We start from the raw sequence: 57,671 nt of genomic DNA, 5'->3' as shown, positions 1-57,671 counted from the left end.
TTTGTAATGGAAGTTGGATTATAATGACTACAGAACCAATAGCCTATTACGAAATTTAACCTCAAATGGATCGGCGGAGGTTTGTCTTGAAGGTTAATTTAATGTCTGTTTGCTGATTATTTAAATATGGTGATACTATACTTAAAAGCACCAATTCTACAGATAGATTAATTTCAGATTTTATAAAAGAAATTTACATAATAGGATCAAAACTCTCTAATAAAAACTAGCTGATCCCTATAACTATATCATGGCCAAAATGTAAGCTTAGAAGGTTTTCAGGTCATTAGAAAAAAATGGCGCCAACTGTTTTCAGTTGGCGCTGTTTGTTTTTTTGTAACCAAGACAAGCGTATCTTCAAACACTTTTATCGATGATTTGGTTCGTTTAAGTGAGATTAAGATTGAGTTTATATAACTTATTTTGAGAAATATAATTTTCTTTATAATCAAGTCTTAATTATGTTGATTGTCTAAAAGAATAAGACTTTTTTATACTTCCTTTCATTTTGTGAAGTTATTAAATATAATAGTTTTGTCGTTTCTGCAGCCAATTTTTGTCAAATAAATTGAAGTTGAGTTGTAATGAAAATATTTTATTATTTGTTTCTTAAAAAATATTAAATTACTCGCATTTTAATAAAAACTAATTAATAACTCAAAAAGCGACAATAAGGAAATGAAAAAACTCTCACTCTGTGCATTCACTTTATGCATGGTCTTAGGTATCCCTGCTCAGGAAGTGGTATGGCAGAAAGACATCAAATCCTCTACCCAGGATTTTCTAAGCCAGGTTACCACAACCATCGACGGGCAGTATCTTATCACAGGAAGTTCTTTACGGTCTAAAAGCCAGTCACAAGTGGCTGGCAGTCAAAAGCAAAATAACGGTTACGATTTTCACCTAATAAAGTTAAATCAACAGGGAGAATAGGTCTGGGAAAAGTATTTCTCAGGATCAAACCATGATTATTTGTTAGCAACTGTTACTACACAAGATGGAGGATTTTTAGTAGCAGGCACTAGCTATTCTTCCAAAGGGTTGGATAAGAAAGAGGATTCCAAAGGAGGATCAGATATCTGGCTGGTCAGAATCAATGAATTCGGTGATGAACTATGGCAGAAAACATTAGGTAGTTCTTCTGATGAAGAAGCAAGAGCAGTTATCCAGACTACTGATTTAGGATTTTTTGTTGCGGGTAACGTACAGAGTTCTTCAAAAGGTTATGGTTCTAAAGATGTCTTCATTACCCGACTGAATAAAGATGGAAAAGAGTTATCCCAAATAATCTTGGGGGGAAAAGGATTGGATGAAGTCGAGAAGATGATTCCAACGAGAGACGGAGGAGCACTATTGGGAATGTATTCCAGAAGTTTGCTGGGAGGAACAAAGAAAACTGAAAACTTTGGTGAGGGAGACTATTGGATCGTGAAATTGGACAAAAACGGAAGGGTAGAATGGGAAAAGAACTTTGGAGGGAAAGGAGACGATCATTTGAGAACCCTGGCTTTAACTTCCAATGGTTTCATTATCGGCGGAGAATCCAGATCTGAAAGATCAGGCAATAAAACTGTTGGATTAGAAGAAGGATCCACCAATATGACAGATTATCTGGATGGTTTCCAATACCAGTATTCAGAAATATCAACATGCCTTTGGTGCCGGACAAGTGTTGCATTTGAGCAGGAAGCTTTTAAAAACGAAAATGACACCAATGTTCTAAAGCCAATTCAGCCCTCGTGGATACTAGACTTTGTTTCTACGGCGGAAGGTTTTTACAGTTTCACGGAAAACCGTTATATTTATCAGTATAAGGATCACCTTGGAAATAGCAGGTTAAGTTTTACGAAAGGAAGTACAGGGGCTCTTGAAATAACTGACACCAATAATTATTATGCATTTGGAATGAATCATATTGGTACTAATAAAGGATTGTTGGGAGGTTATAAAAATTATAAATACAACGGGAAGGAACTACAGGAGACAGGAATGTATGATTATGGGGCGAGGTTTTATATGCCAGATCTTGGAAGATGGGGGGCCAAGATGCATATAGTGAAAAACATACTGATTTGAGTGGATATAATTATGCAGTAAATAATCCTATTTATTTTATAGATCCTGATGGAAATAAGATCATTATTTATAGTGGAAGTGATAATAAAAATCAGCAAGAATATACTTATCAGAAAAATAGGGATTATTCTAAAATAGAAGATGTTTTTTTGTCAGATACATATAAAGCACTTGATGCATTATATACAGCTTCAAATATTGAAATAAATGGGGAACAAGTTAATGTTTTGGAAACATTAATTTCTGATAAAAGAGAGCTTTCAATAATAGAGGCTTGTGAAACGTGTTCTACATCTTTTTCTTATGGTAGAAATATCAATGATATTAGAAATAATAATAGAGATTATAAAAGCATAGGAACCTTGAAGTTTTCAACTACAAGAGGTGCCCTATTTGATGATGTTAATGATGCTTCATATAATGATCTAAAAAAACAAGTCGAAAGTGGGAAATTTTCCAAAACTTCACAAGTTAATTCGCCAACATCACTTTTTGGACATGATTTGGTTCATGCATATAATTTCACCACTAGTACAAATGGGTCAAAAACAACAAATGAATATGCAGCAAGAGTAAATGATATTTCCACTCGAGAAGGATCTCCATATTTTAAAAATGCGGAAGAAAAATATACTACAGAAATTTCAATAAAAATAAATATTAATCTAAAAGAAGCTCCAAGAAGCAACCATCAAGGTTATGATATAAAAACAACTGGAGTATTGTCAAATAAAATAAAGAAATAAGTATGAGAAGATTAGTTTCATTTTGCCTATTGTTTTTTTTATTATCATGTCATATTAAGAATACTGACTCCGATTTTATAAAACCCGTAAAAATTGTAAGATTTATGGGAGTTGATAGTTATTCTTCTAATATTAACCCTCAAATATTTTGGAACCAAACTGATGAACATATGTTTTTATTTATGAATAAGGTTGCTTTTCTCTCTGAAATAGAAACCTATAAAGAATTACCGAAAAGTACACTGCAGGAGTATATTTTTGCATTTATTACATCAAAAAAAGATACATTATATTCTGACTATAATTTAAAATCATGGATATTAATTAGAAACAAAAGAGAAAAATATTACTATGATGAACAAGGTAAAACAGCTGAGTTTTTAAAAAGTACCTATCCTTTTTTTAGAGAATGTTCATATATGCCTAATAAATAAGTATTGCTTACATTTATATGATCTTCAGGCTTATTGTTTCTAAAACGATAGATATAAGAATAAGTTATTTAACAATATTTTTATTTCCATTCGTTTTTATCGGTTGTTCAACTATTAAAATCTCCGAGAAATATGGTGTAGAGATGAATGTTGTTGATAATGTGCGCTCGAAGGTGTTAATTGAAAAATTTAATATATATGATAAAAATAAATCAGTAATTTCAGGTTTAGGTCATGAAATTATTCACGCAGGAAATTTTATGTTTGATAACGTAAACTATTTTCAAAGGATAAAACCGTTTGATAAATTAGATAGCAATGGTTTTACCAACAATGAAGAAATAAGAACAACATTTTTGTCAAATCAAGTAAATGAAGCCTTAGGTGAACCTCAAAGAAAGGTTTATTGGGGAATTAAGGTTCCTACAAGTTCAATTAAAAGTACAACTTTAAAAAAGTAGAATTATGTATAAAAAGATTATAATCTCATCAATTTATTTATTTTTGATGTATTCATTCATATCATGCTCAAATTGGGGAACAAAAAGTAGTAATTCAGTTATTCTATATAAACAAGTTAGTATTTCTGATGATGCAGACTTGAGTTTTGAAAAGAAATACTTTTGGGAGGATAATAAAAAAAACAATAGTTTTATCACTCAAAATTTCAGCATATTAAATTATACTGATATAATTAACTCTGTTCAAAAATTGGAACTGGTTGGGAATGAAAGTCCTGAATATTCAAATCATATTATTTATTCATTTGTTTTACACAAAAACAATAAAAAATTAAATGATACTATCTATTATGATGGCTACAGTAAATGGTGGATAGTTAGTGAGAAAAAACACTCCCAATATGAAGATCGTACGGGAAAATTAACCGACAGGCTAAAAAAAAATTATCCAATATTTAGAAATTGTTCATACCCTTAGTTATATTAAATTCATATCATAGCAATAAATACAAAATCTTTTCAGATTCGAAAAGATTTTGATTGATATGTTAAAACTATTCTTAGTGAGAAGATATTTTGAGAATATTTCATTCGAAGCTGCGCCTTCATATTTTTAGAAATAAAATATTTAAATTCATAATTAGAAGAATAAAAAAAAGCGCCACTTGTCTAAAGTGGCGCTTTTTGGCTTTTGGTGACCTCGACAGGATTCAAACCTGTAACCTTCTGAGCCGTAATCAGATGCGCTATTCAGTTGCGCCACGAGGCCTTTTGTTATCTTGTTGTTTAACGGTTGCAAATATACCACTTTTTTCCGTTCTTTGAAACATGAAACAGAAAATTTTACTTTTATTTACGGTCTTCTCGCTAATTGCCTGTAAAAGAGAATCAAAAATTTCGTCCTCAGATTGGACAAATATCTCAAACCGCACCCAATTTAAGGAACATAATGGTATCCTTGAGCTAAAATCGGGAAATTTCGCTTATAATTTTAAGCAAAATCAAACTCCATTCAAAAAAATAATCCTGCTGAATGCAAGTATGGCCGGATATATTTCGGAGCTTGGAGCGGAAAATTTAATCATAGGAGTTTCCAGTCCGGAGTATATTTATTCAGAAAAAATTCAGAATCTGATTAAAGAAGGAAAAATTCAGAATGTAGGAAGCGAACAAAAGTATGATGTGGAAAAGATCATCTCTATGAAACCGGATGCTATTTTTACCAATCATATTGCAAGTTTTGATAATACCTATGAACTTTTAAAGAATAACGGTATCCAGGTCATATTTCTGGATGAATATATGGAACAGAAACCTTTGGAAAAAACGGCTTATATTAAGATTTTCGGAGAGTTTTTAGGAAAAGAGAAAGAAGCAGCAATCAAATATCAGGAAGTGGAGAAAAACTACAGCGATCTGAAGCAGCTTGCGTCAAAAGCAAAAGAAAAACCTGTTGTACTTGCCAATGAGATGTATGGAGATGTCTGGTATCTTCCGGGAGGAAATACTTCCGTGGCTCATTATATTTCAGATGCCCATGCGAATTATATCATGAAGGATAATAAAGACGAAAAAGCATTGACAATGAGTTTTGAGGAAGTATATGCCAAAGCCCATGGTGTTCAGTACTGGGTAAATGCAGGAAGCCATGCTTCGAAAAAAGAAATGCTTGGCATGAATCCTTTCTATGGGAAACTGGATGTATTCAATAAAGGGAAAATATATACCATTGCGGGAAAGGAAAAACTGAAAGCCAATGATTTCTTTGAAAGCGGTGTGGTAAGGGCAGATCTGATCCTCAAAGACTATATTAAGATCTTCCATCCGGAACTTTTACCGGATTATCAGCTTACTTATATGAAAGAATTGCAGTAACTCGTACTATTTGCTTATTTTTGCCTTTCCTTTTTATCAAGTTATGTGGAAAAAAATTAAACAGCTTATCTTCATCATTCTTGTTCTGAATGTAGTTTTTATCATCTGGGGTAGATTTTTTAATCCTCCCATCACTCTTACCCAGATAGGAGGACTTTTTGAATATGGAAAACTGCACAGGGATTATATTTCCTATGACGAAATGGGAAACAATGTGAAAAAAGCCGTAATTGCCTCAGAAGACCAGAAATTTTTTGTTCATGACGGTTTCGATTATACAGCTATTGAAAAGGCTATGAAGTATAATGAGAAAGGCAAAAAAATAAGAGGAGGAAGCACCATTTCCCAGCAGACAGCAAAGAATGTATTTCTCTGGCAGGGCAGAAGCTGGTTTAGAAAAGGACTGGAAGCCGTTTATACTTTCATTATCGAAAAAGTATGGACTAAAGATATTATCCTTGAAAGATACCTGAATTCCATAGAAATGGGACAGGGAGTATTTGGAGTGGAAGCTGCAGCACAATATTATTTTGGCAAATCATCCAAAGATTTAAGTGTCTCAGATGCAGCCTGGATTGCTGCTGTACTGCCTAATCCAAAGAAGTATGATCCTAAAAATCCGTCCCCGTATCTGAGAAAGAAACATAATTGGATTATGAGACAGATGAGGAATGTGAGTTTGAAATAGTATCTTTGTACTAATGAAATTCTTTAATTCCAGCACAAATTTTGAGGCCGTTCTTAAAAAATATTTTTCTTTTAAGAACGAAACCCTTTCTTTAGAACCTTTTGCGGAGTTTCTGGAGACCATAAAAGAGGCGGACTTCACAGATGTGCTTAATTTCTTCAGAAGCAATCCTGATTTTGCTCAAAACTTTAAATATTACATTCATAATATTTTTAGAGGAAGACCTTTCAACCTTTCTCTGACAGAAGCGAATATTCTTTCGGAAAATGCCTTTTTCCCGGAGCTTAAAAAAAGAATACTGAACAAGGTTCTGCCACCCGTTGAAAACGAAAATACGGTTTGGTATATGATCGATAATGTCAGTATGTGGCCGAAAAAGGATTTGAAATATCTCCATAATCTTCCTGAAAATGAGATCAATGAATTTTTACATTTATTAGGAGCATCGGATTTTATTATCCGTCCTAATGTGAAAAAAGAACTTATCTTCTCTATGAACATCCTTTCCTGGAGGGTAACCGGAATGGCAATGGAAGTGGAAGTGGTGAGAATGGCACCTCAATACAGAAATTTAGACAATCCGTTTCTGGCTCTGCAAAATGAGCTGGAGGCATTGGCGGACGATCTCGTGAAAGACCCGGAAGTACAGCTGCATTCAAAAGACAGCAGATATAAGCAGATTAAAATCTATGCAGAACAATGCCAGGAGTTTGTGAATATTGCTTTTAAAAATTCCGCCAAATATGGTATTTCAGGAAAGATTAATCAGTCCCTGTTAAAAATCCGCCAGCAGACAGAAAGAATTTATGAGATCGTACAATTATTGATTATTGATTCCGAGGAAGATGTTCAGATCAAATCAAAACAGCTGATCTTTAATATCCTGAGCTATAAATCCCATAAAAATAACATTTCAGATCTTATCAACGATAGTACAAGGCTGATCTCCCATCTTATTACCAACCATACTGCAGAAGCCGGAACTCACTATATAACTTCTAACCGGAAAGAGTATATGACCATGTTCTACAAGGCAAGCGGCGGTGGAATAATTGTAGGAGCGCTCTGTGTTCTGAAAATGCTGTATGGATATATTCCCGGAAGTGATTTTTCACACGCTTTCCTGTACTCCATGAACTATGCAATGGGATTCGTGATGATCTATCTGATGGGTTTTACACTTGCTACAAAACAGCCGGCCATGACTGCCGCAACGATGACAAAAGTATTATCTGAAGAAGGAAATGCTCAAAGAAATAATACAGAATTTGCCCATTTGGTATCTAAATTATTCAGAAGTCAGTTCATTGCCTTTGTAGGGAATGTGTTGCTTGCTTTTCCGGTAGCGCTTGCCATTATTTACGGATTGGATGTGTTTTTCTCACAAAATCTTGCCGTTGATCGTTCTGATAAATTGTTAAAAGACCTCGATCCTTTTAAATCAAAAGCCATCCTGCACGCAAGTATTGCCGGATTTTATCTCTTTATTTCCGGAATTATTTCGGGAAATATCGGGAACAACTCGGTATTTTATCAGATCCCGGAAAGAATTGCCAAAAACCTTTCAATCAGAAGCTTTTTCGGAAAGAAATTCGCAAAAGGACTTTCAAAATATTATGCTAAAAACTGGCCGGGAATTATTTCCAATTTCTGGTTTGGAGTTTTCCTTGGAGCGACTGCGCCTGTCGGAATGTTTTTCGGGCTGGATCTCGATATCAGGCACATTACCTTTGCCGCAGGAAACTTTGCATTAGGACTGTATGGAAAAGATTTTTCAGTAGATTCCTATACATTCTGGATATCCTTTTTTACCGTCTTTTTAATCGGATTTTTCAACTTCCTGGTAAGTTTTAGTTTGTCCATGTTTCTGGCCTTCAGATCAAGAAAGATGAACTTTGGACAGGTAAGTGAAATCTATAAAGAGATTTTCAGATATTTTACAAAACATCCGCTGAAATTCTTCCTGCCATTACGATCCGGACTGGATAAAAAAGCAGATGATCTGATGAGCAGTACCATTTCTAATAAATCAGAAGAACATTAATACACACAAAAAATGCTACCCGACAGTAGCATTTTTTTATAATCATAAATTTAATTTTACATTATCTGAAGGTCATTGAACTTGTCTGTCCCAAATTTGTCCTGGAACTTTTTAAGATAAAAGCTTTTACGCATTTTAAAATCGTGTTTCAGTAAGGGAGAATCAATTTTAATAATAATACATTCATTTTCAATATTCACACTTCTGATTTCATTGAAAAGACTTTCATCAAGATACTCTTCAAGGAAATCTTTAATGTCAAAAGCAACTAGTTTATGTTCAAAACCATAAATCCTGGCAAAAGATTTTACCAGTTCAGAGGATTGATATTCACGTTTTTTCTTCTTCATAGTTGGGGTTCGGGGTTCGGGATGGGGTGATTCGGGGTTTTGGGTTGCGGGGTTTATTTTTTACTGTAGATTATTTTTATTCCAATTTTCTATGACCCATTTTTTATAAATGTTGATTTTTCCGCCTAATGTGTTGTATTCATTTCTCAATGTCTCAAATTCTAAGGAAAAATTAGGATATAATATCATGATTTTTTCCAGATGGTTAATTGTTTCATCATTACTCGCATGGCTGTAAATCAGGAAGCGAATATAGTCATTCCTATAAGTTGATCTACCATAGCCTTCAACAATATTAGTAATGACTGAATCTGAAGATCTTCTTAATTGGCTGCCTAATTCAAACAGTTCATATTTAGGCAGAAGCAGGGAGGCTTTATGGGTTTTTAAAAATAAGTCGAAAGCTATTTTATAAATATCCAGATTTCTATAACTCATATCATTTGTGTTTTAGGATCTTAAGTTAAGACAAAAAACGGTTTGATGATAAAGAATATTAGTCTTTTACTTCATATCTACGTCCACACATATTTACCTGCATTTAATACCTCGTAACTCGCATCCCGAACCTCTTACTAAACCTCAAAAATGATACTTTCCTCGTTAATTTTCTTTACCACACTTTCCGTACGCTCTCTGTGAGTATCTGTAATGAAAATCTGTCCGAAACTTTCCTTGTTGACAAGTTCAATCAATTGCGAAACTCTAATATCATCAAGCTTATCGAAAATATCATCAAGCAACAGGATAGGAGTCTTTTTGGTGAGTTCCTTTACAAGACTCATCTGGGCCAGCTTTAAAGAGATCAGGAACGATTTCTGCTGTCCCTGAGATCCGATTTTCTTGATTAATACATCATCCATTTCAAAAAGAAGATCATCTTTATGAATTCCTTTTGACGTGTAAGTAAGCATTCGGTCTCTCTCAAGGCTTTCTTTTAAAAGATTTTCAAAAGAATCTTCCAGCAAATGAGATTCATAAATTACTGATACTGTTTCCTTTCCACCTGAAATGATCTGATAGAAATTCTGAACAATTGGATTGAGCTGTTCTACAAATTCTTTTCTTTTCCTAAAAATTTTTGTTCCGGATCTGGTGATTGGATCATCATAGATTTCCAGAGAATCTTTGTCCCAGGTTCTGTTTTTGGCAAAATATTTCAGTAACGCATTTCGCTGCTGAATGGTCTTCTGATACTGAATAAGATCAAAAAGATATTCTGAATCCGTCTGAGAGATCATCGCATCCAGAAACTTGCGTCTGCTTTCCCCGGAATCGGAAATGAGATTAGAATCATAAGGCGAGATCATTACACTTGGAAGATAGCCGATATGATCAGCAAGCCGGTCGTAGCTTTTATCATTTTTTTTGATGACCTTTTTAGCTTCCTTAGGCTGGGTGATTCTGATGATATCTTCGCTGTCTTCATTCTGAATTTCCGCATCAATGGTAAAAAAGTCTTCCTCTTGCTTAATATTGTTAAGGTCTGTATTTCCTAAAAAGCTTTTTCCTACGGATAAATAATGCAAAGCATCCAGAATATTAGTTTTCCCAACGCCGTTATTACCCACAAAACAGTTGATTTGCGGGGAGAATTCAAATTTTTTCTCAGAGTGGTTTTTGAAATTATAGAGGGAAAGCTTTTTGATAATCATTCGTCAAAAATACTTCATTATTAGTAAAAATAAAAAGGGAAGTGCCGAACAAGTTTCCACCCCGAACGAATAGTAAGCGTCATCTCTTTTATTTTCAGAGAAATAGATAAGAATATAAGTTATGATACTTGTTATAAAAAAAGCAAGCGCATATTCCAAATCAAGATAAAAAACAGAAATGATACTGCTGATGAAAACAAGTCCATAAGCAATGTACTTGGTATTTTGTACCCCAATCAGCATAGGAAAGGTTTTTACGGTATCGCTGTTCATATCGCGGATATCAAAAGGAAGAACAAGTGCGGTGATAAAGAAAAAGCTGATCAGAAAAATAGGAATACTAAATTCCGGAAGGGTAAGCCAGCAATTAACCAATGCCCATACTAATCCTACGTAGAAAACTTTCAGTAAAGGGATTTTCCGGATATAAACATCAAGAAAAAAACTATTGTAAAGCAATCCCAATATGACAATGATAAACCACTTCAGAAGCCTTATTTCATTGTGATTATGAATGATTAAAAAAGCACAGACAATTCCTGCTGCTGCATTGAGAACAAGTATTTTTAGAAAGTGCCTGGTATATTGGTATTTAGTATACAGATAACCACTGAAATAAGTAATAAAAATAAGTGCAAAGGTAGGGAAACGGAATGTGTTTTGCTCTTTCATGAAAAATACTGCAAAAAGAGTTCCCATAAGAGAGACATAAATCTGGCTGTCTATAACGGTTTTTTTCAGTATTTTTAAGATGTTCATTTATCAAAATTAATATATATGAAAAGATTTTCCAAGATTTTTCTGCTTTTGCTTGTAATGCTGAGCTTTTCAATGGTATCCGCACAGAAATATTACGATACCCAATGGAAAAAAGTGGCTGAAAATAGTTCAAAAGGAGCTTATAAATCTAATCTTCCCATTATTTTAGACATACAAAAACAAGCCATGAAAGAAAATAATGCCTTCGAGCTGATCCGTTCTCTGAAAGCGGAATTCAGTATTGTAAACCAAACTGTTGACGATGATCAGAATGATGCTGCTTCTCAGTTTTTTAAAAAACTTAAAGAGGCAGAAGGAAAAATAAACGGAGAAGGTAAACTGGTGTATAAAGTTCTGCTGAATGGCTTTTTTATGGATTATTATCAACAGAATTCATGGAAAATAAACGGAAGAGCCAACATCAACTCTCAGGATGTTTCGCAGATTGAAACCTGGAGTAAACTTGATTTTAAAAATTACCTGACTAAAAACTTCCAGGAACTTGATAAAGAAAAATCTGAAATGAAAAAGATCTCTTTGGAAAAGTATAAGAATATCTTTTCAGAGACAGGAGACTTTGCCTATTTTCCGACATTGGCGGATTGGTATGCTGTTAAAAAAATAACGTTTCTATCTGAAAACAACATTTTTACCAAAAATGAGCTGACAGCCAACCGTACAGTAATCAATGCAATGTATGATGAACTGATTGAACAGAATACGGGAAATCCAAAGTTGTATTTCATGAAAGAAAAAATTACGGAAAACTGTAATTTCAATCATTGCAAGGATAAACTTCAGCAGCTTCAGAATCTTTTGAAATCCCATGTGGAGGGAGATTATAAAGTGGTTATCATGGGAGATATCATGGATGAGCTTGTGGGGAAGAAGCCTAAAGAAGCTCTTGCATTAGCTGCACAGGCTAAAAATGAATATCCGAAATCTGTTTTCCTGGAGAATATTAAAAGTAAAGAGGCCCAGATCGTCAATCCTTATCTGACTTTAAAATATGAATCCCAGACCCAGAATAATCTGTCTGTTCATTTTGTTGCGCAGTATAAGAATGTATCAGAATTTACCCTGAATATTTATGAAGTAAAGGATGATTTTACATCATTCCTTCAATACGTTCAGAATTCTTATTCCAATACTTTCGGAGATCTGAAAAAGAATCTGGTAAGAAAAGAAACATTCCAGCTTCCGGATCCTAAAGATTATCAGAATCATACCACTTCACTCGAAGTAAAACCTCTTCCATCAGGAATATATGTAGCAGAATTTACGGTGGCGGGAGCAGATATGAAAGATACAGATTCCAGACAGAATTTATATTTTCTGGTTTCCGGAAACAGAATTATTTATCAATCGAAAACAGACAGAAACCCTCTTTCGGATGAATTGAAACTGGTTAATAGTGGGAATGGTAAGCCTTTGGCTAATGAAAGTCTTCGGTTTTATGAATTTGTTTCCGGTGAAACATTAAATAAGATTGAAGGAACAACCAATGCCAACGGGGTATTTAAGTTTCCTTCCACAGACAGCAAAGAATATTACAGAACTTTCCTGATCCAGCAGCCTAAAACCAATGATTTTCAGATCATGCAGGTGTACGGAAACAGAGGATATGCTGATGATTATAATCCAAATAAACAAACGCGTTCAACGGCTCAGATTTTTATCGACAGAGGGATCTATCGTCCCGGACAGACTGTTTATTTCAAGGTGATCAACACCAGAATGAATAAGGAAGTTGAAGCAGTTCTTTCAGGACTAAAACAAAAAATCACTTTATTGAATACCAATAGTGAAGAGGTTTCTTCCCAGGAATTTACCACCAATGAATTCGGTTCTTATCACGGAAGCTTCATCCTTCCAAAAGGAAAACTGAATGGTAATTTTTACTTGAGAATAGAAGGGGAAAGTGCTGGATATAAAAATTTCAGGGTAGAAGAATACAAAAGACCAAAATTTGAAGTCACCTTTGATCCTGTAAAAGAAGAGTATAAGTATGGCCAAACAATTGATTTGAAAGGAAAAGCTGTGATGTTCTCGGGTGTTCCGCTGAGCAATACTACAGTGAATTATGAAATCAAAAAACAGAATATCCGATGGAGATATTTCAGCTGGTATCCACAGAATGATGATAATGAAAATTCAATTTTAGGCGAAGCAAAAACCAATGAAAAAGGAGAGTTTATCATTCATTTAGAACTTAAAAAAGATGAAAAACTGGAAGGAATACAGATTGATAATTATGCCATCAATGCATCTGTTACAGATATCAATGGAGAAACACAGACGGCCGATACCCAATTGAAAGTAGCATCAGTTTCTCATTACATTCAGGCAGAAAATATCAGCAATATTTTTACAGACGAAAATGTAAAAGTAAAGGTGGAAACCAAAAATTATAACGATCAGAATCTTAAAAAGCCCTATCAGGTTAAGCTATTAAAACTGACCGCTCCTGACAGGATTTTCAGAGAAAATTTCAAATCTGATGTTCAGAACCTTCCGAAATATTCAAAAGAAGAGTTCATCAGCAAATTTCCACATGATCTTTTTGATAAAAATGATGAGATCAAAAACTGGAAAACCGAAAAAGTATTGATTGAAAGACAGCAGCAGCCATCCGCTGATAATTCTCAGGCAGCAGCCAGTCTTGAGTTAGGAAAACTGGAAGCAGGAGATTATCAACTTGAACTTTTCAATATTGAAGGAAAAGATACCATCAAAACTTCACAGTATTTCAGTGTCTGGGATAAAACAGTTTTAAAACCCAATCAAAAAACTTTCCTTACGGTTATCGCTCCCAAAGAAGAATTATCAAGAGGAGAAAAAACAAAAGTGTATGTTTACTCAGCAGTTCCTGATGCACTGGTGAATGTTTTTGTGCAGGATGGATCCGGGAAGACGGTTTCAGAATTTCATCAGTTGAAAAACGGAATATTAGAATATACCGCTGAAATTCCTAAAGATAAAAGTGTTTCGGATCTTAACCTTCAGTTTCAGCTGGTAGCATTTAATGATGTGAATACACAATCTGTTTCCTTAAAAATAAAAGACACAGAAAAAGCTTTGAAAATTGAAACAGTAACCTTCAGAGATAAGCTTGAACCTAACGTTAAAGAAAAATGGACGGTAAAAGTTACCGGAAATGACAAGGAAAAGATCAATGCTGAGGTATTAGCGAATATGTATGATATGTCTTTGGATCAGTTTGCTGCAAACAGTTACAGCTGGAGAAAATTATATACTCCATTTGTAATGGTAACTTCTTATGGAATCAGAAATTATCTGGAACAGCGAAGCTATCAGAAGAGATTGAGATATTTGCAGGACAGATTTATAGCAGTTCCTCAGTTCAATTGGTTGGATGGAAAATGGGGAGTGGGAAATGATACTGATGGTGACGGCGTCAGCGATAACAAAGATGCTTGTCCTACTGTTCCAGGAATGTTTGAATATTCCGGTTGTCCTAAACCTAAGAATGTATTAGCCAGAGAAGTTACTAGTTATAGAAAAATGAATGCTCAGATGGCTTTACCGGCTTCTCCCATAGCGAAAGAAGAAGCAATGGGATCTAATGCAGACGGTGTTTTAGATCAGGATGATGCTGTAAAAGAGCTGGAAAAAGTAGCCGTTCGTCAAAATCTTAATGAAACTGCCTTCTTCTATCCGGATCTGAAAACCGATGCCGAAGGAAATGTCAACTTCGAGTTCACTTCTCCCGAAGCACTGACAAAATGGAAGCTGATGTTCCTTGCCCACACCAAAGATGCAAGAGCTGCTACCCTGGAAAAAGAAGTGGTAACGCAGAAAGAATTCTCAGTAACGCCAAATTATCCAAGATTTTTAAGAGAAGGTGATGAGCTGAATTTACAATCGAAACTATCCAATCTTACCGATAAAAAACTAAACGGTTCTGCGGAATTACAGATTTTAGATGCCTTTACCAATGAAAATATTTCTTCGAAATTCGGAATCACTTCAGGAGTACAAAACTTTAGTCTGAATGAAAACGGAAGCAGTGCATTAACATGGAAATTGAAAGTTCCGGAAAATGTTTCCTCAATTATCTTCAAAGTGGTTGCGAAAGCAGGAGCCTACTCTGACGGAGAACAACAGGCTGTAGCCGTATTACCTAACAGAATGCTTGTGACGGATGCTGTTCCGGTTTTTGTGAAAGAAGGCGAAACCAAAACATTTGTATTAGACAATCTTAAAAATAATACGTCCACAACGGCTTCCAATGTTTCCAATACGTTGGAACTGACAACGAATCCGATCTGGGAGATCATGTTTGCGCTTCCAAGTCTGAAAAATGATCAGAACAATTCTGCGGATGTTATCTTTAATAAATGGTTTGCGGATGTGCTGGCCTCAGAAATTTTCAAAGCCAATCCGAAAATGAAAACGGTTTTTGAAGAATATCAGAACAAAGGACTATTACAATCAAATCTGGAAAAAAATCAGGAGTTGAAACAGTTGCTGCTTGAAGAAACTCCGTGGGTGCTGGAAAGTAAAAATGAGGGTGAGCAGATGCAGAAATTAGCATTGCTATTTGACGTTAATACAATGAAGAATTCTATCAATCAGGATTGGGATGATTTCAAAAAACTACAGAATCCTGATGGTGGCTTCTCATGGTATCCCGGCTACCCAAGTTCTTACGGAACGTCATTGTATATCCTTAAAAACTTAGGAAAAATCAATTCCTGGTTAAAAGATAACGTGAAAGACTATCAAAGTGCTGATCAGAAAGTTCTTGTAGCAAAATTGATTCAGTATGTAGACAATGAAGTCGCCAAATATTATGATGTGAAAAAAGATAATGTCTGGAACAACTGGGCGATCGATTATCTTGATACCAGAAACTATTGGGAGCAGCAATATCCTTTAAAAGGAAAAGGTGCTACCTTAAAAATATGGGTGAAACAAAAAGCAAAAACAGCGAAAATCACCGACTTTACATTCTTCGGGCTTCACCGTGCGGCATTATTAATGAACGATTATGGTCTGAAAGAGGTGTCAGATAAGTTAATGACTTACCTTAAAGAAACTTCCACAGATACCAAAACACAAGGAGTCTACTGGAAACAAAACCTGAATGATTGGGGATGGTTTGGTTCAAAAGTAGTTAACCATGCCGGAGCACTGGAAGCTTTCAACAAATTGAAATCTAATGATCAATCTTTTATTGAAGATATGAAGATCTGGCTGGTAACCCAAAAAGAAGTCAACTCATGGGGAAGCTCAAGAGGAACAGCTGAGGTGATCTTTACCATTTTGAATTCAGGAAAATCATGGACGGGTACAGAAAGTGATAAAGCAACAATTGTTTGGGGAGGAAAAGAGCTGGCTCCTCAGACACAGGCAACTGGTTATGTAAAATCAACCATTAAACCGGAAGCTATAGATAAAAATTTAGCCACCGTAACGGTTACAAAACCTGGTCCCGGAATTGTGCAGGGAGGCTTGTTCTGGCAGTATTACGAAGATCTTGATAAAATTAAATCTTCTGAAAATTATATTTCTGTAACGAAAGAGCTTTATAAAAAAGTGAAAACGGTAAACGGAGAAGAACTTCAGAAAATTTCAACAGAAACCCCATTGAAAGTGGGAGATAAGGTAACCGTAAGGATGATTCTGAATACAGACAGAGCCATGGAATTTATTCATATTAAAGATATGCGTGCAGCAGGATTCGAACCTGTAGATGTATTATCCGGATATCAATGGAAAAATAATCTGGGCTACTATCAGTCAACCAAAGATGCTTCTACCAATTTCTATATTCAGTATATGCCGAAAGGAAAATATGTATTTGAATATGATGTAGTAGCCAATGCATCCGGTAAATTCTCCAATGGAATTACCACCATGCAGAATTATTACGCACCACAGATGAATGCCCATACAAAAGGAACTGATGTGGTGATTTCAGAATAATTTATAAAAAACTGCAGTAACAATTACTGCAGTTTTTTGTTTATAATTTTAAGCAAAATAGAATAAAATCGAAAAATCAAACAATTGTTTAATTTGGAATGGTTTTTGGAATTAAGGTAATATCAATTAAAAAAATTATTAAAAGATGAAATTTTCTAAAACTTTAATTACAGGATTGGTATTGATGGCCGGAGTAAATGCTTTTGCACAAAAGAAAGCAGAAAAGTTTGAAAAACTACAGATTGAAATGTTCCCGAAAGCAAAAGAAGGTTATAAACAAGTATATATTCAGCTTCCCGTAGCAAAAAACGAAAACGATTTAAAAGTTGAGCTTTTTGTAGGCGCTGAAAAAATGTTAGATTGTAACAATTATTTCTTAATGGGAGAAATGAAAACCCAGGATCTTCAGGGATGGGGATACAACTATTATGAAGTAGAATCCAAAGGAGAAACAGCAGGAACATTGATGGCTTGTCTGGATAAAAAACTGACTAAAAAATTCGTGACACTAAAGCCTGAAATTGTAAGATACAACAGTAAACTTCCATTGGTATTCTATGTACCGAAAGACATTGAAGTCCGTTACAGAATTTTACGCCCTGATGCTGCGATGAAAAAAGCAGTTCAAAAATAAATCAACTTATTATAATGATACAGAAAACTCCTCACAGCAATGTGGGGAGTTTTCGTTTTTTTCACGATAAAATAATTCGTCATGTCTTTGCTAAGTGAAACGCCCTTGCGAACGAATTCAAAGCTATCAACAATGTTTTGCGAACACTGCGTTATACTTTAGGTTTCGGCTAAAGCCAATTGAAATTTAATTTTTTTTCAAACGGACTAAAGTCCGTTCCTATTGAATATGATCTCTCGCAGATTTGCTGATTGAGCAGATTATTCATTTTCCAAGCCTATCCATCCAGTTTGTCATTCCGTAGGAATCCAGCTTCCAAAAGTAGGATAGAGATAATATGATAAAAAAGATTTGTCATGTCATCCAATGATTAATTACTTTAATATTCCAGCCATCATGAATTCTTGTTATAAGATAAGTTTCACCTCTAGAAACACCATTATGGATTAAAATGTAAGTATCTTTTTTATCATCACATTTGAAAAGTTTGCTATAAAAATGAACATATATATTGTTAAAGCTTTGTTGGATGTATTTGGAAAACTCTTTTGAAGTAAGAAAAATTATTCTTTTACCTAAAGTATCTGTTCTTCTTAGATTTTCGTCATTTGTTACAATAACATTATATTGTAGCATATCAATGAAGCTCTTTTTATTATTATTTGAAGTAGAATTATACCTTTCCATCTGTGAAGCAAAGTCTTCTTTAAATGTTTTTAAATTCATAATAAACTCAATGGTTAATGGATCAGGATTATCAATGAGATCGTATTCTCCATATAAAGCGGCTAATAATACTTTTGTAAAATCATTGTCTATCGTTTGGTATTTTGGATTATTGTCCTCAGAGTCGGGAACTCCATCGTTATCGGTATCTTTTGATAAAGGATCGGTAAAAAGTTCCATTTCTTCTTCAAAATCATTAAGCCCATCATTATCAGAATCCTTCATGATCTCATTAATATTAATAATAACCAGTGCATTCCTTTTTAATACCTCATATTCAGCTTCACCATGTGGAAAAGTGAGTGGTCTTGTCATTCTCATAACGTCTGCTTCAATCTGTAAATGATGGCTGTCTTTCCACAATGGAAATTGAGAATTGTTTTTAAAAAAATAATTATTATTCTTTTCCATTCCGGTATAATAATTCTTCCAGGTTTTTCCATTGTCCACTGAAATTCTCAGATAGTATTTCGCGTTAAAAGAAGAATCATTCTGATAAAGTATAGCAATGATGTTATTGAACCGACCCGTTTTAATAATTAAAGGCCAAGGAATATTTCCATATTGTTTAGCAAATTCCATATCTCTAATAGAGTCTCTTAGTTTATAATGTCCTAAGAGGCTATCCGGGGCTGCGTTACTTTCTGCAGAAGCCATTTTCGTTTCTAAAGAATCTATGATATCTTCAGATTTTGAAAAACTTTTTAAATATTGGATAGATATGAATTTAAAAGGAGGAGTAAGAGCTTGTTTTCTGGTTATTTTATAATTATAAGAATATGCGTTATTTAAACTATCTTTGGCCTTTTTTAAAGCGTCACACTTGCAGATCTCCTGATCTTGTGCCATGGAAAAAATGGAGAGTAAAAAGAAGAATGCACTGAGAATTTGTTTCAAAATATAATTTTTTTGCTAAATAGATTATTGTGATTTAAGATGAAATACTGTTTTATTTTAAAAAATTATTTCATATTTCGTTATTCCGAAGATTTCAAATTTTACTATTCAGGATAGAAAATGTACTGTTGCTTTTTCAGGTCGAATGCTCTGTTATTCCTTTGTTTCCTTATGAAAATGCTTTGAAAGTTGTGCGATAAAAATTAGAGTTAAATATTTTTTCAAAGTTTTTTAGCTTTTAATTAACATTTAAACGCTTTGTTCAAAACTTTATTTTGCAGGGCTTTAAAATTAAACATATTTTAAACTTAATTTAAATTCACCGTCTTGTAGAATTATCTTTAAGGATTTTAACAATTTTTGCATTATATTTGTTATAAACATAAACCATGAAAAACAATTTATTGATTTTTACGTTTAGTTTTTTTGCGTTCCCCGCTTTTGGCTGGGCACAGTCTGCACCGGATTTTAAAGAACTTCTGGATAGTGCTATGGTTCGTGATTCGAACCTCAAAATGCAGATTACCCAAAACAAACTTACCGATCTTGACGAGCACAAACTGAAAGATATCTTTCTTCCAACCCTGGAACTAAGTGGTAAAGCAGGCTATCTCAACGGAACAGCAAGACTGACGTCACCGGAATTCAATCTCGCTCCCTTTATCAATATTCCTGAAGGGACTTTCAATAATAATTTCAACGTATCAGGTTTTTCAGGTATTGCCAAGGCAGATGCCAAAATGCTGTTGTACTCCGGAGGAAAGGTGAAGTACATGAAAAAAGCGGTGGAAGAAAAGAAAAAGTCTGAAGATATCCTTCTGGAAAAAACAAAAGATGAGGTGATTGCTACTATTTCTAAAGCATATGACCAGCTTGCTCTCATTCATCAGTCTAAAAAGGTTCTGGATGAAAGTAAAAAAAGACTGGATATCAACCGGAAAACAGCAGATAAAGCACTTGGTTATGGTTTGATAACGCCCTATGACCATAAGAAAATTGAACTTGCCCAGGCTACTCTGGATGCTAAAATGGTAGAATATGAAGGGAAAAAAGAACTGCTTCTAACTCAGCTTTATATTTTAACAGGAATCAACAGAGAAAGGCTCAGAATGATTGATCCTGTACTATCTCCTGTAGAACTGCTGGCTGCAGAAAAGGGAATAGAGCAGAGAGCTGAAATCAGAGCTCTGGAACATGGAATCAGCGCTGCAGATTATAAAATAAAAGCAGAAAGAACGTGGATGATTCCAAAAGTACAGCTGATGGCTTCCGCCTATTATATCGGATTGTACGGAAACAGAATAAAGTCATCCGAAAATGTCATTCCTGCTGTGCCAATTCTTGGATATGAAGGGAAAAAGCTGGATTGGAGACCGAATAACATCAACGTATTTCCATTGATTACTGCAGGGGTTGGTTTTAAATGGGAAATTTTCGATGGTAAAGAAGGAAAACATGCAGAAGAAACTGCCAAGGTCGGGAAAGAAGTATTGCAGAATCAGAAAGAAGACGCTTTGAAAAAACTGACATTGAATCTTGCCAATAACCAGACCAATTATGATATTGCTTCTGCTCAGATTACCCTGAAAGCCAAAGAAAAAGAGCTGGCAAAAAATGCACTCGTACAGGCAGAAAAAGAATTCAGATATGGAATGAGCAAATCTTCGCAGCTTATTGATGCCGAAAATGATCTTGAAGTTGCGGAACTCGAATATCAGAATGCCATTTTCAACCAGAGAAGAGCGGGAATAGAACTGATGAGGTCTACCCAGGAACTGGATATCACCAAATTTTATTTAATCCCTTAAAAATTTAAATGATGCATAAAAATATATCTATACTCTTCGCTGCTCTGTTTTTATTGGGGAGCTGTGACAAAAAAAACGAGAAAATCAAAGATCCGGAAGGAAAAACCAAAAAGGATGTGATCTCTTTTGCCCCTAAAGTTACCGGAAGGATTCTGAAAATATATGTTTCTGAAGGTCAGACTGTGAAAAAAGGAGATACGCTGGCACAACTTGATGTACCGGAAGTTTCTGCAAAAATTGCACAGGCGCAAGGAGCAGTAAGTGCCGCTACGGCTCAGGAGCAGATGGCAAAAAACGGAGCGACAGCCGATCAGATGAGACAGCTTCAGGCCAAATATAAAGGATTGAAGGAACAATATGAATTTGCTCAGAAATCATACAGAAGAGCCAATAATATGTTCCGCGACAGTTTAATGTCTCCACAGGCCCATGACGAAATCTATGCAAAATTACAGGGCGCAAAGGCACAATATGATGCTGTAGTGGCAGAACTGGATGATGTGAAAAGAGGAACCCGTTTCGAAAAAGTAGAAATGGCGGCCGGACAGGCATCTCAGGCTAAAGGCGCTTTACAGGAAGCGAATGTAGCCTATTCCGAAAGGTATATTATTGCCACCAACGATATGGAAATTGAGACCGTCAGCTTAAATACGGGAGAACTGGCAACTGCTGGTTTTGCTCTGTTCAACGGATATATTCCGGAGAGTACGTATTTCAGATTTACCATTCCTGAAAGTGCTATTTCAAAGTACAAAAAAGGGCAGGAGGTCACCATGCAGGTAGTCTATAACAAAGAAAACCTGACAGGAACTATCGTGTATATCAAACAGCTGACAAAGTATGCAGATATCACCACGGCTTACCCGGACTATCAGTTACAGGACGCGATTTATGAGATCAAAGTAAAACCCAAAGACATGAATAAGGCTAAAAATATTTTAGTCAATGCCAACGTAATCCTGAAATAAATTGAAAAGAACTGATGAAGTTTCCTGAATTTCATTTCGTTCTCCACTTATAAAAATATACAGATGAAAGAATTTTTCCGTCTTTTGAAACGTGAGTTCAAACTTTTTATCGGCAATTCTACCTTAAGGACGGTGTTCTTTTTGGCACCGGTTTTCTATGCCACCTTGCTGGGGTTTGTCTACAAAAGCGGAAAAGTTGAAAATACTCCTGTTTTGGTTGTTGATAGAGACAATACACCGTTATCCAACCAACTTACGGAAATGTTGGATGATAACAAAAGCATCAAAATTATCAGATATCTGCAGGAACCTTTAAGCATCAAAGATGAGGTGATCAGGCATGAGGCAGCTGCTGTCGTTATTATTCCTTCAAGATTTGAAGGGGATATGCTGCAGAAAAAATATCCTGAACTGAATGTGTATATCAATACAGGAAATGTTTTAACGGCCAATTTTGCTTCTAAAGCACTTCAGCTGACCATAGGAACATTTTCTGCCGGAGCTTCCATCAAAGCCCTTCAGAAAGCAGGAATGCCTGCTGCGAAAGCTGCAACACAATATGAGCCTTTCAAAGCCAATTATATAACCCTTTTCAATACTACAGGAAATTATCTGATCTTTATGTGGCCTGCAATGCTGGCAGTAGTGTTACAGCAGGTTATTTTATTAGCAATGGCGGTAAGTTTTGCCGCAGAATTTGAAAGAGGATCTTTTGTGAAAGAATATCTGAAAATGAAAAAATGGGCCTTCCCGACCATGTTGATAAAAGTCATTCCGATCTGGGTGTTTTCTGTTCTCATTGTAGGTATTTACTACTTTATGCACATGATTTTTCATGTTCCGATGCCGGAAGGAATTTTTAATTTTATTCTCCTCACAGCGGTTTTTGTAGGATCGGTTTCGTTTCTGGGAGTATTCATCAGTATTCTGATTCCGGATGCTTTGAAAGCTACACAAATCCTGATGGTTATTGCTTCGCCGGCTTTCATTATCAGCGGTTTTACATGGCCTTTGAATGCAATGCCCGCTTTTGTACAGTTTATTGCGAATATTATTCCGTTAACTCCCTTTTTACAGGCTTTTAAAATCTTATTGATTCAAAAAGGTTCGGTAGAGCTTACTTTCCCATACCTGAAACATTTAAGCATTCTTTTAGTAATATATGCGATCATAGGCTGGATTGCTTTAAAGATCAAACTATGGTTTATTTTCAAAAAATCTGCACCACAGGAAATTACAATTGAGGACCCTTCTCGGGAAGAGATAGAGTAGTTTTTGGTTAATTTGTTGCTGGTTTTTAAGTTAGAGGTTGATAGGATGCTGGTTTGCTGGTTACTTTTGATAGTATATAGGCTGACAGATGATCAGTATCTATACCCGACAAATTAAAGAGCAGGGAAAAATACGTAAAAAATAACCCGAAAAATAGCCGAAAAACTTTCGAACTCGAATCCCGTACCCGTAACTCGTATCCCATAACAAGCACCCCTCAATTTTTTCAGCCAACGATAAAATCAAACGAAAAAACTGATATATTTGTCCATAGTAAAATAGAAATTATATGGAAAATGTATTTGATGCAAAAGATGCTCAAAACTATATTGATAGAATAAATAAGTTGGTGGAGGATACACACGGTCTGTGGGGAAAAATGACGGTAGACCAGATGCTGGCACACTGCTGTATTACCTATGAAATGGTTTATGAACCGGAAAAACACAAAAAGCCGGGAGCGATTGCAAAATTTATATTAAAAACTTTTGTAAAACCTAAAGTAGTGGGAGAAAAAGCATATCCAAGAGATTCACCTACCGCTCCACAGTTTTTGATTACTACCAGAAAGAATTTTCATGAAGAAAAAACAAGGCTGATCGGGTTTATTCAAAAGACACAACAGCTGGGAGCAGATGCTTTCGATGGTAAAGAATCTTTTTCTTTCGGTAAACTGAATTCGCAGGAATGGAACAACATGTTTGCCAAGCACCTGAACCATCATCTGGCACAATTTGGCGTTTAAACACACTTTGTATGAAAAAACTTTTATTACTTTTCATTCTGGCTGCCAATTTTGCATGGGGTCAGATGCCGGATATTTCCAATACATGGCTGAATAACAGTAAACCTTATACAGGAACTATCGGAAATAAAGGTCAGGAATTGAAACTGAAGATCAATATCTCTGAGCAGAATAAAAAAAATGATCAGGAATATTTTGTTTCAGGATATTCCCTTGTGGATACCAATTACACGAAATTTGAAGGCAAAATTACCATTTTAAAATATAAAGATTCCAAAAAACAGGGAACCGTATACGGGGAGTATGAGCTGGCGGAAGAGAATAAAGGAAAACATTCCGGACTTTTCAAAGGGAAGTTTGTCTACAATTTCAAATGGAATAGAAAGACAGAGAAAATTGAAGAGCAGTACATCGAACTTACAGGCGATTGGAAAAGTTATGACGGGACCATTGAATTTAAGACCCATCTTAAAAATCAGTAAAAGAACCTCATTATCTTATATCGAACTTAACAATACCCCAGACCGGGTCTTACTTTAAAAACTTACAAACATTATGAAACTAGGCGCATTTTCAATCAGCTTAAGCGTAAAAGATCTTCAGAAATCCAAAGACTTTTATGAGAAGCTTGGGTTCACCACTATGGCAGGAACAGAAGCACAAAACTATCTGATCATGAAAAACGGTTCTACGCTGATAGGCCTTTTTCAGGCGATGTTTGATGGAAATATGCTTACCTTCAATCCGGGATGGGACGAAAATGCACAGAATCTGGAATCTTTTGATGATGTGCGTGAAATTCAGAAAAAATTAAAAGAAAGCGGAGTAGAAATCGGTAGAGAAGCCGATGAAACCACCTCCGGGCCAGAACATATCTATCTGAAAGATCCGGATGGAAATATGATTCTTATAGATCAACACAGATAATAATTAAAAACACATTGATGATGAAAACATTTAAACGTATTTTTTTACTATTAGCCACATTACTAATCATTTTGCTGATTTGGGCTGCTTTTATTCCAGGTGACTGTCAATATGAAAAGTCGATTTCTATTAATGCACCTGTGGAAAAAGTATGGCAGAATACCAATACCCTCAAAGCAATGGATCAATGGAGTCCATGGAATGATCTTGATCCGGGTATGAAAAAAGAATGGACGGGAACAACCGGGCAGCACGGAGAAAAAGTTTGCTGGGACAGTAAAAATAAACAGGCAGGAAAAGGCTGCCAGGAATTGGAAAAAGTGGATGAAGCTGGGAAAAGAATAGATACGGCAATCAAATTTCTTACGCCCTATGAAAGTGAAGCAAATGCTTACGTAACAGTAGTTCCGGAAGGGAACGGAAGCAAGGCAACATGGGGATTTACTTCTGAGATTCCTTATCCTTTTACCCTGATGAAGTTGTTTATGAATATGGAGAATGCTATCGGAAAAGATTATCAGAAAGGGCTTTCACGATTAAAAGCACTGTCTGAAAAACCTCAATAAAAAAACGAACTCAACTTAAAAAAACAAAACAATTATGGCAACAGTAAACGTTTACCTCACATTCAACGGAAATTGCAGAGAAGCATTCGATTTTTATAAATCTGTTTTCGGAGGAGAATATCCTTATATCGGAACATTTGGCGAAATGCCTCCAATGGAAGGAAAAGAAACCTCTGAAGAAGACAAAAACAAAATCATGCACGTTTCTCTTCCGATCTCTAAAGAAACGATTTTGATGGGAAGCGATACAGGAGGAGAGTGGTCTTCCAACTTCAAAGCAGGAAACAACTTCTCCATTTCTGTGAACGCTGAATCTAAAGAAGAAGCAGACAAATTATTTAGTGGCCTTTCTGCAGGCGGGCAGGTAACAATGCCAATGGCTGACACTTTCTGGGGAGCTTATTTCGGAATGTTTAGCGATAAATTCGGAATCAACTGGATGGTAAACTATGACGATCCTGCTAAAATGCAGCAACATCCATAAGATATATATATATTTGAATTCAAAATACCCAAAAACCGACAGGAGCCTGTCGGTTTTTTTACTGATAAGTTGCTGAGCTATTATTTCTTTTTAATGATTTTGTAGCTTCCTGATGCTGTTGTGATGAGGTAGATACCATCAGGGAACTCACTTATATCAAACTTATTTTTATCTTTTTCAGCTGTTGCAGATTTCATAAGTTTTCCGGACTGATCATATAAAGAAACATTTTCATTTTTCTTCAGGTCATCCATATAGAAGATACCGGAAGTTGGATTAGGATAAATATTCACTTTGCCTTTGAGGTCATTTTCTGAGGTGGCCAATGTGGAAATTTTTGTCCATGTAAATGCATCCAGGCACATATAAACATACCCTCCGGTGGATTGCAGCTGGATTTCATCAATGGTAGTGTTGCTGTTATTCTGATTATTTAGGGTGGAAAGATCAATCAGGGTAAATCCGTTGTTGATACCTGTCGTTCCTGTAGTTGCATTAAATGTAGTATTAAATCCGGATGTTTTTGTGGTGGTGAACTTTGTAACTCCTCCTAATTTTCCCGTAATAATAAGTGTTCCTGATGAAGCAGACTGGTTTAAAGCAATATTGCTTAAAAATACCCAAAACTTTGACACCGTGAATGCAGAATTGCTTTTAACACTGAAAGAGGGAGAGCTGATATTGGTTGTTCCTGTGTTGTCAATATAGACGTTATCATTAGCTGTTCCGTTCCAGCCGGTGTTTGGATAATTGCCCTGAATTCTGAAAGTTCCGGCCTGTGATACGATATTGAAAGTATATCCGTTGCTGGTAAAGCTTGTGCTTCCGCCAGATGAAGTTTCAAAAGTTACAGTAGTTGTCTGTGCATTGATTGATGCAATATTACTTAAGAAAGTAAAGATTACAAAAAAGATAATTGTTTTCATGATACAGGTTTTTAATGTTAGCATTAGATCATAAGCTTCCGGGACTGTTTATAGGTTCAAGGATTTTTCCCGTAAAAGGATACCACAAAGCAAGCGAGAAATATCAAGGGACAACAGCGTATTAAAAACCGAATTGAAAAACAGGTAGAAATACGCAATTTTGGTGGTTTTTATTATTATAATTTTGAAAAAAGGATATTATGTTAATTAAAATGAATGTATTTCACAGTATGGTTAGTTTTTTTTCATAACTTGTAATGTGTAGCTGAAGTAACTTATTCTAAACCTATTATATAATTTAAAACGAGAAAAACTATGGAATTACCTAAACATGCAGTCTTATTAGATGATGCTAAAAAATGGATCAGCAATTGGCAGAATACAGAAATTATCGGTGGAACATCTATCCGGGCCCACCTTATCCCGGCAAAGGACGTTCATGATATTTTTATTAATGACAAAGGATTTGAGAGATACAGAGGATATAATGCCATTACCGATGAAGGTGAATTTAAATTTCTTCTGGTGGGCGTAGATGCAGATAACAATGATATTGTGGATTATGATAAAGGGTATTATGTATATGACATGACCACACCCTGCCCAAGCGTATGTTCTGCCGAGAAATGGTGGAATCTGTAACCTGAAAACCGGAGATCTTGGATCATTGGATTGAAATATTGTCATTAATTGGAAAAGGCATTCTGCTGATTAATCTGGCAGTATACTGTATAGGTTTTTCCGGAGGAGGAAAAGCCTATACATTCTTCATCGGTTATCTGGCCTGGATATTACTGTGTGAAATTGTTTTTTACGTATTAAACTCACAGAAGATCAATAATCTGTTTTTCTCGCATTATTATCTGATAGGTCAGTTTTTGTTACTGGGGTTATTCTTCCATGAAATTGTAACGGAAAAATACCAGAAAAAAACAGCACGTACACTTTTAATTATCATTCCTGTAGTTCTTGTTATACAGTATATCATATACCCCGAAAAGTATTATGTTTTTAATCTTTTTGAAATTTTTGTCACGTCTTATTCAATCATAATTCTGGCCTTATTTCATTTATATAATATACTGGATACCCAAAAGAAATACAATTATATAAGCCTGGGACTTTTACTTTATCTGATAAGCAGTACCGTAATATTTTTGTCCGGAAACCTGTATACGGTGATGAACAGAAAACTGCATAAAGAGATATGGGTTTTCAATGTTGTTATGTTTATTGTGTATCAGATTTTTATTCTGACAGACTATCTGTCTTCCCGCAAAAAAAATGTGTAATCACTGTTATGATTTTACAAAATGAATGAGAATACAATTATTTCCACTATCGTTTATACCTTTCTGGCATTTACCTTACTGGCCGTTACCCTGATTATATTTTATTATTTTTCTAATAAGAAGATAACAAGAAACCTTATTCAGAAAAAGGAGCTTGAGGTCAGATACGAGAAAGAGCTTACCCACGCCATTATCAGCGCCCAGGAAAAAGAAAGACTGAGAATTGCCCAGGATCTGCATGATGACATCAGTTCAAAACTCAGTGTGGTTTCTTTAAATATCCATCTCCTGGATTTTGATAATCTGGCCAGAGAAGAATACAACGATCTGAAAAATAAAATCATACATCTGGTTAATAAAACAGCAGAAAGTGCAAGGCAGATCTCACATGATCTCCTTCCTCCGATTTTAGAAAAATTTGGGCTCCACGCTGCCATAGATGCATTGTGCTCAGAAATCAACCTGTCCAAAACCCTGCAGGTAACTTATTCCAACAGCTTATACTTTGCAAAAGCGGAAGAAGAAAAAAATTTGCATATCTTTAGAATACTACAGGAGCTCATTAACAATTCCATAAAACACGGAGAAAGCACGCATATTGATATAGAATTTTTGGGAAAAGACGGAAAAAATACCTGTATCTATAAAGATGATGGGAAAGGATTTGATCTTAATGAAAATACATTGAAAGGTGGACTAGGCTTAAGAAATATCAGAAGCCGGGTAGAACTGATCAATGGAACACTGAAAATTGAAAGTGAAAACAATAAAGGAATTACCGTAGAATTTACATTTTAAATCATTATAAAATGGAAAAGGATATAATTCGTGTCATAATTGTAGACGATGAAGCACTCTTTCGTCAGGGAATTTCATTGTTGATACAGAGAGAAAAAGATATTGAACTGGTAAGTGATTTCAGCAACGGTAAAGAGCTGCTGGATGAGCTTGTAACCCTGGAAAAACTGCCTGATATAATCCTGATGGACCTCAATATGCCGGAAATTAACGGAGTAGAAGCTACCAAACAGATCCATATCAAATATCCCCAGATTAAAATTATTGCCTTAACGAGCTATAACACGAAAGCATTTATTGTCAATATGATACAGTCCGGGGCCTGCTCCTTTCTTAAAAAAAATTCAAGCCCTGCAGAATTGCTCACGGCAATCCGGGAAGTGTACAGCAAAGGTTTCTTTTATAATAACGAGGTAATGGAAGCTTTACATCAAAACCTTACAGAACCTAAGAAAAAGGTTTCCAGTATTTTTGATGCCAATCATATTTCCAAAAGGGAAAAAGAGGTATTGGAACTCATCTGCAAACAATACAACACTTCTGAGATTGCGGATCAGCTTTTTATAAGCTCCAGAACCGTTGAAGGTCATCGCAACAGCCTTCTATTGAAAACCGGAGCCAAAAATACTGCCGGTTTAGTGGTATATGCCATAGAAAGTAAAATTGCAGATATGAACTATTTAAAAGACAGGTTCGAATAACTATCCCTACAACTGTTGTTATTAAAAATTAAATGAGATTTATATTTTCTGATTAAATTAGCCTTTGTTTTGAAAAGCAGAGTCCAATGGTTTGCTTGTGAGAAACAATAATTTATAGTTAAAAACAGAAAATACAAAAGAATGAAATTTACAATTGAAAACATCAAAGCAGAGCACCAGAAAGTAAAAAGCGGAGCTGATTTTCCGCAATATATTCAGGCTATAAAAGCATTAGGTGTCTCTCACTACAAAGCATACGTTTCAGACGGAAATACTGAGTACTTTAATACTCACAACCAATCTGTGCAGACTGGAAAAAAATATGTGGCTCTTCCCATTTCCGATATTTTAAATCTTGAAAATTTTAAAATAAGGCTTAAACTTCACCAGCAGGGAGGAACAGATTATATAACTTTCTGTAAAGACTGTGCAGAAAACGGAATCAATGGCTGGACAATGAATCTTCATGCAATGACCTGTACTTATTTTGACCAGAATGAAACAGATGTTCTTACCGAACAGGTTCCAGGATAATCTTTTACAAAAAAAACGGATGCAGAACATTGCATCCGTACTTCTTTAAACTAACTTATAAAATATTGTTTGCTATTATTGATTTAAAATATTAATTTTGTTTAAAACGATAGATAATAGTAATTGGTAAATATGAGAAAGGTTTTTACGAAGTTGGCGTTCACAGTTTTAGGTTTGGGATCCATTTTGACATTTGCTCAAAAAAACGATCTGGGAGCATGGTATATGTATTTTGGAAATAATAAGATCAGCAAGAAGCTGAACTGGCACAATGAAATTCAGTACCGTAATTTCGATGCGCTTGGAGACCTGGAACAGCTACTGATCCGTACAGGGATCGGATATGATCTTACAGAGAACAATAACAATGTTTTATTGGGGTACGGTTTCATTCTCAGCCAACCTTACGTAAACGGTGAAAAAAAAGAAAATATTGAGCACCGAATTTTCCAGCAGTATATTACCAAACAGAAATTCGGACGTTTTTATCTTCAGCACCGCTATCGTTTGGAAGAACGTTTTCTTCAGGATGATTTCAGAATGAGATTCCGTTATATGCTGGGAGTCAATATTCCGATTACTCAAAAAGAGTTACTTCCGAAAACCCTTTACGCATCAGTATATAACGAAATTTTTCTGCATTTTGACAATCCGGTTTTTGATAGAAACAGAGTGTATGGGGCGTTAGGATATGTCATCAATAAAAATATGAGGATTGAAGCTGGTTATATGAATCAGATTCAGGAGAACAGAAACCGCGGACAAATTCAGATTGGTTTTTATAATAATATCCCGTTCACTAAGAACTAATAAAATTATTCTGAATGCTGTGAGGAAAACCATTATTTGAAAATAGATTATAATAAACACTATAAAATAAACACTTATGCATTCAGGAAAAAGATTCGGAGCCCGGGAGTTCATTATCTGGACCAGACGGAGCATTTACGCTTTGGTTATATTATCAGCTATTCCTACAGTCCTGTATTTTTTGGGCTGGAAGTTTCTTTCCGTTCCATGGCAGCCGATTGCGATCATGGGAACAGCGGTTGCTTTTATTGTTGGATTTAAAAACAATGCCAGCTACAGCAGACTTTGGGAAGCAAGACAGATTTACGGAGCTATTATTAATGACAGCCGCAGCTTTGGATATATCCTGAGAGATGCACTTCTTTCTAAAGACTCCGGTAAAGTAAAAGAAATGTTCCTTCGTCATTATGCATGGCTTACTGCATTGAGATTTCAGCTTCGTGAATCGCGAGCATGGGAAAACATGGGAACAGATCAGTTTGATGAATATGCTAAAAAATATGACATTCCGGAGAGACAGTCCAAACTGGATGAAGAATTGAAAAAGTATCTTTCAGAATCTGAACTTCAGTACATTGTAAGTAAAAAAAACAGAGCGACTCAACTGATCGCCAGCCAGAGTAAAGCTTTATCCGAAGTTTACGAAAAAGGAGGAATCAATGATTTTCAATGGACACAGATCAACCAGCAATTGGTGAAGTTTACCGATAATCAGGGAAAAGCTGAAAGAATTAAAAACTTTCCCTATCCGAGAAATTTCTCTTCAATTACAACGTATCTATTGCTTTTATTCATTGTTTTTGTGCCTTTCGGATTATTGAAGGAGTTTGATAAATTAGGTGAAGGAACATCGGTAGAAGGCTTGACATTATGGTTTAATATTCCGTTTTCTTTATTGGTAACCTGGTGTTTCCATACATTGGACAGCGTAGGAGAGGCTTCGGTAAACCCTTTTGAAGGAAGTCCCAATGACGTTCCCATCACCCAGATCAGCCGTACGATTGAAATCGATATGAGAGATATGCTGGATGAATCTGATCTTCCGCCAGCCATTACTCCGAAGAATAATATCGTGCTTTAGATTGATCTTTTTATGATCTCAGATATTGATTAATGACAGACTTCGAATATATCTGAACCTGATAGGTTTCTGAAACCTATCAGGTTTGGGTAATAATAAATATTTGATATCCCATAAAAAATAACACTTAAACTTAAAAAAACTTATTTAAAAATGATTCACAGCTATGTTATAATATCCATTGCAGTACTGCTATCTGTGATGATATTGGTAATGATCGGCCAGAAATTAAAAGTAGCTTACCCGATTTTTCTTGTCATTGCAGGATTACTGATAAGCTTTGTGCCGGGAATGCCACGTATTGAAATAGAACCCGATCTTGTTTTTCTTATTTTCCTGCCGCCAATTTTGTTTGAGGCAGCCTGGTTTACCTCATGGCAGGATTTTCATAAATGGAGAAAACAGATTTTTTCAATGGCCTTTGGATTGGTATTCTTAACCTCCATAGTCGTTGCTTATCTTTCATCTTCTATCATTCCCGGACTTACAGTGGCAATGGGCTTCTTGTTGGGAGGTGTGAATTCTCCGCCGGATGCAGTAGCTGCGACTTCGGTACTGAAGCATATGAAAATTCCTAAGAAAATTACCAATATTCTGGAAGGCGAGAGTTTGATCAATGATGCTTCCAGTTTAATTGTATTTAAATTTGCACTGGCCGCCGTTATTTCAGGACAGTTTATCTGGAGAGATGCCGTTCAGGATTTCTTCACAATGGCGATCGGTGGAATTGCTGTGGGAGTAGCAGTAGGCTTCCTGTTTGGTGCTTTATTAAAAGTTATCCCGACCAATTCCAATATCGATACCATTATTACCCTGATCGTACCTTATATTATGTATGTGGGAGCGGAACATTTCCATTTTTCGGGAGTATTGGCTGTAGTTGCCGGAGGTTTATTGATGTCTTATAATTCACATTGCTATTTAAGCCATACCTCAAGGATTCAGTCCGGGAATGTATGGAGTGTTCTGATATTTCTGATGAATACCATCATCTTTATCCTGATTGGTCTTGAGCTTCCTATTGTAGTGGAAGGGATGAAAGAATATACCATTTCAGAAGGTATTTTCTACAGTGTAGTGATTGGCGGAGCGATTATCGGAACAAGAATTCTCTATAGTTATGCATTGATGTATTTCCCAAGAATCTGCTCTAAAGAACTAAGATTAAAAGTTCCCAAACCCGATTGGAGAGAGCCTTTTATCATCAGTTTTGCAGCAATGAGAGGAGTGGTTTCACTGGCTGCCGCCTTGTCAATTCCTGCTTTTTTACCCAACGGAGAAGCATTTCCGCATAGAAATATTATTTTATTTGTCACTTTCGTGATCATATTGATCACCCTGGTAGGGCAGGGTTTATTGTTGGCGCCCATCTTGAAATTATTAAATATTCAGGATGCCGGAAGCGAATTGCCGGAAGAAAAACAGGAAGTAATCCTTATGCGTAAACTGAAGGAAACAGCATTGCACAAACTGGATAAAGATTTTTCTGAATTGGCAGTAACGAACAGCCTTGTGCGTCATCAAAAGCATAAACTGGAAAATGAAATGATGCTGATGGCAGACAAAGCCCAGTGCATGGCTTCCACAGGAGATTATGTAACCGCTATCAATCAAAATAAAGATGTCTTACGCCAGATCATTCAGGCACAGAGAAACGAATTGCACAGAATGAAAAGAGAAAAGATATTTGATGATCATGTGATGAGAACCATTGAAATGCAGCTGGATTTTGATGAAGCCAAGATCACAGGTTTTTCACATGGGTAATTACAAAATAAACCACAAAAGTCACAAAAGATAAAAGTTAAAATGAACTTGCAGGAATAAAAAGTTCACAAAAGGAAAATTCTGAAATTTTAAAGGCTTACGTGTACTTCTCATGAGTAGAAATTTAAACTTGAATAATTTAGTAGATAAAACTTTGTGACTTTTGTGGTTAAATATTATAGGTAAAATGTGTACATTTAAACATATTAAACCTATCATATGAGCACACCTATCACTGTTCAGTACACCATCAATGCTCCGGCTGAAAAAGTCTGGAAGGCATTAACCGATAAAAATGAAATGAAATCCTGGTATTTTGATATCCAGGATTTTGTTTTGGAAACAGGTAAGGAATTCAACTTCTATGAACCGGGAGGTGAAAATAAATACCATCACCACGCACAGATTTTAGAAATAATACCCAATGAAAAATTAAAGCATACATGGTCTTATCCTGATTTTTCAGACATGAAGACCATGGTAACCTGGGAACTGCTGCCAGAAGACGGTCAAACTTTAGTAAAGCTGACCCATGAAGATATTGAAAACTTTAAAGACTTAGGAGAAGGCTTTTCAAGAGAGAATTTTGTAAAAGGCTGGAATACGATTTTGGGACAAAGCTTAAAAGAATTTCTAGAAAAATAAATCATGATCACATTACACCCTTTTACGATAGAAGATGCTCCACAACTGATTTCAAAGATAAAAGACGAAAGAATGCTTCTTCAGTTTGCCGGCCCGGCATATCGTTTTCCTCTCACAGAAGAACAGCTGGAAACTGATCTGTTCAATGAAAACAGAACTCTTTTTAAAATTATAGATGAGACAGGAAGTACAATCGGGCATGCCCAGATATTTCTGAAAGAAAAAACATTCCTGTTGGGAAGAATTTTGATCTGGGATGAAAATAACAGAGGAAAAGGTTATGGAAAGAAGGTCATGCAGGAGCTTTTGAAATATGGCTTCAGTCATTTTGATAAAGAAACAGCAGAGCTGAATGTCTACGACTGGAATACCGGAGCTATTGAATGTTACAGAAAAGTAGGTTTTGCTTTTGATCCATACGTTAAAAGCGAAGCCAGGATTGATCAGGAAACATGGGTTTCTCTGAATATGAAAATCAATAAAAGTACTTTCGAATTACAGGAATCATGACACAATTTACCGCACTTCGCCCTGTTTTATGGACTGAAAATCTTGATGAAACCATAGAATTCTATATGCGCGTTCTTGGGTTTAGCCTTATGGACAGGAATAACGAATGGCAATGGGCTTCCCTTCGTAAAGATGAAATATACATCATGCTGTCTCAGCCTAACGAACATGAAAAAAATACTTCCATTGGTTTTTCCGGTTCGTTTTATTTCAATGTAAATAAAGTGGATGATCTTTGGGAAGACCTTAAAACCAAAGCCAAAGTCTGCTATGAAATCGAAACTTTTGAGTGGGGAATGAGAGAATTTGCAATATATGACAACAATGGATACATATTACAATTTGGTGAACCCGCAGATAATATTGGCAATACGGAATAAAATTTGCTATTTTTGGAGAAATATTTAGAAATTCAATGAAAAAAAGTATAATAGCGGGTTTCGCAGCGATTTTATTATTGGCGTCTTGTAATAAGGATAAAGAAATTCTTAATACATTAAACACTTATAATACTTCAATGGAGGCGAAGGGATATCATTTCGGAGATAAGCTTGAGCTTCCGAAAGAGGTAACGGAAAATGCAGAAAGCGTAACAATCAGCTTTGGAGATAAAGAAACAACAGATTTGACAATTGATCCTAAATTTTTCACATTAGGTGATAATGCCGTTACATTCAATATTAAAACGAAGGGAGGTGAAGTTCTGAACCAGGATGCCACCATCAATGTATTTGCAAAAAATCCTGAAAAAAATATTCCTTATCAGATTGTAGCGGAATATCCGCACGATCCTAAAAACTTTGTACAAGGCTTCCAGATTGAAGGAAACACGATTTATGAAAGTGACGGGCAGAACGGATCTTCACAGATTTTAAAATATACGCTGGGAACAACCACTCCGCTGGCTTCTACGAAACAGGCTCAGGAAGATTTTTCTGAAGGAAGCACGATTGTTGGTGATAAAGTTTATCAGTTGACATGGCAGAGTAAAAAAGGATATGTTTATGATAAAAGTTCTCTAAAGCTGCTTTCAGAATTTGCTTATCCAAATGTATTAGGTGAAGGTTGGGGATTAACGTATGACGGAAAAAGCCTTATTGCTTCTGACGGAAGTAAACTTTTATATTTCCTTGATGTCAACGATCCTTCAAAACTGATTAAATATATTGCCGTTGCAGGAAGTTCTCAGGCATACGACCAGTTGAACGAACTGGAATACCACAACGGATTTATTTATGCCAACGTATGGCAGAAGCCGATCATTTTAAAGATCAATCCAGCTAATGGAGAAGTGGTGGGAACTTTTGACTTTACTGAAATCGCAAAACAGAATACCAAAGGAAGTGATGATGTACTGAACGGAATTGCCTTCAAAGGAGATAATATGCTGGTGACAGGAAAAAACTGGTCGAAGATTTATGAAGTTCAGATCAAGTAATCTGATTCTATTGATAAAATAAAAATAGCGTTCCCCCTGGGAGCGTTATTTTCGTTTTGAGGATTAAATTTTAGTACTTTTGGCAAATGATTAAAAACTTCATGAAGCAAAATATTATGGCTGGTCTGACAGCCGTATTCTTGTTGACTTCCTGCAATAATAACGAGAAAATGCTTGATTCTCTGGCTGATTATAACAATGCGAGAGAATCAAAAGGGTATCATTTCGGAGATAAACTTGATCTTCCCAAAGAAGTAACGGAAAATGCAGAAAGTATAACCATCAGTTTCGGAGATAAAGAAACAACGGATTTAATTGTTAGTCCAAAGTTTTTTACATTAGGAGATAATGATGTAGTCTTCAGGATTAAAACAAAAAATGGAGAAGTATTAAATCAGGATGCTACCATCAATGTATTCACAAAAACTCCTGAACAGAATATTCCATATAAAATAGTTGCAGATTACCCTCACGATCCCAAAAATTTTATTGAAGGCTTTCTGCTGGAAGGAAATACAGTATATGAAAGTGATGGGATGGAGAATGCTTCCCAGTTGATAAAATATACTTTAGGGTCATCCACTCCGATAATTGTAAAACAACAGCCTGCTGAAATTTTCTCCGAAGGCTGTGCAATAGTTGGAAATAAGATTTATCAGTTAACTTATAAAAATAAAATAGGTTTTATTTACGATAAAATTACGTTTGAAGAACTCTCAAAATTTCCTTTGCCCAATACAATGGGAGAGGGATGGGGACTGACGTACGACGGAAAAAATCTGATCGCTACAGACGGTTCAAAAAATCTTTATTTTCTGGATATCAATGATCCCTCAAAAGTAGTGAAAACTATAGCTGTTGGCGGGAATTCTGAAATTTATAATCAGCTCAATGAGCTTGAATATCACGATGGCTTTATATATGCTAATGTGTGGCGAGAACCGGTTATTTTAAAGATCAATCCTGCTAATGGAGAAGTAGTGGGAACTTTTGATTTTACAAAAATTGCCAAACAAAATACCAAAGGTACTGAAGATGTCCTGAACGGGATTGCTATTAAAGGTGATCATATGCTGGTGACAGGAAAGAACTGGGAAAAAATTTATGAAGTTGTTTTTCAGTAATAAACTGTTCTTAATTTTGATTAATAGTAAAGAAAATTTTATTAGGCTAAATTATCTTTTGAGTGAACGTATTTTTCAGTAAATTGACCCCATTAAAAAAACAGAGTGAAGTTTTTAAACATAGTATTTTTTTTCCTTTTCTGTACGGCTTCAGCGCAGGATATACTTCCTTTAGATACTTTAAAACTGAAGGAGGCAAAAGATATGCTTGCCGATGACTACGGAAATCTGTATATCTATAAAAACAAAGATTTTAGTTTTACCAAATATGATTCCCTTGGAAAACAGATCGGAAAAATGATGCTCACGGTTCCGTACAAAGTACAGACTGTACAAAATCCTCTGAATGTGCCATTGTTTTCTGAAAATGCCCAGGAAATGAAATTTGTAGACCAGAATATGAATGAGATTCAACGATTGGATTTTAAACAGAAATTTGGTTTTATCAGAATGGCTTATGCCGAAGATCTGCAGCAGCTCTGGCTTTTGGACGACAGTACAAAACGCTTGATACAGTATAATTTCAGGAACGATACAACCATCAATTCATATCCTTTTGATATCAGTTTTGAAGATTTAATGGACATGCTGGTCTATGAAAATAAGGTCTATATTTTAACGAGAAAACACATCAGGATTTACAGCCTTAAATTCGAAAAGCTTTTCGAAGCTCCTCTGGAAAACGGAAAACGTTTTCGAAGGGAGAATGATATGATCCTGGTAGTTGCCGGTAATTTCATTTCACAATACGTCCCTGAAAAAGGGATGATCACCATTTTCGAAGACCAGGATGCACAAATTGTGGATAAAAACATCCTCTCTTATTTTGCAATCAAAGGGAACAAACTCTATCTTTACAGCCTTGAAAAAGTAAAGAAAGCCCAACAGCAAAAACAGCTCGAAGCTCAGCCGGAATCTCTTCCGCCATCTACAGAGAAACCAGTAGAAAAGACGGAAGAAAAACCAGATGAGAATACAGTAGAGAAACCTTCAGACAATACTTTACAGAAATTGATTGAAGATATTTCTCAGGTTCAGACTGAGGCTGTCGAAAAACTTATCAACTAATTCGTAAATACAAGGAAAAAGAATATTATGCATATTGCAGTTACAGGAAACATCGGAGCCGGAAAAACAACTTTGACAACGATGCTTTCCAAGCATTACGGATGGGATGCACAATTTGAAGATGTAGATCATAATCCTTATCTGGAAGATTTTTATTCAGACATGAGCAAGTGGAGTTTCGCACTGCAGGTGTATTTTCTAGGGAGCCGATTCCGTCAGGTAAAGGAGATCAGAGAAAGCGGGAAAAACATTATTCAGGATCGTACGATCTATGAAGATGCTCATATTTTTGCAGAAAACCTGAATGATATGAATCTTCTTTCAGACAGAGATTTTAATAACTACTCATCAGTATTTGATCTGATGAAGTCTTTCGTATCTGCTCCGGATCTTTTAATCTATTTGAAATCTGATGTTCCTAACCTGGTTAAAAAAATCTATAAAAGAGGTCGTGAATATGAAGCATCCATCAGTATTGAATACCTTTCCAAACTGAATCAGAAATATGAAAAATGGATCTCCAACTATACAGAAGGAAAACTTCTGATTGTTGAAGTGGATGATCTTGATTTCGTTGAAAAACCTGAAGATTTCGGGTTTATTCTGGAGAAGATTGAAGCAGAGCTACACGGATTGTTTTAACATATTTTTATCAGAACATTAAGACACACTCAGGGTAAATCTTTTTAAATTTGTTAAGATCAAGTTTAATTTTTGAATAATGTATCATGGTAGTTAAAGTTTTACATAACGGAAACTGTTCAAAGTCAAATGCTGTACTGGAGTATCTTGACGAAAACGGAGTGCCTTTTGAGATCATTAATATTGTTGAAGATCCTTTAAGTCCTCTTGAAATAAGAACGGTGCTGAAGAAACTGAATCAGAGTGTTTTTCATATTATCCGTAAAACCGATAAGCTTTACGTTGAGAACTATGCAGATAAAAACTATTCGGAAGAGGAATGGATAAAGATTCTTTCCGAAAACCCATCTTTAATACAAAGACCCATTCTGGTAAAAGGTTCAGTAGCAATGCTGGGAAGACCTATTGAAAATGTAAAGTTCTTTATTGAAAAATAAACGAAAATTTAATAAATAAAAAAGATCCGTTCTGTGAAAGAGCGGATCTTTTATGTTATGGGTTTTTTGTAGTAACCGGGCCATTTATCGCCTTATATAAAGCTTCCAGTTCTTTTGGAGGACGTCCGGAATCAAATTCTGAGGAAGTATACTCTTTTCCGCCAGCGGTAATGATCATAGATGATATCATTGCCTGGTCAGAATATCTGCCTGTAGTTGGAGATTTGAGTTCAGATATCTTCGGTAGGTCAATGTTCTGAGCCAGCCTGGAAACTGCCAGCCATTCGGCGGTAGAGATTTTGGTATTCGTAATCTCTTCATTGATGTTGGACTCTTTTGAAGAGGGTGTGAAAACAATGTCCCTGCTAAACCCTCTTGTCCTTTCTGTTAAGCGGATCTGTTCAATCTTTTGCTGCTGAACTGTAGAAGACATATTAGGTGTATTATTTTCGCTGTTATTTTTGTGCATACAGTTTGTAGCAGAGGTTGCTAAAATGATATTAAATAGGATCAGTTGGATGTTCATCATATTCTGTTTTTATGTATTAATAATAAAAAACCGCTTCATCATGATGAAACGGCCTTTGTTTTTACAATAGAATAACGCCTTCTATTTTTGCTACTTCTTTATAAATATTCACTACCTGATTGGCATCCAGAACAAATGCATTGATATTGCAGGCCGTGTATTTTCCATTTTTGCTTTCACGGTTTCCCAGTGTAAATTTAATACCATCAAAAACTCTGTAAATTTCAGTAAGTTTTGCCTGGTCTGTAGGAATAATAAATTTAAATAAATAATCCTCCGGAAAATCATGATGATCCTCCAGTTTCTCCCTCAAAGACTGATAAAAGTCTTCAGGGCTTGCGTGTTGATTTCCTTGTAATATATCCATCTGCAATTGTTAATATAATATAAAAATAGCGAAAATTTTCCTATTTTCCAAACGGTCCCAGCAGGGACTTGGAGTTCTGGTGTTCATAATCTTCAATGATATTGAATAATCCATTCACCAGCTGTTCAGAAGCAAGTTTACTCAGTCCTCCTGAATTGACAGTGTTGTTATTCCCTCCTAAAAGACTGCCCAGAAAATTATTGCCAGATAGCGCTGTATTAATGGTTTTTACAATTCCATATTCATTCAGTTTTTCATCTACTTTAGGAGCAATGGCAGCAATAAGCTGTTGGGATGTTTTTTCCTTCAGAATCTGTGTTGCAGTGGTTCCCTGCATAATTCTCGTTACATCCTGAGCATTCAGGCTGTTTACGGCATCCTGCAAAATAGGTTTTGATGTATTCACTGTGTAAGCTGCTGCCTGTGCTATATAATCTCGTTCTTTGGCTACCAGTGAAGGAGCAATTTTCTCCAGTGTGGAATTGATGTCTCTCAACTCTTTTGGAAGGGCTTTATCAACCATATTATTCTGCAGGAACGCTTCTTTGTTGCCATAGATACTCATTCCCTTATCAATACCATTGAGCAGAATTCTTTTGATAATAGAAAGCCCCATGTCTGATGTTGCCAATGAAGTGCAGGATTGTACAGTGGTGGTAATAACAGCACCGGTTCCAATCAGAAGAGCGGCTGCAATGATATATTTTTTCATTGATTTTTTTATTATGTATTTCTAAGGTGCATTTGTCAAAAACTGCACCAAAGGTAATTACTATTCCCAATTTAACAAAATATTAAATTGAGTACATGTTTTGGTGAATATTGTGTCAAAAATGTTAAAATTTCATTTGTAAATATGATGGATAAAGGATCTTGATTTTAAATTAAAAATTATAAAATCTATATTTTTGGCATTTTTCATTTAATAAAGGATAGTTATTTTTAAATATTTAAGATAGTTTAACAGTGTTGGATATTTTTTATATTTTTGGCTAATGTCTTTTTTTGAGATTTTAAATAACTCCACTATTTAGAGACAGGTGCAAATTTGAATTTATTTGAATAAAATTGAAACTATATGAAACAAAGTAATTTAAAGTATTCAGGTCTCATTGCCGTGTTATATTTCGGGATGAACGTGAATGCACAGGTTACGCAGGATTCTGCTAAAGTCCAGAAGATTGACGAAGTCGTTATGATTGGATATGGTAGCCGTAAAAAAGTTGATAATACAACTGCTATCAGTTCTATCAGTGCGGAGGAAGTAACCAGAACCAAAGTATTGAATGCGTCACAGGCTATTCAGGGAAAAGCCGCCGGGGTACAGGTAATTGCTTCTGATGCGCCGGGATCTACTCCGACAGTAATGATCAGAGGACTTGGTACTGTATTGGGTGGAAGAACACCTTTATATGTAATTGATGGAATGTATGCCGATAACATCAACAATATCAATTCTAATGATATTCTTACTTATGATGTATTGAAAGATGCTGCAGCATTGGCAATCTATGGTAACAGAGCGGCTAACGGGGTAATTATTATTACTACGAAATCAGGTAGAGGGAAGTTAAGTGTTTCCTATGATGGATTGGTTGGATTCAGAACCCCTTTAAAAACCATTAAAATGGCTAACGGGTCTGAATTTGCAAATTATAATAATGCTGGTAAAGCAAGTACTTATCTGAACCCTAATCAGCCGTACAACACAGACTGGTTCAAAGAAATTACAAGAACAGGGATTTATAACCAACATAATGTTTCTATTTCAGGATCTTCTGAAGCTGCAAAATACTTCTTAAGTTTAAGTAATTATGATGAGCAGTCTATCCTTAAAGGTACCAATTATAACAGGACTACAGTAAGAACCAATAACGAATTCAGAATTACCAAAGGAATCAGATTGGCGCAGACTTTAAGTGCTACCTTTACCAATGATACTCCTAAATCGTATGGTGCTTTTACAAATGCATATAAACAATCTCCATTAGTCCCTGTATATTATCCGAATGGAAAATATGGACAGCCTATTTATAATAAGACTACCGGAAATATCGATTATGAAGGAGGAAGATTTAATAATGTAGGCAACCCGGTAATGCAGCTTGCTTATGATAATCAAAGGGGAAAAAATTTCTTATTGCAGGGTGGTTTAAAACTGGATATTGATATTTATAAAGATTTGAAGTTTACTTCTCAGTTTAGTGGTGAGTACAATAATTATAAATATTACAATTTTGTAAACTCCAAAGCATTCTGGTTAGATAGCGATCCAATGAGGGTTGACAGTGGATATGATACTTCTTTGCCTCTGACAAGATTAACCAATAAAAGTCAAAACTATTTCAACTGGGTACTTAATAACTATTTAACCTATACCAAGAAAGTGGGAAACCATGATATTGAAATTGTAGCCGGTACAGAAGCTTCAGTTGCCAACGGTCTTGAAACCTTAACGATCAACAGAAAGAATGTACCCGTTTCACAAGACTACTGGAATCTGGATGGTGTAGATTACTATGGGAATTTATTTAGTGATAATACGACTAAAGCTATTGAATCTATAAAAGGAAACAGAAATACTACCATTTCTTATTTCGGAAGACTTCAGTATAAATTTATGAACCGTTATTTATTAAGCGGGACATTCAGAAGAGATGGATCATCTCAGTTCGCTGAGGGGCACAGATGGGGGACATTTCCATCATTTGGAGCCGGATGGATCATTTCTGAAGAAAGCTTTATGCAGGATGGGTTCTTTGATCTTTTAAAATTAAGAGGAGGCTGGGGTAAATTAGGTAACCAGAAGGTTCCGTTAAATTATTTGCCACTTTCATCTGGAGCAACATACAATTACGGATTCGGGACATCGCCTGTAAGTAATGGAATAACTGTTAATCAGGGATATGACCCTAGTTTAGGATGGGAAGTAACTGAAGAAACCTCGTTAGGATTAGATTTTGCAATCCTGAATAAAAGGTTATCGGGTAGCTTTGATGTTTATAACAGAAAAACCAATAATCTTATCTTGGGGGTGGTACCTTATCTTGCAACAGGTATTTCTGAAGTGAATTATTCACATATGGGAAGTGTTGTCAATAAAGGTGCTGAAATAGGTTTAAACTGGGCTGATAAAGTAGGTGAGGATTTTACCTATTCAATTGGTGCCAATTATTCTTACAATAAGAACAAGCTTGCCAGCATTGATCTTTCCAAGCCGGTTTCTCAACTTGTGGGAGGAAATCTTGGAAACGGACAGGATACAAAAATTTTTAATGCTAATGCAGTTGGCTACGCATTAGGAAGTTTCTACTTATGGGAAGCAGATGGTTATGATGCAAACGGTAATCTGAAGTTCAAAGATTTAAATGGTAATGGAGTTACCGGAAGTGCAGATCCGGGAGACAGACGTTTCTTTGGCTCTTACATACCAAAATCAACCTTAGGTGTTAATTTTTCAATGTCTTACAAGAATTGGGATTTTGCTTTGAGCGGTTATGGAGCTTTTGGATTCAAAGTGTACAATGGTAAAAAAGCACAAAGAAATGGTGGAGAAAATGTTGAAGCTTCTGTAGCGAATAATTTCTGGACTCCTACAAACACTAATGCAGCAAATCCTGTAAATCCTGCAAATATCCCAATTGCATCTACATTCTATTTGGAAAGCGGAGATTATTTCAGAATCAATAATATTTCAGTAGGATATACATTTAAAAATGTAACGGATTATATGAAATCAATTAAGCTTTATGTGAGTGCAATTAATCCTTTTGTTTTCCAGAAATACTCAGGATATTCCTCAGAATTATCCGGATATAATCCTGCAGATCCTACAGCAGAAGGAGATCCAATTAAGCGTGCAGGGGTAGAATTAGATGCTTATCCTACATTGAGATCTTTTGTATTTGGTGTTAACCTAAATTTTTAAAAAAATGAATAAGAAATATATCATAGCAGCTGCATTTTTAATTTTAGGAGCTGTTAACCAGAGTTGCAGCAATGACTTCGTTGATGTATCACCTACAGAAAAAATTCCTGAGGATGCTTTGGGTGAAATATACAATAATAATGAAGGAGCCAATAGCTTGGTTACTAGTATTTATGCTAAGTTTTTAGACTGGAATATGAGTACTTTTGCCTGGATCGGGGTCACATCAATTGTTTCTGATGATGCAGATAAAGGTTCAAGTCCAAGTGACTCAGGTTCAGATAAAGACATTTTGGATGCTTTGACATTTACAGCATCTACACCATCATTTAAAGAGTTGTTTGCTTCTAATTACCAGGGGATTAATAGGTGTAATCAGGCGCTAAAATATCTTCCTAAATTAGATAAAGCAGATCCACAATTACGTCAGAGATTAACTGGAGAAGCTAAGTTTTTAAGAGCATTTATGTACTTTACTTTGGTAAGATCTTTTGGAGGGGTTCCGCTAGTAGACCATGTTCCCGTAACAGGGGTTGAAGCTGATAAGCAAATGACACTTACCAGAAAAAGTAAGGAAGAAATTTATGCATTCATTGAACAGGATCTTAAGGATGCCATAGCCGTTCTTCCTAATAAATCAGCCTATGGGGCAGGTAATATAGGGAGAGCATCTGTTGGTGCTGCCCATGCGCTTTTAGCAAAGGTGTATTTATATCAGAAGAAATGGCAGCTTGCTGTGGATGAGACTAATTTGGTTACAGGGTATTCATTGACACCTAATTTCCAGGATATTTATAAAGTTTCAGGAGAAAATAATGCTGAATCTGTTTTCGAAATCAACGGAACAGGAGGGACAGCAGGAAGAGCAATCCAGCAGTACAGCCAGGTTCAGGGAGCCAGAGGGACTACAGGCTGGGGCTGGGGATTTGCAACGCCTACCCAAGGATTATATGACGCCTACTCTGCAACAGATTCCAGAAGAGATGCCACGATTATCCATAGAGATATGACTTTATATGATGGATATTACGTAGGTCCAAATACAGAAAATAAATTCTATAATTATAAAGCTTATTCTTCCAATTATAGAGATCAGGCTTCAACAGACGTAAACATTCGTTATCTGAGATATGCTGAAGTACTATTAATCAGAGCTGAAGCAATGAATGAGCTTGGACAAACATCTGCAGCTATTCCTTTCCTGAACCAGGTAAGAAACAGAGCTAATATCGGAAATACTCCTGCTTCTTCTCAAGCAGACGTAAGATTAGATATCTGGAAACAAAGAAGACTGGAACTTGCTTTCGAACATGACAGATGGTTTGATCTGGTAAGAACCGGACAAGCACAAGCGGCTATGGCAGCTGATGGTGGTAAAAAATTCATCGTTGGAAAACATGAACTATTCCCACTTCCACAAGACTTTATAATGGAAGCAGGTGGATTGTCAGCACAAAACCCCGGCTATTAAATTTAATCAATAAAAACTTTAGAGGAGAATGAAAGTTCTCCTCTTCTTTTAGTAAGAAACCCTAAAAAAGAGATCTCATGAAAAGGAACGTATTATCAATAGCTATTACTTCATTATTCTTTGTGTATTCCTGTAAAAATGCACCCGTTGCCAAACAGGAGACCGGAAAAACTGAAGCAGTAAAAAGCAATATCACGGATGAACAACTGATGGACAGAGTGCAGAAAGATGCTTTAAAGTACTTCTGGGACTATGCAGAACCTAACTCAATGTTGGGAAGAGAACGTTACCATGAAGATAATATCTATCCTGATAATGATAAACACGTGATTACTACAGGAGGCTCAGGATTCGGGTTGGCAACTATTCTGGTAGGGGTAGAAAGAGGATTTGTTCCAAGAAAAGAAGCGGTGAAAAGACTTACTCACATCATGGACTTTCTGGCTAAAGCAGACCGCCACAAAGGTGCATGGTCACATTGGATCAATGGGGAAACCGGAAAAACCGTACCATTTGGGAAAAAAGATAATGGAGGTGATCTTGTGGAAACGGCATTCCTTACCTCAGGAATACTGATGGTCCGTGAATATTTTAAAAACGGAAATGCAGAAGAAAAAGCCCTGGCAGAAAAATGTGATGAACTGTGGAAAGGAATCCAATGGAACTGGTATACCAAAGGAGGTGAGAAAGTCCTATACTGGCACTGGTCACCGGATTACCAATGGGAAATGAATTTTCCTCTTGAGGGATATAATGAATGCCTGATCACTTATATTTTAGCAGCATCTTCACCTACTTATTCCATTGATGCAGAAACCTACTATAAAGGATGGACCAGAAACGGAACTTACCTTACAGATAAAACAAAATACGGACTACCTCTGTATGTAAAACACAACTATGCCGAAGAATACGGCGGCCCGCTTTTCTGGGCACAATATTCATATATCGGGCTTGATCCTACGGGATTATCCGATAAGCTTGTCAAAAACTACTTTGACATCAATAAAAATCAAACCCTTATCGATTACAAATACTGTGTTGAAAATCCAAAACAATGGAAAGGGTATGGCCCCAACTATTGGGGGCTTACAGCCGGATATACCAGAAATGAGGACGGAAGCACAGGATACACCGCTCACATGCCTGGCAATGATAATGGAGTGATTACTCCTACAGCTGCATTGAGCAGTTTTCCCTATACACCAAAAGAATCAATGGCTTTCCTGAGATTCATGTATACCCAAAAACCTGAATTCATAGGATCTGCGGGACCTTATGATGCTACCTCCATTAATTATAACAATTGGTTTACCCCAAGATATCTGGCGATAGATCAGGGAACGATAGCACCCATGATTGAAAATTACAGATCAGGATTCCTTTGGAAGTTATTTATGAATGCCCCGGAAATTCAGCAGGGATTAAAAAAACTAAGCTTCCGGTCAGCCAAATATGGACTCAAATAAATTAATAGGAACGGGCCTTTATCCTGAGCTTAGTCGAAGGGAGTCCGTTTACATAAAAAAGATCAAATCCGCTGGCTTTAGCCAAAACCTAAATAACAATATGAAACTAAAACTGAAACATATTCCTCTTTTACTGCTGCCGTTTTCAATACCAATGAATGCGCAGGAGATAAAAGGGGAACTCAATAAAGAAATTAAAAGACAGGAAAAAATGTCTTACATTCTGGATTATCCGCAGAATGTTAAAGGAAATGTACCATTAATTGTTTTCCTTCATGGTTCAGGAGAGCGTGGAACTAATCTTGATCTGGTAAAGGCACACAGCCCGTTTACCTATAAAAACCTGATCAAAGGACCTGTAGCTGTTCTCGCACCCCAATGCCCGGAAGGAACATGGTGGGATACGGTTACCGTATATAATCTGATCAAGGAAATTCAGAAGAAATATAAAATTGATGCTTCCCGTATTTATCTTACAGGACTTTCTATGGGAGGATGGGGAACCTTAAAGCTGGCCATGGAGCATCCGGAAATGTTTGCTGCAGTGACTTCAGTTTGTGCTCCTACAGATCAGGTCATGACCGCTAATATTCATCGGTTTAAAGATCTGAACATGAAAATTTTCCATGGCGGAATGGACGATATTGTACTACCTGCCAATGCTTTTAATTTTTATCAGAAGCTACATCCTGTAAACCCTTCAGCAGAATTGGTTATCTTCCCGAATGATAATCATAATTCATGGGATTCGGCATACTCAAATCCCGCTTTGTATGAATGGATGCTGTCCAAAAAGAAAGAAAAGTAATCCAAGACACCAATGATTGAAAATAAACCCATCAAATTAAAGCAAAAAATATAAAACAATAATTTAAGAAGATAGATTTATGAAAAAGTTAATTGTAATCGCCACTTTAGCATTGGCACCTGTATTTTCCGCACAGGAAATGGTAACGAAGCCCGTTCAGTCTTACCAGACAGCTCAGTATCAGGCTAAGAAGAAAGCTTTTGTAGACAATCTTTTATCTAAAATGACATTGGATGAAAAAATTGGCCAGATGAACCTTCCGACTTCCGGAGATTTCACTACAGGACAGGCACAGAGCTCTGATATTGGAAAGAAAGTAGAGCAGGGATTAGTCGGCGGATTATTCAATATAAAAGGAGCAGATAAGATCAAGGCTGTTCAGAAAGTGGCTGTAGAAAAAAGCCGTCTGAAGATTCCTATGATTTTCGGGATGGATGTTATTCACGGCTATGAAACTACTTTCCCGATTCCTTTAGGTCTGGCTGCCTCATGGGATATGAATCTTATCCAGCAATCTGCAAAAGTAGCTGCCAGAGAAGCAGCTTCCGACGGGATCAACTGGACATTCTCTCCCATGGTAGATATTTCCCGCGAACCAAGATGGGGAAGGGTATCAGAAGGTTCAGGAGAAGATCCTTATTTGGGAAGTGAAATTTCCAAAAACATGGTATATGGCTATCAGGGGAAAGACCTTGCGAACGGAACCAATATTTTAGCATGTGTAAAGCACTTTGCCCTATATGGAGCAGGTGAATCCGGAAGAGATTACAATACGGTTGATATGAGCCATGTAAGAATGTTCAACGAATATTTCCCTCCTTACAAAGCTGCAGTAGATGCAGGTGTTGCTTCGGTAATGGCCTCTTTCAATGAAGTGGACGGAGTACCGGCGACAGGAAACAGATGGCTTCAGACGGAAGTATTAAGAAATCTATGGAAATTTAAAGGATTTGTAGTAACAGACTATACCGGTATCAATGAAATGGTAGACCACGGTATGGGAGATCTTCAGCAGGTGTCTGCTTTGGCTTTAAAAGCTGGAGTTGATATGGATATGGTAGGAGAAGGTTTTTTAACAACATTAAAAAAATCCCTTCAGGAAGGAAAAGTGACACAAGCTGAAATTGATATGGCAGCAAGAAGGATTCTTGAAGCAAAATATGATCTTGGTTTATTTGATAATCCATACAAACATGGAGATGCGAAGTTAGCGGCAAAAGAAGTCTATAATATGGAAAACCGTAATATAGCAAGAAATACGGCTGCTCAATCTATGGTGTTATTGAAAAATGACAATCAGGTATTGCCTTTAAAGAAATCAGGAACAGTGGCTGTAATCGGACCATTGGTGAATAACTCAATGAATATGGCCGGAACTTGGAGTGTTGCTACAAAACATGCTGCCTCAGTTTCTTTGATGCAGGGATTACAGTCGAACTACGGAAAAGAAGTTAAGTTTTTATCAGCAAAAGGTGCGAATATTGACTATGATGCCAAATTAGAAGAAATTTATGCTGCTCATGGTAAAAAAACAGACAGAGACAACCGTTCCAAAGAAGAATTGTTAAAAGAAGCGGTAGAGGTAGCCAACAAAGCAGATGTGATTGTTCTGGCTATCGGAGAATCTGCTGAAATGAGTGGAGAATCTTCTTCAAGAACAGAAATTACGATTCCTCAGTCTCAGGTTGATCTGCTAAACGAATTAAAGAAGACCGGAAAACCAATTGCAATGGTTCTTTTCACAGGACGTCCTTTAGCTTTAACCAATGTAAAAGATACTCCGGATTCTATTCTGAATGCCTGGTTTGCAGGATCTGAAGCAGGTAATGCGATTGCGGATGTTCTGTTCGGAAAAGTAAACCCGTCCGGAAAACTTCCGATGACTTTCCCAAGAAGCCTTGGACAAGTACCAATCTACTATAACGCTAAAAATACAGGCCGTCCGCTAAGCCAGGATAAAGTAGACAAATGTACTTATGAAAGATTCCGTTCAAACTATATGGACGAGTGTAATACGCCTTTATACGCTTTCGGATATGGATTGAGCTACACGAAATTCAATTATTCTGATATGGCAGTTTCCACCACTACTGCAAAAGGAAATCAGACCGTTCAGGCATCTGTTACAGTAACGAATACAGGAAATTATGATGGGGCTGAAGTGGTTCAGTTGTATATCAGAGATATGGTAGGAAGTATTACAAGACCGGTAAAAGAATTAAAAGGCTTCCAGAAAGTCTTTTTGAAAAAAGGAGAATCTAAAAAAGTAACTTTCGATATTACTCCTGAAAGCCTGAAATTCTATAACGGAGATCTGAAATATGACTGGGAATCAGGAGAATTTGATATCATGATAGGAACCAGTTCTGACAATGTTCAGCATTCAAAAATCAATTGGACTAAGTAATATCCGGAAAGTAATTCACCGGATTGTGTTATGATGTTTTTTTTGGCACGATTTTTAATAATACCTCGGGTAATTATTAGTATACAAATCGACATGAAAAAAACAATTTTATTAGGCACAATGTTCCTGGGTTCTTTACTATTTGCACAAAAAGGAACAATAAAAGGTGGAGACAAAGATGCACACGGATGTATTGGTTCTGCAGGATATACTTATTCTCAAATTAAGAAAGACTGTATAAGAACGTTTGAACAGAAAATCAAGTTAACAGAAGTAGCTCCGAAAGACAGCTATACTTCAATAGCTGCAGTTATTTTCAGTAAAGACATGAAACAAGCTGAGGTTTTTGTAAAAGATGCCGGTGAAAGAAGCATCATCCTTACCAGAGCAGGAGGTAAAGCCAAAGCATGGAAAAAGGATGGTTATGTATTGGTTCCTTACAAAAAGCACGGATACCAGCTTAAAAAGGATAATATCGTGATCTATCAGTAAGATCCGGTTTTAAAAAGAAAAACCGCTCGCAAGAGTGGTTTTTTTTGTACCTTAGAGAAATTAATTAATATCACATTTTTGGGATATTTTAATCCATCAGAAAACAAAAATTTTACCTATGAAAAAAATAATTTTACTCAGTACCATGTTCCTTGGTTCATTCGTTTTTGCGCAAAAAAGTACTCCTGTTCTCGGAGGCGACAGAGATGTGCACGGTTGTATCGGCTCCGCAGGATATACGTATTCACAATTAAGAAATAATTGTATACAAACTTTCAATCAGAAAATAAAACTCAAAGAAGTAAATTCAGACAAAAGCTATACTTCAATGACGGCAGTTATTTTTAATAAAAGTATGACTAAAGCTGAAGTATTTATTCCGGATGGAGCTGCAAAAAGCATTATTTTGGATAAGCAGGGAAAAGCAAAAATATGGAAAAGCGGAGCTCATGTGAAAGACAGCTATGTTTTAACTCCCTATAAAAAGAGCTACCAGATCAAGAAGAATGATGAAGTCATTTATCAGTAAAATAAAACTTTAAAAATATAAAGCCACTCGGAAGAGTGGCTTTTTTGTGGCTTGAAATCAATGAATTCAATTGGATTTTAATGCGACAAGTTTTGTCGTTGTGGATAGATACTTTTGCAACATAATAGAATGAAAAATATATCAGAATTAAATGATAAATAACATGATTAACGGTACCACATAAAAGTGACTTTTTATCTTAAAAAGTGTTAAATTCGCGAAGTTTAAGAAACTAATTACTAACTCAAAAAAACATAGAATGAAAAAAATCTATTTCGGTGCATTCACTTTATGCACAATCTTGGGAGTATCTGCCCAGGAAGTGGTGTGGCAGAAAGACATCCAATCCTCTACCCAGGATTTTCTAAGCCAGATCACCACAACCATTGATCAGCAATATTTGATCACAGGAAGTTCTATTCAAAGCAATAAGCAACAAGCTTCAGGCAGTAAGCAAAACAACGGTTACGATTTTCATTTGATCAAGCTGAATCAGCAAGGTGAAGAAGTCTGGGAAAAATATTTCTCAGGACAAAACCACGATTACCTGTCTGCTACTGTTACCACGCAGGATGGCGGATTTCTTCTGGCAGGAACTTCTTATTCAGGAAAAGGACTCGATAAAAAAGACGATTCCAAAGGAGGCTCAGATATCTGGCTGATCAGAATCAATGAATTCGGAGATGAACTATGGCAAAAAACCTTGGGAAGCTCTTCTGATGAAGAAGCCAGAGCTGTTATCCAGACTACAGATTTAGGATTTTTTGTTGCAGGAAATGTCCAAAACTCATCAAAAGGCTATGGTTCCAAAGATGTTTTGATCACAAAACTGGATAAAGACGGAAAAGAACTTTCCCAATTAATTTTAGGTGGAAAAAGATTGGATGAAGTGGAGAAAATGATTCCGACGAAAGACGGAGGAGCATTGCTGGGAATGTATTCAAGGAGTTCTGAGGTTCGTGTTTCGGGTTCTGAACAAGATTCCGGGATGCGAGGTGCGGGTTCTTCATTAAATGTTCAAAACCCGAATCCCATATCCCGAAACTCAAAACAAACTGAAAATTTCGGTGAAGGTGACTATTGGGTCGTAAAACTCGACAAAAACGGAAAAGTAGAATGGGAAAAGAACTTCGGAGGAAAAGGAGATGATCATTTGAGAACGCTGGCCTTAACTTCAACTGGTTTTATTATCGGAGGAGAATCCAGATCAGAAAGGTCTGGAAACAAAACTGTCGGATTAGAGGAGGGAACAGATCTTTGGCTGATTTCTTTAAATGAAAGAGGAGAAGAGCAATGGCAAAAATCTTACAATTTTAAAAACAGAGATATCCTGATGGGAATGTGTGTTCTTCATTCAGCAGATGATAAATCATCCAAAGGAATCTTATTGGGAGGCTATACCCAGGCAGAAGGAAGAATAGAAACAGATGATGAAACTTTCTGGATGCTATACCTTGACCAGAATGGCAATGAGCAGTGGAGAAAACATGTAAAAGGTGAATCCAGAAAGAAGGAAGAAAGACTTTCTGATGTAAAACTCAACAGAGACGGTTCTATTATTCTTGCAGGGACAAGTGCTGAAGAACTGGGGAAAGAAAACTGGAAGATTGTAAAGCTCGTAGATAAACAAGTTGATCAGCTCATTGAAAAACACGATATCAAGATCTACCCGAATCCTGTATCAGACTATGCTTACGTAGAAATTGGCTTTGACTTTAAGGATGCAGATATTCTTTTGTATGATATGAGTGGAAGACAGCTACAAAGTGTGAAAACAAAGAATAAAGTAACTAAGATTAATACGCAGGCTTTGGTTCAAGGGGCTTATCTTATTACTATAAAAACGGATACCAATAAAACAGCAAATGCAAAAATTATTAAACAGTAAATTATGAAGATTTTTTTTCTATTTTGTATCATTTCAGTATCATTAATGAAAGGTCAGTTTAATGGTGAAGAAGGCTTTTATAGTCCTGAATTTTCTAAAAGTCCAAACTCAAGTGAATTTAAAGTATATGGAGGGACTGATTTAAATCATTCACTAGGTAAACCGGATATTAATATCAGTTTGCTTTCCTTAAAAATTGATTATAAAAACAAGTTTGATGTAAATCTTAATTATGATGTTGCTCTGAATAAGCCTGATACTTATCCTTCATGGACGGGTTTAGCATGGAATTTAAGTACTTCAGGAACTATTACAAGAAATTTGAATGGTGTAGCAGATGAGTCTGATCCAGAGGCTTACTATTATAAATATAACCTTTTAAATTCCGCTGATTGGAATTCGTTAGATAAGCTAAAATCATATTCGGGTTTTAATGAATATGAAAAAAATGAAAGAGCATTAAATCCTGATACTTTTAGCTTTTCTGTAAATGGTATATCAGGTACTTTTATTAAAAATCATGAAGGAAAATGGATTATAAACTCTGACACACCTAATTTATCGATTACAAATACATTAAAAGATAATGAGTATGATATGGAGCATTTCATATATTCCTTTACTATCACCGATGGCTTGGGGAATAAGTATACTTTTGGAAATCAGTATTCAGCAATTGAGATTTATCGAAGTAGAAAAAAGACTCAGAACCCAAAGCTCGGTGCAGAATATTATAAGTATGTCAAAAATTGGCATTTAACCAAAATTGAATATTCAACTGGAAAAAATGTTGACTTTAGTTATGATAAATCTGGAGAAACCATCTATTTTAGAAGTTCATATTCGGGATACAAAAGTTTTTCGTATGGTGGTTACGACTTGAGTGGGTGCGCAAAAGATATTGATAAGAATAACTGTTTTAATCTTTCAAACTTTGAAGAAGGACAGTTTAGCTATTTGGATAAGGTTAATTTTGATAATGTTGAGATAAAATTTAATAAATCTTTGGCAAATAGTCTAGAATTTACCAATGAAAATGTATACTTAATTGATGGATTTGAAATTAAACCTCCTGATAATTACTATAATCTTAAACATTGGTACAAACTTGATAATATTTCCTATGCTGTGAATAATAAAAATATAGAAAATATATACTTTGAATATGACGAGAATCCTGCTAGGCGATTAAAATTAAAAAAAATAAAAATTGGCGAAGCAGAAAACAACAAATATGAATTTCAATATAATAATAACCTATTTCCAAAATTTAATAACGGAAATACTGATCATTGGGGGTATTTCAACGATAAAACATTTAATTTTTATGCAATAAATTCTACAGATATCAATGTTATTGCGGCCGCATATAGACAAGCAAAAGAACCGAATTTTAAATTAAACGAAATTTTAGAAAAAATCTTTTATCCAACAGGAGGAAGTACTCGTTTTTATTACGAACCTCATGAGTATACTAAAATGACTAATTATAATAATGATTTTTTCATCAGTGAGATTAGTCCGAGGAGGTTAGCAGGGGGGTTCAGGGTCAGCCATATTATTGATTATAGTATTTCAAATGTGCCTTCCCTGAGAAAGTTTTATTATTATAAAGATCTTATTAATAGTGATTTAAGTTCTAGTGGTGTTTTGTCAAATACTACAGATTACAATCATAACCAATATACTTACAGGGAAATTTCACCTTTAAGTTGGCCATTAAATTATACTAATGGGTCACATATTGTATATTCAAAAATTTATGAAGAAAAAAGCAATGGAGGGATAATTGAATATGCTTTCAGTAATCAAGATAATGGCTTTATTGATCAAAAACCTGATAACTCACTAATGACTAGAGTAGAAAGAGAAAGGACCACACTAGGAAATAATAATTATATATGGTCCAGTGCACTAATTAAATATGATGAGAATGCTGGCACTAGAATAAATTCTTTTAACTCTCTCCAAAAAGAAAGAATGAAGATATTGTTTAAAAAAGAGTATACAAACACTAAGCAATTATTAGCCGAAACAATTTATAATTATAATAATAATCCTGTAAGATTTTCACAACATGCTAGGATAATTGAAATTGATGGACGTCCTTTTGGTCCTGTTCCAATGGGTTGGAATGCACAAGGTCAAGCTCTAGACAAAACATGTGATGTCATTAATGTCTCGGCTTATAAACTTTATTTTTACAATCATTATTTAGACTCTGAGACAAGAAAAGATTATTTCAATAATGGAAATGTTACCACTAAAACAAAGTACTTTTACGATGACTCTGATGATGATCTTCTGAAGAAAGAAGAAACTACCTATCCAGATAATAAAGTAATTTCTAAGACATATCATTATGCAAATGATGTTACAATAAATAATCAATATTTGATTAACAAGAATATGGTAGGAATTCCATTGGTTACAGAGACAACGAAAATAGAGAATCTTACAAATAAAATTCTGACTAAGTGGGAAACCGTTTACCCTGTTTCCCAAGCAGATGCTAATATATATACTAGTGGTTTGCCCCTACCCAAATCAGTATTATCATATAATCTTAAAGATTTGAATAGCCCTGTTCCTGTCCCAACTGTAGAAATCAGTTATGATTTATATGATTCCAAAGGTAATGTTCTACAATATACAAGTATAGATGGTAAACCAACCACGATAATTTGGGGATATGGTCAAACTTTACCTATCGCTAAGATAGAGGGAGAGACTTATAGTAATGTAATGACCTCTTTGGGTGTAAGTAGCTTGCCTTCTGGATACACAACTCTTCCTATTTTCCTGAAATCTAATGCAGATATAGATGCATCTTCGGAGCTATTGCTGATAGAAGCTCTAGATAATTTTAGAAAAGACCCTGCTCTTGCCAATTACAATATAACAACCTACACTTATAATCCATTGATCGGGGTGACAAGTATTACTTCTCCAAGTGGAATAAGAGAAAATTATACCTATGATTTGTCCAATCGATTAGAGAAAGTTGTAGATAATAGCGGAAAAGTTCTTAAAGAATATAAATATAATAATGCCCCAACAGCATATTATAATGTTATGAAAAGCCAGTCATTCACAAAAAATAATTGTACTTCCGGTATGGTATCCAGTTCGATAACCTATACGGTACCTGAAGGTAGGCATTTTTCCATCATCAGTCAGGCAGATGCTGATCAGAAAGCTTTAGATGACATTAATAGTAATGGGCAGAATTATGCTAATTCAAACTTAACCTGCTTTTATCCATATTGTGATTTCAATGCCATGGCTTCAAGTCAGTATATTATGATACAATATGCTCCTTTTCAAAAAGTAAATAATGTTGTTAATGCTCAATTAAATTTTATGGTTACATCAAACCAAGGTGTGAATTGGTATGATACAGTACAATTAGGAAATATACCTGGACTTTGTTGGCCTGCCACGACAGTTACTAAGTCCTCAGGAAATTGGCAAGTAACTCTCTATCCAGGATCAGGACAAACTGTTTTAAGATGGCTAGGAAACGGAAGCCCTTCTACAGGTGTTCCGTACAATATTAGCTTTAGTTATAATGTAAATTAAAAACAAATCCATGAAAAAAATATTAATTCCCATAGGAATTCTCATAATAGGAACTGCCCAGGGGCAACTTACCAATACGGAAAATTATGTCTACTCCAAGACGTATTTGTCAGATCCTGCACTTGCTAATGTTAAAACCTCTGAAACGGTTCAGTATTTTGACGGACTCGGAAGACCCAAGCAAATTGTGAATGTAAAGGCCTCCCCATTGGGAAAAGATGTAGTTATCCCCATTAAATATGATCAGTTCGGAAGACAGGTTCAGGACTACCTTCCTGTTCCTCAAGGAGGAACTTTCAACGGTGGTATCATTACCGATCCATTAGCCAATGTAAGCAGTACCTCTTATGGTTCAGAAAAA

Annotated in this window: 55 protein-coding genes and 1 tRNA gene (1 of these 56 running past the window's edge); 46 read left to right on the top strand and 10 right to left on the bottom strand. The window is 35.7% G+C overall.

The window, feature by feature from the left end; all coding sequences use genetic code 11:
* The 7 genes from AC5YGI_RS05590 to AC5YGI_RS05560 all read left to right on the top strand — a co-directional run.
* Nucleotides 1-7 carry the end of a helix-turn-helix domain-containing protein gene (locus AC5YGI_RS05590; RefSeq protein ID WP_330747032.1) on the top strand. 320 nt of this gene lie to the left of the window's left edge, so the window shows 7 of its 327 coding nt (coding positions 321-327); its start codon lies beyond the left edge, outside the window; the stop codon is at nucleotides 5-7.
* Nucleotides 8-678: 671 nt separating this feature from the next.
* The gene (locus AC5YGI_RS05585) at nucleotides 679-933 is read left to right on the top strand and encodes a hypothetical protein (RefSeq protein ID WP_330747031.1); all 255 of its coding nucleotides are present in this window, start codon (nucleotides 679-681) and stop codon (nucleotides 931-933) included.
* Nucleotides 934-972: 39 nt separating this feature from the next.
* Nucleotides 973-2,076: an RHS repeat-associated core domain-containing protein gene (locus tag AC5YGI_RS05580; RefSeq protein WP_330747030.1), complete on the top strand. Its 1,104-nt coding sequence runs from the start codon at nucleotides 973-975 to the stop codon at nucleotides 2,074-2,076.
* Nucleotides 2,073-2,822 (top strand): hypothetical protein, encoded by a 750-nt coding sequence (locus AC5YGI_RS05575; protein WP_330747029.1) that lies wholly within the window; start codon nucleotides 2,073-2,075, stop codon nucleotides 2,820-2,822. The genes AC5YGI_RS05580 and AC5YGI_RS05575 overlap by 4 nt, the downstream gene beginning before the upstream one ends.
* Before the next feature lie 104 nt (nucleotides 2,823-2,926).
* Nucleotides 2,927-3,256, top strand: coding sequence for a hypothetical protein (locus tag AC5YGI_RS05570; protein ID WP_330747028.1), 330 nt, complete (start codon nucleotides 2,927-2,929; stop codon nucleotides 3,254-3,256).
* Between the two features lie 143 nt (nucleotides 3,257-3,399).
* A complete protein-coding gene (locus tag AC5YGI_RS05565) occupies nucleotides 3,400-3,717 on the top strand; it encodes a hypothetical protein (protein WP_330747027.1) in 318 nt (105 codons plus the stop codon).
* 4 nt (nucleotides 3,718-3,721) lie between these two features.
* Entirely contained in the window at nucleotides 3,722-4,195 is a 474-nt protein-coding gene (locus tag AC5YGI_RS05560; RefSeq protein ID WP_330747026.1) for a hypothetical protein, read from the top strand.
* 214 nt (nucleotides 4,196-4,409) lie between these two features.
* Here AC5YGI_RS05560 and AC5YGI_RS05555 read toward each other — a convergent pair.
* A tRNA-Arg gene (locus tag AC5YGI_RS05555) sits at nucleotides 4,410-4,486 on the bottom strand.
* A 59-nt stretch (nucleotides 4,487-4,545) separates the two neighbouring features.
* Between AC5YGI_RS05555 and AC5YGI_RS05550 the strand changes: the two genes are divergently transcribed.
* The 3 genes from AC5YGI_RS05550 to AC5YGI_RS05540 are packed head-to-tail and all read left to right on the top strand — an operon-like array spanning nucleotide 4,546 to nucleotide 8,324.
* Nucleotides 4,546-5,592: an ABC transporter substrate-binding protein gene (locus tag AC5YGI_RS05550; protein WP_330746937.1), complete on the top strand. Its 1,047-nt coding sequence runs from the start codon at nucleotides 4,546-4,548 to the stop codon at nucleotides 5,590-5,592.
* 43 nt (nucleotides 5,593-5,635) lie between these two features.
* Nucleotides 5,636-6,280 carry a monofunctional biosynthetic peptidoglycan transglycosylase gene (gene mtgA, locus AC5YGI_RS05545; RefSeq protein ID WP_330746936.1) on the top strand — a complete coding sequence of 215 codons (645 nt, stop codon included), beginning with the start codon at nucleotides 5,636-5,638 and terminating at the stop codon, nucleotides 6,278-6,280.
* 13 nt (nucleotides 6,281-6,293) lie between these two features.
* Nucleotides 6,294-8,324 carry a transporter-like protein gene (locus AC5YGI_RS05540; RefSeq protein ID WP_496167736.1) on the top strand — a complete coding sequence of 677 codons (2,031 nt, stop codon included), beginning with the start codon at nucleotides 6,294-6,296 and terminating at the stop codon, nucleotides 8,322-8,324.
* Nucleotides 8,325-8,380: 56 nt separating this feature from the next.
* On the opposite strand, the gene AC5YGI_RS05535 is transcribed toward AC5YGI_RS05540, so the two are convergent.
* The 4 genes from AC5YGI_RS05535 to AC5YGI_RS05520 all read right to left on the bottom strand — a co-directional run bounded on the left by AC5YGI_RS05535 (nucleotide 8,381) and on the right by AC5YGI_RS05520 (nucleotide 11,088).
* The gene (locus AC5YGI_RS05535) at nucleotides 8,381-8,674 is read right to left on the bottom strand and encodes a hypothetical protein (RefSeq protein ID WP_330746934.1); all 294 of its coding nucleotides are present in this window, start codon (nucleotides 8,672-8,674) and stop codon (nucleotides 8,381-8,383) included.
* Between the two features lie 60 nt (nucleotides 8,675-8,734).
* Nucleotides 8,735-9,112: a four helix bundle protein gene (locus tag AC5YGI_RS05530; RefSeq protein ID WP_202839366.1), complete on the bottom strand. Its 378-nt coding sequence runs from the start codon at nucleotides 9,110-9,112 to the stop codon at nucleotides 8,735-8,737.
* A 137-nt stretch (nucleotides 9,113-9,249) separates the two neighbouring features.
* Nucleotides 9,250-10,329: a DNA replication/repair protein RecF gene (recF, locus tag AC5YGI_RS05525; protein ID WP_330746933.1), complete on the bottom strand. Its 1,080-nt coding sequence runs from the start codon at nucleotides 10,327-10,329 to the stop codon at nucleotides 9,250-9,252.
* Nucleotides 10,330-10,332: 3 nt separating this feature from the next.
* A complete protein-coding gene (locus tag AC5YGI_RS05520; RefSeq protein WP_330746932.1) occupies nucleotides 10,333-11,088 on the bottom strand; it encodes a UbiA prenyltransferase family protein in 756 nt (251 codons plus the stop codon).
* 18 nt (nucleotides 11,089-11,106) lie between these two features.
* Here AC5YGI_RS05520 and AC5YGI_RS05515 point away from each other — a divergent pair, with 18 nt between their 5' ends.
* Nucleotides 11,107-17,040 (top strand): alpha-2-macroglobulin family protein, encoded by a 5,934-nt coding sequence (locus AC5YGI_RS05515; RefSeq protein WP_496167735.1) that lies wholly within the window; start codon nucleotides 11,107-11,109, stop codon nucleotides 17,038-17,040.
* Nucleotides 17,041-17,185: 145 nt separating this feature from the next.
* A complete protein-coding gene (gene eco, locus AC5YGI_RS05510; protein ID WP_110010523.1) occupies nucleotides 17,186-17,674 on the top strand; it encodes a serine protease inhibitor ecotin in 489 nt (162 codons plus the stop codon).
* A 354-nt stretch (nucleotides 17,675-18,028) separates the two neighbouring features.
* Here the strand turns inward: eco and AC5YGI_RS05505 are convergent, their stop codons facing one another.
* Nucleotides 18,029-19,297 (bottom strand): thrombospondin type 3 repeat-containing protein, encoded by a 1,269-nt coding sequence (locus AC5YGI_RS05505; protein ID WP_330746930.1) that lies wholly within the window; start codon nucleotides 19,295-19,297, stop codon nucleotides 18,029-18,031.
* A 389-nt stretch (nucleotides 19,298-19,686) separates the two neighbouring features.
* Between AC5YGI_RS05505 and AC5YGI_RS05500 the strand changes: the two genes are divergently transcribed.
* The 8 genes from AC5YGI_RS05500 to AC5YGI_RS05465 all read left to right on the top strand — a co-directional run bounded on the left by AC5YGI_RS05500 (nucleotide 19,687) and on the right by AC5YGI_RS05465 (nucleotide 26,067).
* A complete protein-coding gene (locus tag AC5YGI_RS05500; protein ID WP_047433630.1) occupies nucleotides 19,687-21,105 on the top strand; it encodes a TolC family protein in 1,419 nt (472 codons plus the stop codon).
* Between the two features lie 11 nt (nucleotides 21,106-21,116).
* On the top strand, nucleotides 21,117-22,073 hold the full coding sequence (locus AC5YGI_RS05495; RefSeq protein WP_454511107.1) for an HlyD family secretion protein: 957 nt from the start codon (nucleotides 21,117-21,119) through the stop codon (nucleotides 22,071-22,073).
* 63 nt (nucleotides 22,074-22,136) lie between these two features.
* Nucleotides 22,137-23,345 (top strand): ABC transporter permease, encoded by a 1,209-nt coding sequence (locus AC5YGI_RS05490; protein WP_496167734.1) that lies wholly within the window; start codon nucleotides 22,137-22,139, stop codon nucleotides 23,343-23,345.
* A gap of 289 nt (nucleotides 23,346-23,634) precedes the next feature.
* A complete protein-coding gene (locus AC5YGI_RS05485) occupies nucleotides 23,635-24,090 on the top strand; it encodes a DUF1569 domain-containing protein (protein ID WP_110011016.1) in 456 nt (151 codons plus the stop codon).
* Nucleotides 24,091-24,101: 11 nt separating this feature from the next.
* A complete protein-coding gene (locus AC5YGI_RS05480; RefSeq protein ID WP_496167733.1) occupies nucleotides 24,102-24,572 on the top strand; it encodes a hypothetical protein in 471 nt (156 codons plus the stop codon).
* A 73-nt stretch (nucleotides 24,573-24,645) separates the two neighbouring features.
* Entirely contained in the window at nucleotides 24,646-25,017 is a 372-nt protein-coding gene (locus tag AC5YGI_RS05475; protein WP_227943690.1) for a VOC family protein, read from the top strand.
* Nucleotides 25,018-25,034: 17 nt separating this feature from the next.
* Nucleotides 25,035-25,583, top strand: a complete 549-nt coding sequence (locus tag AC5YGI_RS05470; protein ID WP_330746926.1) for an SRPBCC family protein — start codon at nucleotides 25,035-25,037, stop codon at nucleotides 25,581-25,583.
* A gap of 34 nt (nucleotides 25,584-25,617) precedes the next feature.
* Nucleotides 25,618-26,067: a VOC family protein gene (locus AC5YGI_RS05465; protein ID WP_496167731.1), complete on the top strand. Its 450-nt coding sequence runs from the start codon at nucleotides 25,618-25,620 to the stop codon at nucleotides 26,065-26,067.
* Between the two features lie 80 nt (nucleotides 26,068-26,147).
* Here the strand turns inward: AC5YGI_RS05465 and AC5YGI_RS05460 are convergent, their stop codons facing one another.
* Nucleotides 26,148-26,993: a T9SS type A sorting domain-containing protein gene (locus AC5YGI_RS05460; RefSeq protein ID WP_496167730.1), complete on the bottom strand. Its 846-nt coding sequence runs from the start codon at nucleotides 26,991-26,993 to the stop codon at nucleotides 26,148-26,150.
* 315 nt (nucleotides 26,994-27,308) lie between these two features.
* On the opposite strand from AC5YGI_RS05460, the gene AC5YGI_RS05455 reads away from it, so the two are divergent.
* The 16 genes from AC5YGI_RS05455 to AC5YGI_RS05380 all read left to right on the top strand — a co-directional run bounded on the left by AC5YGI_RS05455 (nucleotide 27,309) and on the right by AC5YGI_RS05380 (nucleotide 39,840).
* Entirely contained in the window at nucleotides 27,309-27,635 is a 327-nt protein-coding gene (locus tag AC5YGI_RS05455) for a hypothetical protein (RefSeq protein WP_496167729.1), read from the top strand.
* A 17-nt stretch (nucleotides 27,636-27,652) separates the two neighbouring features.
* On the top strand, nucleotides 27,653-28,285 hold the full coding sequence (locus AC5YGI_RS05450; RefSeq protein WP_454511111.1) for a hypothetical protein: 633 nt from the start codon (nucleotides 27,653-27,655) through the stop codon (nucleotides 28,283-28,285).
* A 21-nt stretch (nucleotides 28,286-28,306) separates the two neighbouring features.
* A complete protein-coding gene (locus tag AC5YGI_RS05445) occupies nucleotides 28,307-29,083 on the top strand; it encodes a sensor histidine kinase (RefSeq protein ID WP_330746921.1) in 777 nt (258 codons plus the stop codon).
* 11 nt (nucleotides 29,084-29,094) lie between these two features.
* Nucleotides 29,095-29,784, top strand: a complete 690-nt coding sequence (locus AC5YGI_RS05440; protein WP_110011023.1) for a response regulator transcription factor — start codon at nucleotides 29,095-29,097, stop codon at nucleotides 29,782-29,784.
* A gap of 141 nt (nucleotides 29,785-29,925) precedes the next feature.
* Entirely contained in the window at nucleotides 29,926-30,318 is a 393-nt protein-coding gene (locus AC5YGI_RS05435; RefSeq protein WP_454511112.1) for a DUF1398 domain-containing protein, read from the top strand.
* A gap of 132 nt (nucleotides 30,319-30,450) precedes the next feature.
* Nucleotides 30,451-31,128, top strand: a complete 678-nt coding sequence (locus tag AC5YGI_RS05430; protein ID WP_330746919.1) for a DUF2490 domain-containing protein — start codon at nucleotides 30,451-30,453, stop codon at nucleotides 31,126-31,128.
* Between the two features lie 76 nt (nucleotides 31,129-31,204).
* Nucleotides 31,205-32,209 carry a bestrophin family protein gene (locus AC5YGI_RS05425; RefSeq protein ID WP_496167728.1) on the top strand — a complete coding sequence of 335 codons (1,005 nt, stop codon included), beginning with the start codon at nucleotides 31,205-31,207 and terminating at the stop codon, nucleotides 32,207-32,209.
* 153 nt (nucleotides 32,210-32,362) lie between these two features.
* Entirely contained in the window at nucleotides 32,363-33,976 is a 1,614-nt protein-coding gene (locus AC5YGI_RS05420) for a Na+/H+ antiporter (RefSeq protein WP_454511114.1), read from the top strand.
* A 219-nt stretch (nucleotides 33,977-34,195) separates the two neighbouring features.
* Nucleotides 34,196-34,621 (top strand): SRPBCC family protein, encoded by a 426-nt coding sequence (locus AC5YGI_RS05415; protein WP_496167727.1) that lies wholly within the window; start codon nucleotides 34,196-34,198, stop codon nucleotides 34,619-34,621.
* A 3-nt stretch (nucleotides 34,622-34,624) separates the two neighbouring features.
* Nucleotides 34,625-35,131, top strand: coding sequence for a GNAT family N-acetyltransferase (locus AC5YGI_RS05410; protein WP_496167726.1), 507 nt, complete (start codon nucleotides 34,625-34,627; stop codon nucleotides 35,129-35,131).
* Nucleotides 35,128-35,511 (top strand): VOC family protein, encoded by a 384-nt coding sequence (locus tag AC5YGI_RS05405; RefSeq protein ID WP_496167725.1) that lies wholly within the window; start codon nucleotides 35,128-35,130, stop codon nucleotides 35,509-35,511. The genes AC5YGI_RS05410 and AC5YGI_RS05405 overlap by 4 nt, the downstream gene beginning before the upstream one ends.
* Nucleotides 35,512-35,546: 35 nt before the next feature.
* Entirely contained in the window at nucleotides 35,547-36,569 is a 1,023-nt protein-coding gene (locus AC5YGI_RS05400; protein WP_411412876.1) for a glutaminyl-peptide cyclotransferase, read from the top strand.
* 101 nt (nucleotides 36,570-36,670) lie between these two features.
* The gene (locus AC5YGI_RS05395; protein WP_496167724.1) at nucleotides 36,671-37,693 is read left to right on the top strand and encodes a glutaminyl-peptide cyclotransferase; all 1,023 of its coding nucleotides are present in this window, start codon (nucleotides 36,671-36,673) and stop codon (nucleotides 37,691-37,693) included.
* A 105-nt stretch (nucleotides 37,694-37,798) separates the two neighbouring features.
* Entirely contained in the window at nucleotides 37,799-38,761 is a 963-nt protein-coding gene (locus AC5YGI_RS05390; protein ID WP_496167723.1) for a hypothetical protein, read from the top strand.
* A 27-nt stretch (nucleotides 38,762-38,788) separates the two neighbouring features.
* Entirely contained in the window at nucleotides 38,789-39,403 is a 615-nt protein-coding gene (locus AC5YGI_RS05385; protein ID WP_002977952.1) for a deoxynucleoside kinase, read from the top strand.
* 86 nt (nucleotides 39,404-39,489) lie between these two features.
* A complete protein-coding gene (locus AC5YGI_RS05380) occupies nucleotides 39,490-39,840 on the top strand; it encodes an arsenate reductase family protein (RefSeq protein ID WP_110011032.1) in 351 nt (116 codons plus the stop codon).
* Between the two features lie 55 nt (nucleotides 39,841-39,895).
* Here the strand turns inward: AC5YGI_RS05380 and AC5YGI_RS05375 are convergent, their stop codons facing one another.
* The 3 genes from AC5YGI_RS05375 to AC5YGI_RS05365 form a co-directional block, all read right to left on the bottom strand.
* The gene (locus AC5YGI_RS05375) at nucleotides 39,896-40,369 is read right to left on the bottom strand and encodes a hypothetical protein (RefSeq protein WP_496167722.1); all 474 of its coding nucleotides are present in this window, start codon (nucleotides 40,367-40,369) and stop codon (nucleotides 39,896-39,898) included.
* A 61-nt stretch (nucleotides 40,370-40,430) separates the two neighbouring features.
* The gene (locus AC5YGI_RS05370) at nucleotides 40,431-40,736 is read right to left on the bottom strand and encodes a DUF493 family protein (RefSeq protein ID WP_047433612.1); all 306 of its coding nucleotides are present in this window, start codon (nucleotides 40,734-40,736) and stop codon (nucleotides 40,431-40,433) included.
* A gap of 40 nt (nucleotides 40,737-40,776) precedes the next feature.
* Entirely contained in the window at nucleotides 40,777-41,448 is a 672-nt protein-coding gene (locus tag AC5YGI_RS05365) for a DUF4197 family protein (protein ID WP_330746911.1), read from the bottom strand.
* A gap of 366 nt (nucleotides 41,449-41,814) precedes the next feature.
* Between AC5YGI_RS05365 and AC5YGI_RS05360 the strand changes: the two genes are divergently transcribed.
* The 10 genes from AC5YGI_RS05360 to AC5YGI_RS05315 all read left to right on the top strand — a co-directional run.
* On the top strand, nucleotides 41,815-44,664 hold the full coding sequence (locus tag AC5YGI_RS05360; protein WP_330746910.1) for a SusC/RagA family TonB-linked outer membrane protein: 2,850 nt from the start codon (nucleotides 41,815-41,817) through the stop codon (nucleotides 44,662-44,664).
* A 4-nt stretch (nucleotides 44,665-44,668) separates the two neighbouring features.
* Nucleotides 44,669-46,135, top strand: coding sequence for a RagB/SusD family nutrient uptake outer membrane protein (locus tag AC5YGI_RS05355; protein ID WP_330746909.1), 1,467 nt, complete (start codon nucleotides 44,669-44,671; stop codon nucleotides 46,133-46,135).
* A 77-nt stretch (nucleotides 46,136-46,212) separates the two neighbouring features.
* The gene (locus AC5YGI_RS05350) at nucleotides 46,213-47,604 is read left to right on the top strand and encodes a glucoamylase family protein (RefSeq protein ID WP_496167720.1); all 1,392 of its coding nucleotides are present in this window, start codon (nucleotides 46,213-46,215) and stop codon (nucleotides 47,602-47,604) included.
* A 100-nt stretch (nucleotides 47,605-47,704) separates the two neighbouring features.
* A complete protein-coding gene (locus AC5YGI_RS05345; RefSeq protein ID WP_330746907.1) occupies nucleotides 47,705-48,412 on the top strand; it encodes a carboxylesterase family protein in 708 nt (235 codons plus the stop codon).
* A 79-nt stretch (nucleotides 48,413-48,491) separates the two neighbouring features.
* Nucleotides 48,492-50,819, top strand: coding sequence for a beta-glucosidase BglX (bglX, locus tag AC5YGI_RS05340; RefSeq protein WP_330746906.1), 2,328 nt, complete (start codon nucleotides 48,492-48,494; stop codon nucleotides 50,817-50,819).
* 93 nt (nucleotides 50,820-50,912) lie between these two features.
* Nucleotides 50,913-51,311 carry a hypothetical protein gene (locus tag AC5YGI_RS05335; protein ID WP_330746905.1) on the top strand — a complete coding sequence of 133 codons (399 nt, stop codon included), beginning with the start codon at nucleotides 50,913-50,915 and terminating at the stop codon, nucleotides 51,309-51,311.
* A 118-nt stretch (nucleotides 51,312-51,429) separates the two neighbouring features.
* Complete coding sequence (locus tag AC5YGI_RS05330; protein WP_062671818.1) at nucleotides 51,430-51,840, top strand: hypothetical protein; 411 nt, start codon at nucleotides 51,430-51,432, stop codon at nucleotides 51,838-51,840.
* A 259-nt stretch (nucleotides 51,841-52,099) separates the two neighbouring features.
* Nucleotides 52,100-53,728, top strand: a complete 1,629-nt coding sequence (locus AC5YGI_RS05325) for a T9SS type A sorting domain-containing protein (protein WP_496167719.1) — start codon at nucleotides 52,100-52,102, stop codon at nucleotides 53,726-53,728.
* 3 nt (nucleotides 53,729-53,731) lie between these two features.
* Nucleotides 53,732-57,310, top strand: coding sequence for a DUF5977 domain-containing protein (locus AC5YGI_RS05320; protein WP_330746902.1), 3,579 nt, complete (start codon nucleotides 53,732-53,734; stop codon nucleotides 57,308-57,310).
* A gap of 10 nt (nucleotides 57,311-57,320) precedes the next feature.
* On the top strand, nucleotides 57,321-57,671 hold a 351-nt coding region (locus tag AC5YGI_RS05315; RefSeq protein ID WP_496167718.1), incomplete at its 3' end, for a DUF6443 domain-containing protein.

This window comes from Chryseobacterium sp. CS3K3.1 (assembly GCF_059515165.1).
The sequence above is the reverse complement of the archived record's forward strand: the minus strand, read 5'-3'. Positions and strand labels throughout refer to the sequence as shown.

Coding starts and splice junctions, on each gene's coding strand:
- AC5YGI_RS05380 (WP_110011032.1), top strand. CDS start 39,490: ATGGTAGTTAAAGTTTTACATAACGGAAACTGTTCAAAGTCAAATGCT.
- AC5YGI_RS05535 (WP_330746934.1), bottom strand. CDS start 8,674: ATGAAGAAGAAAAAACGTGAATATCAATCCTCTGAACTGGTAAAATCT.
- AC5YGI_RS05330 (WP_062671818.1), top strand. CDS start 51,430: ATGAAAAAAATAATTTTACTCAGTACCATGTTCCTTGGTTCATTCGTT.
- AC5YGI_RS05385 (WP_002977952.1), top strand. CDS start 38,789: ATGCATATTGCAGTTACAGGAAACATCGGAGCCGGAAAAACAACTTTG.
- AC5YGI_RS05370 (WP_047433612.1), bottom strand. CDS start 40,736: ATGGATATATTACAAGGAAATCAACACGCAAGCCCTGAAGACTTTTAT.
- AC5YGI_RS05420 (WP_454511114.1), top strand. CDS start 32,363: ATGATTCACAGCTATGTTATAATATCCATTGCAGTACTGCTATCTGTG.
- AC5YGI_RS05375 (WP_496167722.1), bottom strand. CDS start 40,369: ATGATGAACATCCAACTGATCCTATTTAATATCATTTTAGCAACCTCT.
- AC5YGI_RS05565 (WP_330747027.1), top strand. CDS start 3,400: ATGAATGTTGTTGATAATGTGCGCTCGAAGGTGTTAATTGAAAAATTT.
- AC5YGI_RS05395 (WP_496167724.1), top strand. CDS start 36,671: ATGAAGCAAAATATTATGGCTGGTCTGACAGCCGTATTCTTGTTGACT.
- AC5YGI_RS05350 (WP_496167720.1), top strand. CDS start 46,213: ATGAAAAGGAACGTATTATCAATAGCTATTACTTCATTATTCTTTGTG.
- AC5YGI_RS05405 (WP_496167725.1), top strand. CDS start 35,128: ATGACACAATTTACCGCACTTCGCCCTGTTTTATGGACTGAAAATCTT.
- AC5YGI_RS05495 (WP_454511107.1), top strand. CDS start 21,117: ATGCATAAAAATATATCTATACTCTTCGCTGCTCTGTTTTTATTGGGG.
- AC5YGI_RS05360 (WP_330746910.1), top strand. CDS start 41,815: ATGAAACAAAGTAATTTAAAGTATTCAGGTCTCATTGCCGTGTTATAT.
- AC5YGI_RS05480 (WP_496167733.1), top strand. CDS start 24,102: ATGAAAAAACTTTTATTACTTTTCATTCTGGCTGCCAATTTTGCATGG.
- AC5YGI_RS05520 (WP_330746932.1), bottom strand. CDS start 11,088: ATGAACATCTTAAAAATACTGAAAAAAACCGTTATAGACAGCCAGATT.
- AC5YGI_RS05415 (WP_496167727.1), top strand. CDS start 34,196: ATGAGCACACCTATCACTGTTCAGTACACCATCAATGCTCCGGCTGAA.
- AC5YGI_RS05400 (WP_411412876.1), top strand. CDS start 35,547: ATGAAAAAAAGTATAATAGCGGGTTTCGCAGCGATTTTATTATTGGCG.
- AC5YGI_RS05345 (WP_330746907.1), top strand. CDS start 47,705: ATGAAACTAAAACTGAAACATATTCCTCTTTTACTGCTGCCGTTTTCA.
- AC5YGI_RS05445 (WP_330746921.1), top strand. CDS start 28,307: ATGAATGAGAATACAATTATTTCCACTATCGTTTATACCTTTCTGGCA.
- AC5YGI_RS05410 (WP_496167726.1), top strand. CDS start 34,625: ATGATCACATTACACCCTTTTACGATAGAAGATGCTCCACAACTGATT.
- mtgA (WP_330746936.1), top strand. CDS start 5,636: ATGTGGAAAAAAATTAAACAGCTTATCTTCATCATTCTTGTTCTGAAT.
- recF (WP_330746933.1), bottom strand. CDS start 10,329: ATGATTATCAAAAAGCTTTCCCTCTATAATTTCAAAAACCACTCTGAG.
- AC5YGI_RS05585 (WP_330747031.1), top strand. CDS start 679: ATGAAAAAACTCTCACTCTGTGCATTCACTTTATGCATGGTCTTAGGT.
- AC5YGI_RS05470 (WP_330746926.1), top strand. CDS start 25,035: ATGATGAAAACATTTAAACGTATTTTTTTACTATTAGCCACATTACTA.
- AC5YGI_RS05440 (WP_110011023.1), top strand. CDS start 29,095: ATGGAAAAGGATATAATTCGTGTCATAATTGTAGACGATGAAGCACTC.
- AC5YGI_RS05455 (WP_496167729.1), top strand. CDS start 27,309: ATGGAATTACCTAAACATGCAGTCTTATTAGATGATGCTAAAAAATGG.
- AC5YGI_RS05465 (WP_496167731.1), top strand. CDS start 25,618: ATGGCAACAGTAAACGTTTACCTCACATTCAACGGAAATTGCAGAGAA.
- AC5YGI_RS05500 (WP_047433630.1), top strand. CDS start 19,687: ATGAAAAACAATTTATTGATTTTTACGTTTAGTTTTTTTGCGTTCCCC.
- AC5YGI_RS05365 (WP_330746911.1), bottom strand. CDS start 41,448: ATGAAAAAATATATCATTGCAGCCGCTCTTCTGATTGGAACCGGTGCT.
- eco (WP_110010523.1), top strand. CDS start 17,186: ATGAAATTTTCTAAAACTTTAATTACAGGATTGGTATTGATGGCCGGA.
- AC5YGI_RS05320 (WP_330746902.1), top strand. CDS start 53,732: ATGAAGATTTTTTTTCTATTTTGTATCATTTCAGTATCATTAATGAAA.
- bglX (WP_330746906.1), top strand. CDS start 48,492: ATGAAAAAGTTAATTGTAATCGCCACTTTAGCATTGGCACCTGTATTT.
- AC5YGI_RS05335 (WP_330746905.1), top strand. CDS start 50,913: ATGAAAAAAACAATTTTATTAGGCACAATGTTCCTGGGTTCTTTACTA.
- AC5YGI_RS05460 (WP_496167730.1), bottom strand. CDS start 26,993: ATGAAAACAATTATCTTTTTTGTAATCTTTACTTTCTTAAGTAATATT.
- AC5YGI_RS05570 (WP_330747028.1), top strand. CDS start 2,927: ATGGGAGTTGATAGTTATTCTTCTAATATTAACCCTCAAATATTTTGG.
- AC5YGI_RS05435 (WP_454511112.1), top strand. CDS start 29,926: ATGAAATTTACAATTGAAAACATCAAAGCAGAGCACCAGAAAGTAAAA.
- AC5YGI_RS05430 (WP_330746919.1), top strand. CDS start 30,451: ATGAGAAAGGTTTTTACGAAGTTGGCGTTCACAGTTTTAGGTTTGGGA.
- AC5YGI_RS05355 (WP_330746909.1), top strand. CDS start 44,669: ATGAATAAGAAATATATCATAGCAGCTGCATTTTTAATTTTAGGAGCT.
- AC5YGI_RS05425 (WP_496167728.1), top strand. CDS start 31,205: ATGCATTCAGGAAAAAGATTCGGAGCCCGGGAGTTCATTATCTGGACC.
- AC5YGI_RS05550 (WP_330746937.1), top strand. CDS start 4,546: ATGAAACAGAAAATTTTACTTTTATTTACGGTCTTCTCGCTAATTGCC.
- AC5YGI_RS05560 (WP_330747026.1), top strand. CDS start 3,722: ATGTATAAAAAGATTATAATCTCATCAATTTATTTATTTTTGATGTAT.
- AC5YGI_RS05485 (WP_110011016.1), top strand. CDS start 23,635: ATGGAAAATGTATTTGATGCAAAAGATGCTCAAAACTATATTGATAGA.
- AC5YGI_RS05515 (WP_496167735.1), top strand. CDS start 11,107: ATGAAAAGATTTTCCAAGATTTTTCTGCTTTTGCTTGTAATGCTGAGC.
- AC5YGI_RS05530 (WP_202839366.1), bottom strand. CDS start 9,112: ATGAGTTATAGAAATCTGGATATTTATAAAATAGCTTTCGACTTATTT.
- AC5YGI_RS05540 (WP_496167736.1), top strand. CDS start 6,294: ATGAAATTCTTTAATTCCAGCACAAATTTTGAGGCCGTTCTTAAAAAA.
- AC5YGI_RS05475 (WP_227943690.1), top strand. CDS start 24,646: ATGAAACTAGGCGCATTTTCAATCAGCTTAAGCGTAAAAGATCTTCAG.
- AC5YGI_RS05490 (WP_496167734.1), top strand. CDS start 22,137: ATGAAAGAATTTTTCCGTCTTTTGAAACGTGAGTTCAAACTTTTTATC.
- AC5YGI_RS05325 (WP_496167719.1), top strand. CDS start 52,100: ATGAAAAAAATCTATTTCGGTGCATTCACTTTATGCACAATCTTGGGA.